Annotated in this window: 28 protein-coding genes; 11 read left to right on the top strand and 17 right to left on the bottom strand. The window is 61.0% G+C overall.

The features are described 5' to 3' along the window. A partial coding sequence (locus tag J4G38_RS22870) for a ferredoxin--NADP reductase (RefSeq protein ID WP_226163713.1) occupies window positions 1-981 on the bottom strand: 981 nt, incomplete at its 3' end. 208 nt (window positions 982-1189) lie between these two features. On the opposite strand from J4G38_RS22870, the gene J4G38_RS22875 reads away from it, so the two are divergent. Continuing rightward, on the top strand, window positions 1190-1879 hold the full coding sequence (locus J4G38_RS22875) for a peptidoglycan DD-metalloendopeptidase family protein (RefSeq protein ID WP_226163715.1): 690 nt from the start codon (window positions 1190-1192) through the stop codon (window positions 1877-1879). A 384-nt stretch (window positions 1880-2263) separates the two neighbouring features. Here J4G38_RS22875 and J4G38_RS22880 read toward each other — a convergent pair whose 3' ends face one another. Beyond that, window positions 2264-3487, bottom strand: coding sequence for an ABC transporter permease (locus J4G38_RS22880; RefSeq protein WP_210521099.1), 1224 nt, complete (start codon window positions 3485-3487; stop codon window positions 2264-2266). Between the two features lie 108 nt (window positions 3488-3595). On the opposite strand from J4G38_RS22880, the gene J4G38_RS22885 reads away from it, so the two are divergent. The 3 genes from J4G38_RS22885 (at window position 3596) to J4G38_RS22895 (ending at window position 6449) form a co-directional block, all read left to right on the top strand. Continuing rightward, on the top strand, window positions 3596-4831 hold the full coding sequence (locus tag J4G38_RS22885) for an exo-beta-N-acetylmuramidase NamZ family protein (RefSeq protein WP_210521100.1): 1236 nt from the start codon (window positions 3596-3598) through the stop codon (window positions 4829-4831). 95 nt (window positions 4832-4926) lie between these two features. After that, a complete protein-coding gene (gene fmt / locus J4G38_RS22890) occupies window positions 4927-5868 on the top strand; it encodes a methionyl-tRNA formyltransferase (protein ID WP_210521101.1) in 942 nt (313 codons plus the stop codon). 92 nt (window positions 5869-5960) lie between these two features. Then, entirely contained in the window at window positions 5961-6449 is a 489-nt protein-coding gene (locus J4G38_RS22895) for a dihydrofolate reductase (RefSeq protein ID WP_210521102.1), read from the top strand. Between the two features lie 146 nt (window positions 6450-6595). Here the strand turns inward: J4G38_RS22895 and porU2 are convergent, their stop codons facing one another. Together porU2 and J4G38_RS22905 are read right to left on the bottom strand one after the other, a co-directional pair. Next, window positions 6596-11818 carry a putative type IX secretion system sortase PorU2 gene (gene porU2, locus J4G38_RS22900; protein ID WP_210521103.1) on the bottom strand — a complete coding sequence of 1741 codons (5223 nt, stop codon included), beginning with the start codon at window positions 11816-11818 and terminating at the stop codon, window positions 6596-6598. Between the two features lie 59 nt (window positions 11819-11877). Continuing rightward, entirely contained in the window at window positions 11878-13017 is a 1140-nt protein-coding gene (locus J4G38_RS22905; RefSeq protein ID WP_210521104.1) for a putative type IX sorting system protein PorV2, read from the bottom strand. Window positions 13018-13427: 410 nt separating this feature from the next. Between J4G38_RS22905 and J4G38_RS22910 the strand changes: the two genes are divergently transcribed. Then, window positions 13428-13775: a PadR family transcriptional regulator gene (locus tag J4G38_RS22910; protein WP_210521105.1), complete on the top strand. Its 348-nt coding sequence runs from the start codon at window positions 13428-13430 to the stop codon at window positions 13773-13775. Between the two features lie 66 nt (window positions 13776-13841). Continuing rightward, a complete protein-coding gene (locus J4G38_RS22915; RefSeq protein ID WP_210521106.1) occupies window positions 13842-16538 on the top strand; it encodes a PspC domain-containing protein in 2697 nt (898 codons plus the stop codon). An 88-nt stretch (window positions 16539-16626) separates the two neighbouring features. Here J4G38_RS22915 and J4G38_RS22920 read toward each other — a convergent pair whose 3' ends face one another. The 3 genes from J4G38_RS22920 to mce all read right to left on the bottom strand — a co-directional run bounded on the left by J4G38_RS22920 (window position 16627) and on the right by mce (window position 19148). Beyond that, entirely contained in the window at window positions 16627-18066 is a 1440-nt protein-coding gene (locus J4G38_RS22920) for a CCA tRNA nucleotidyltransferase (protein WP_210521107.1), read from the bottom strand. Between the two features lie 105 nt (window positions 18067-18171). Continuing rightward, a complete protein-coding gene (locus J4G38_RS22925; protein WP_210521108.1) occupies window positions 18172-18744 on the bottom strand; it encodes an L-threonylcarbamoyladenylate synthase in 573 nt (190 codons plus the stop codon). Continuing rightward, window positions 18741-19148 (bottom strand): methylmalonyl-CoA epimerase, encoded by a 408-nt coding sequence (gene mce / locus J4G38_RS22930; RefSeq protein WP_210521109.1) that lies wholly within the window; start codon window positions 19146-19148, stop codon window positions 18741-18743. Before mce ends, J4G38_RS22925 begins: the two co-directional genes overlap by 4 nt. 214 nt (window positions 19149-19362) lie before the next feature. Here mce and J4G38_RS22935 point away from each other — a divergent pair, with 214 nt between their 5' ends. From J4G38_RS22935 to J4G38_RS22950, 4 genes are all read left to right on the top strand, one after another. Then, a complete protein-coding gene (locus J4G38_RS22935; protein WP_317198225.1) occupies window positions 19363-20577 on the top strand; it encodes an IscS subfamily cysteine desulfurase in 1215 nt (404 codons plus the stop codon). A 101-nt stretch (window positions 20578-20678) separates the two neighbouring features. Beyond that, the gene (iscU, locus tag J4G38_RS22940) at window positions 20679-21089 is read left to right on the top strand and encodes a Fe-S cluster assembly scaffold IscU (protein WP_188562208.1); all 411 of its coding nucleotides are present in this window, start codon (window positions 20679-20681) and stop codon (window positions 21087-21089) included. Between the two features lie 92 nt (window positions 21090-21181). Continuing rightward, the gene (locus J4G38_RS22945) at window positions 21182-21577 is read left to right on the top strand and encodes a hypothetical protein (protein WP_210521110.1); all 396 of its coding nucleotides are present in this window, start codon (window positions 21182-21184) and stop codon (window positions 21575-21577) included. 136 nt (window positions 21578-21713) lie between these two features. Beyond that, window positions 21714-22040 carry a HesB/IscA family protein gene (locus J4G38_RS22950; protein WP_210521111.1) on the top strand — a complete coding sequence of 109 codons (327 nt, stop codon included), beginning with the start codon at window positions 21714-21716 and terminating at the stop codon, window positions 22038-22040. Window positions 22041-22279: 239 nt separating this feature from the next. Here the strand turns inward: J4G38_RS22950 and J4G38_RS22955 are convergent, their stop codons facing one another. The 8 genes from J4G38_RS22955 to J4G38_RS22990 form a co-directional block, all read right to left on the bottom strand. Continuing rightward, window positions 22280-25261, bottom strand: coding sequence for a T9SS type A sorting domain-containing protein (locus tag J4G38_RS22955; RefSeq protein ID WP_210521112.1), 2982 nt, complete (start codon window positions 25259-25261; stop codon window positions 22280-22282). Window positions 25262-25986: 725 nt separating this feature from the next. Next, entirely contained in the window at window positions 25987-30645 is a 4659-nt protein-coding gene (locus J4G38_RS22960) for a choice-of-anchor D domain-containing protein (RefSeq protein ID WP_210521113.1), read from the bottom strand. 1816 nt (window positions 30646-32461) lie between these two features. Then, window positions 32462-32674, bottom strand: coding sequence for a hypothetical protein (locus J4G38_RS22965; protein ID WP_210521115.1), 213 nt, complete (start codon window positions 32672-32674; stop codon window positions 32462-32464). Window positions 32675-33023: 349 nt separating this feature from the next. Continuing rightward, window positions 33024-36605, bottom strand: a complete 3582-nt coding sequence (locus tag J4G38_RS22970) for a lamin tail domain-containing protein (protein WP_317198226.1) — start codon at window positions 36603-36605, stop codon at window positions 33024-33026. A 456-nt stretch (window positions 36606-37061) separates the two neighbouring features. Continuing rightward, a complete protein-coding gene (locus tag J4G38_RS22975; protein WP_210521117.1) occupies window positions 37062-37502 on the bottom strand; it encodes a hypothetical protein in 441 nt (146 codons plus the stop codon). A gap of 482 nt (window positions 37503-37984) precedes the next feature. Further along, the gene (locus J4G38_RS22980) at window positions 37985-39256 is read right to left on the bottom strand and encodes a glycosyltransferase family 4 protein (RefSeq protein WP_210521118.1); all 1272 of its coding nucleotides are present in this window, start codon (window positions 39254-39256) and stop codon (window positions 37985-37987) included. A gap of 151 nt (window positions 39257-39407) precedes the next feature. Continuing rightward, the gene (locus J4G38_RS22985) at window positions 39408-40145 is read right to left on the bottom strand and encodes a LytR/AlgR family response regulator transcription factor (RefSeq protein ID WP_210521119.1); all 738 of its coding nucleotides are present in this window, start codon (window positions 40143-40145) and stop codon (window positions 39408-39410) included. Between the two features lie 33 nt (window positions 40146-40178). Beyond that, window positions 40179-41279 (bottom strand): sensor histidine kinase, encoded by a 1101-nt coding sequence (locus J4G38_RS22990; RefSeq protein ID WP_210521120.1) that lies wholly within the window; start codon window positions 41277-41279, stop codon window positions 40179-40181. Window positions 41280-41458: 179 nt separating this feature from the next. On the opposite strand from J4G38_RS22990, the gene pulA reads away from it, so the two are divergent. Continuing rightward, complete coding sequence (pulA, locus tag J4G38_RS22995; protein WP_210521121.1) at window positions 41459-43447, top strand: type I pullulanase; 1989 nt, start codon at window positions 41459-41461, stop codon at window positions 43445-43447. 5 nt (window positions 43448-43452) lie between these two features. Here pulA and J4G38_RS23000 read toward each other — a convergent pair whose 3' ends face one another. Together J4G38_RS23000 and J4G38_RS23005 are read right to left on the bottom strand one after the other, a co-directional pair. After that, on the bottom strand, window positions 43453-45015 hold the full coding sequence (locus J4G38_RS23000; protein WP_210521122.1) for a GH39 family glycosyl hydrolase: 1563 nt from the start codon (window positions 45013-45015) through the stop codon (window positions 43453-43455). Window positions 45016-45036: 21 nt separating this feature from the next. Continuing rightward, window positions 45037-47631 carry a glycosyl hydrolase 115 family protein gene (locus J4G38_RS23005; protein ID WP_210521123.1) on the bottom strand — a complete coding sequence of 865 codons (2595 nt, stop codon included), beginning with the start codon at window positions 47629-47631 and terminating at the stop codon, window positions 45037-45039. Window positions 47632-47927: the final 296 nt, after the last annotated feature.

Raw genomic sequence — 47927 nt, forward strand, 5'->3', positions numbered from 1 at the left:
GCACTTGCCGCGGCAGGCCGTGCAGAGGCCGGCCTGGCAGGAATACGGCAGGTCGATGTCCTGGTCGAGGGCGGTTTCGAGGATGGTTTTGCCGGCGGGCACCTCAATCAGGTACTCGCTGCCTTCGTACTGAATGGTGACCGTGCGGGTGGTTTTCACGTCATCGCCGGGGCTGGCCGACACGTCGCCGTGGCCGTTGGGCTGGGCGGCGGCAATCTCGGCGTTGTCGGCGCTGGCCACGAAGCTTTCGCGCCGGATGCGGGCCTCCGGCACGTTCAGCAGGTCGAGGGCGGCGCGGGCTTCGGTCATCAGGCCCTCGGGGCCGCACATGAAATACTCGGCCTGCTCGGCCGGAAACTGGTGGCGCTGCTCCAGAATGCGCAGCAGCATGGTGCGGTTCAGGCGGCCGGTGTGGCGGTGCGGGCCGCCGGGCTTCAGGGGCTGGCTGTACACGTGCTCCACCTGCACGCGGCCGCCGGGGCGCGCTTCCAGGTCCGCTAGCTGCTGCTGGAAAATCACGGATTCCTCGTTGCGGTTGCCGTAAATCAGCAGAATGTGGCTGTTGGGCTCCGTGTTCACCACCGCTTTCAGAATGGACATGAGCGGCGTGATGCCCGAGCCGGCCCCGATGAGCACCAGCGAGCGGGCCGCCTTCGGGCTGGGGTTGAGGGTGAAGTTGCCCAGCGGCTCCATCACCTCCAGTTGCTGTCCCACGCGCACCGTATCGAGCAGATAGTTGCTCACCAGGCCGCCCGGCACCCGCTTCACCGTCACGGACAGGCGCGGCGCTTCGGCCGGAGTGCTGCTCAGGGAATAGGCGCGGCGCTCTTTTTTGCCACTGGGCCCGCAGGGCACAATCAGCGTCAGAAACTGGCCGGGACGGCTGGCAATCGGGGCCCGGTCGGGGCGCTCTAAGTGGATGGTAACAGAATCGGCGGTTTCCTGGGTTAGCGCAACAACGGTGAGGGTGTGGTAGCTCATGCGGGGATTTTGGTGGGGATTGGGCAGCCTACGTACGCAACCGGGCAGGCGCCCGAACTTCTACGGATGACAAAAAAATAAACGAAAGCCGGGCCGAAAAAGGCGCTTCCTCCGCCGCAAAGGTAACTTGCCGTCGCGACGCTGCCCCGGTCGGCCGTCAAACGATTGTCCCGCCGCGCTGGTTGGCGGCTCCCTAGCTATTTCCCCCTTGGCCCTCTCCTCCCTCCTGCTGCGCCACCAAGCCGAGTTCGGCCCCGTGCTCCCCGTCGACCTCAACGGCCCGACCGTTACCCGGCTCGATTTCACGGCCCACAACCCCCAAATTGCCACCGCCGACCTGCGCGACACGGCGGCCTTCACGCAAGTGGTCAACGACATGCTGGCCGAAAAAAACGCCACCATCGGCATCGGCGGCTACCTCGAAAACCGCGTCATTTACCGCCGCAGCCCCCATTTTGGCCCCGGCGCGGCCCCGGAGGCGCGCTCGCTGCATTTGGGGGTCGATGTGTGGCTGCTGGCCGGCACGCCCGTGCTGGCACCCCTGCCCGCCGTGGTCCACAGCCTGGCCGACAACGACAATTTTGGCGATTACGGCCCCACCGTCATCCTTCAGCATACGCTGGAAGGCACGGTGTTCTACAGCCTCTACGGCCACCTCAGCCGCCGCGAGTGGCGCGCCCTGAAGCCGGGCCAGGAACTGGCAAAAGGTGAAGCATTTGCCACCGTCGGCCCTTTTCCCGAAAACGGCGACTGGCCCCCCCACCTCCACTTCCAGCTTATTGCCGACCTGCGGGGCCATTCCGGCGATTTCCCCGGCGTGGCCCAACCCTCGGAGCAGGCCATCTGGGCCGCCCGCTGCCCCGACCCCAACCTGATGCTGCAAAGTCGTTGGCTATAGCCGGCCTCCTTCCTGAAAAAATCCAAAAATGGGGCTTTTTCTGAGGCCTGGTTTCGCCTTGTGGCAGCCCTTTCCCCGCTTCGCCCGGCCCAAAACCGCTCCACTACTCATCACGTTGGGTGCCCTGGCCCCACGGCCGGCCGCCACCGCCCCCACGCCCGCATTTGCCGGCCGGAAATCGGTTTATGCCCCTCCCGTATCCGTTTTGGCCCCTCCGGTATCCGTTGCGGCCGCTCCCATTTTCGCTGCCGCCGCCCCTTCATCCGTATTTGCCGCCCGGAAATCGGTTGCCGCCGGCCCCGCAGCCGTTGCCGCCGGTCCCGCATCCGTTGCCGCCGGCCCCATTTTTGTTGCCTTTCGGTCCCGCGAAATCCCTATTTCCCGCTAATCGAATTTGATGGCCACCACTGGCTTAATCCGCGAAATCAGATACGTCGGAATCAGCACCGCCAGCAGCGAGGCGGCGAAAGTGGCCACGTTCAGCAAAATCAGCATTTTGGGGTCCCACGAAATCGGCACCCGGTCCATGTAATAGTTCTCGGGGTCGAGGGGAATCACCTTGAAATAGTATTGGATGGCGCAAAAGCCCACGGCTATCACGTTGCCGATGAGCATGCCGCGCACCGTGAGCGACATGCCCCGAAAGAAAAACATCCGCCGAATCTGGTTGTCCGTCGCCCCCAGCGCCTTCAGGATGCCAATCATGTTGGTGCGCTCCAGAATCATGATGAAAATCGTGGCCACCATGTTGAACGTGGCCACAAAAATAATGAGAATCAGGAAGATGATGACGTTGCGGTTCAGCAATTGCAGCCAGTCGAACAGCTGGGCGTACTGGTCCGTGATTTTGTCGATTTTGAGGTCGTAGGGCAGGCGCTCGTAGAAATTATCGGCCGTCTTATCCAGCGTTTTAAAGTCCTTGAGCACCACTTCCATGCCGCCCACCAGCGAGTCGGGCCAGGCCGGCGAGTTCAGCTCCCGAATCTGCCGGATGTCGCCAATCACGTACACCTCATCAAACTCGTCGAGCCCCGTCGAGTAGATGCCGCTGACCCGAAACTGGCGGATGCGCGGCGGGCTCTGAATGAAATAGAACAGCGCCTTGTCGCCCACGGCCAGCCGCAGCTTGTCGGCCACCTTGCGCGAGAGCAGCACGTCGTCGCTGGCCGCCGAGTCGGGGAAGCTGATGAATTTGCCGGCCTGTAGGTTCTGGCGCATGGGCGAGAGGCCATCGTTTTCGGAAATGCCTTTCAGCACCACGCCCAGCACCTCGTCGGTGGTTTTGATGATGGCCGTTTTCACGGCGTAGGGCTGCGTCGACTTCACCTCCGGAAACTCGTGCAGCGTCTGCACCAAGCGCGGCCCGGCAATGGGCGCCACTTCCAGCGAGTTGTTGGTGTCGTAGCGCGAGATTTGCAGGTGCGAGCCGAACGAGAAAATCTTGTTCTGAATCTCGTTCCGGAACCCCTGCAGGATGGCAAACGACACCACCATCACCGCCAAGCCCATGGCAATGCTGATGATGGCTATTTTTGTGACCGACGAAGTGAAGGAGCCGGAGTCGGCTCCCCCGTCAATCTTCTGGGAAATGTAGCGGGCGACATTCATTGTTCAGCCGTAAAGCTACGTTTTGAACCGGTACCGCGCCCGCTGCCGGCCCATGACCCCGGCGCCAGGCCCGACAGTCTCTCTTTTTTAGCCTTTTTCTCTCCTTTCATGATTGGCATTCTCGCAAAAATCACCTTGTTTCTGGCCTCCGCAATGCCGGCTTGCGGCGCCGTCCGGCCCCCGGCCACCAAAATAACCCCGGCCGTAGCTGCCCATACGCGGAATGTGGCCCCGGCCGTTGCGCCCGTCGTGGTGGGCGCGGCGCGGCTGGAGAAATACCTGCCTCTGCTAGCTGGCAAGCGCGTGGGCTTGGTCATCAATCAGACGTCCCAGGTCGGCACCACTTATTTGGTGGACACCCTGCGGGCGCGGGGCGTGAACGTGACGGCCATCTTCGCCCCCGAGCACGGCTTCCGGGGCGAAGCGGCCGACGGGGCCACCATCAAGGACGGCCGCGACGCCCGCAGCGGCGTGCCCGTGCGCTCCGTCTACGGCAAAACCAAGAAGCCGACCCCCGAAATGCTGGCCGATGTGGACGTGCTGGTCTTCGATATCCAGGACGTGGGCGCCAGGTTCTACACCTTCATCAGCACGCTGCACTACGTGATGGAAGCGGCGGCCGAGCAGGGCAAAGCCGTGCTCGTCCTCGACCGCCCCAACCCCAACGGCAACCTCGTGGACGGCCCCGTTCTGGAGCCCGCCCACCAGTCCTTCGTCGGCCTCGACCCGCTGCCCATTGCCCACGGCCTCACCGTGGGCGAGCTGGCCACCATGATTAACGGCGAGAAATGGCTGGCCGGCGGCCGGCGCTGCCCGCTCACCGTGGTGCCAATGGCGGCCGGCTACACCCACGCCACGGCCTACCACCTGCCCGTGCGCCCCTCGCCCAACCTGCCCACCGACCACGCCGTGGCCCTATACCCCAGCATCTGCCTGTTCGAGGGCACCAACGTGAGCGTGGGCCGGGGCACGGCCACGCCGTTCGAAGTCATTGGCAGCCCGAGCCAGCCGGCCACCCGCCCCTTCGCCTTCACGCCCGCCCCCAACGCCGGCTCGCCCACCCCGCCCCTGAATGGCCAGCACTGCTACGGCCTGAACCTGGCCACCGCCCCCACCCGCGCAGCCTCGGGCCTCGTGCTGAAATACCTGCTCGATTTCTACCAGCAAAGCACCGACAAGGCCCATTTCTTCGGGAAATATTTCGAGGAGTTATCGGGCACCGACGCGCTCCGGCAGCAAATCATCGCCGGCCAAACCGAGGCTGAAATCCGCGCCTCCTGGGAGCCCGGCCTGGGCAAGTTCAAAGCCCTGCGGAAGAAGTACCTGCTGTACCCGGAGCGGTAAAAAATTCCCCCGGCCTGGGAAGCCTGTTTTTGAAGCTGGGAGACTTTTCTCTGGCCTTATGGGCCGGTTGCGCAGCCCGGCGTTTTCTTTGTCCTATGAATACTCCCCTGCGCCTGGTTTTCATGGGCACCCCTGATTTTGCCGTGCCCACCCTGGAAAGTCTGCTGAGCTGGCCCGGCGGACAGGTGGTGGCCGTCGTCACGGCCCCCGACCGGCCGGCGGGGCGGGGCCGCCAGCTCCAGGCTTCGGCCGTGAAGGTGGCCGCCGAAGCCCACGGCCTGCCCGTGCTGCAACCCACCAACCTGAAATCGCCCGACTTCCAGGCCGAGCTGCAGTCCTACGCGGCCGATTTGCAGGTGGTGGTGGCCTTCCGCATGCTGCCCGAGGCCGTGTGGAACATGCCCCGGCTGGGCTCTATCAACATCCACGCCTCGCTGCTGCCGCAGTACCGCGGTGCCGCCCCCATCAACTGGGCCCTGATGCACGGCGACCTCGAAACGGGCGTCACCTCGTTCTTCCTGCGCCACGAAATCGACACCGGCGACCTGATTTTACAGGACCGGGTGCCCATCGCGCCCGAGGATGATTTCGGCAGCCTCTACGACAAGCTGAAACTGACCGGGGCCGCCCTGGCCCGGCGCTCGGTGGAGGCCATTGCGGCCGGCACCGCGCCCAGCACCCCGCAGGAGCAGCGGGCCGATTTGCGCGCCGCCCCCAAGATTCAGAAGGAAACCGGCCGGCTCGATTTCACCCGTCCCGCCACCGAGCTGGTGAACTGGGTGCGCGGCCTCTCCCCCGTCCCCACCGCCTTCGCCCCGCTGCCCGATGGCCGAATCCTTAAAATATTCCGCGCCCAAGCCACCCCGCCCGACGCGGCTGCTGAGCCCCTCGCCGCCCCCGGCACCTGGGTTTCCGACGGCCGCCACTACCTGCGCGTAGCCGCCGCCGATGGCTGGCTCGACCTCCTCGACGTGCAGCTGGAAGGCAAAAAGCGGATGCCCGTGGCCGAGCTGCTGCGTGGCTTCAAGCTAAAGTAGCGTGGACTTTGCAAGTCCGCGCATGAACGATTACCCGCCCGAACCACGCGCGGACTCGCAAAGTCCGCGCTACACCCTTCTCCTAATACAATATGGTTTCATTCGTGGTCGCCGTTGCTGAAAACGGTGTTATCGGCTACAAAGGCGAGATGCCCTGGGGCCGCCTGCCCGCCGACCTTCAGCACTTCAAACGCCTCACCCTGGGCCACCCCGTGGTGATGGGGCGCCGCACTTACGACAGCCTCGGCCGGGCCCTGCCCAAACGCCCCAACATCGTGGTGACGCGCCAGGCCAGCTGGTCCGCGCCCGGCTGCGAAACGGTGGCCTCGGTGCCGGCCGCGCTCGCCCGCGCCCGCGAGCTGGACGAGGAAGTGTGCGTCATCGGCGGGGGCGAAATCTACCGCGAAGCCCTGCCCGCCGCCGACGTCGTGTACCTCACCGAAGTCCATCATTCCTTTGAGGGCGACGCCTTTTTTCCCACGCTCAGCCCCACCGAATGGCGCGAAGAAACCCGCGAGCGCCACGAAGCCGACGAGCAGCATGCCTACGCATTCAGCTTCGTCACGCTCCGGCGGCGGTAGGTGGTGAGTGGGGAAACGGGAAGTAACAGAACGGTCATGCTGAGCTTGCCGAAGCATCTCTACCGCGCAACTAAATAAGTTTAGCATTGAGGTAGAGATGCTTCGGCAAGCTCAGCATGACCGTTCCGGGAGCATTCCTTTAGCTCCTACCGCATCAGTACCAGCTTGCCCCAGTCGTTCTTGAAGGCTTTGTCACCGCCCGTATCGCGGTGGCCGAACTGTCCGTTAGGGTCGTCGAGCGATACGCGGTAGAGGTAGGTGCCATTGGCCAGCCGGTCGCCGTAGCTATCGGTGCCGTCCCAGGCAAAGTCGGTAATGTTGTTGCCAATGTGCAGCGGCCCCAGCTCGTTCATGAAAATCTCGCGCACCACCCGGCCGGTGAGGCTCATAATCTGAATTTTCATGTCGCGCGGCAGCTCCTGCCCCGTCACCGTGAACACGAAGCGCGCCTTATTGATAACCGGGTTTGGATACGGATACACGTTGGTGATTTTGGAAGCATTCACCACTTCAAACTTCACCTGAAACTCCTGCGAGCCCGCGTTGGCGTTGCTGGGGTCGCGGCCCTGCACCCGCAGCGTGTACACACCATCGCGCAGCGGCGCGCCCTGGTCGGGGTGGTATTCCAGCTTGGCCAGGCTGCCGTTGGTGGTGTTCACGCTAAACGTTACTTCCGGTCCGGTCACGTTCACCACGGTTGGTACCGTTTGGCCCGGCCGCAGCAGCGTCACGGTAAAGAACGAGGCATCGGTGATGTGGCGCAGCTTGTCTTCGTCGCTGAGCTGAATATTGATGACTGGAGCCGACGATACCAGTTCGCCGTTGAGGATGTGGCGGCCATCGAAGGCCACGTCCAGGGTGGGCGGCACGTTGTTGTCAATCACCGAGAAGGCCGCCAGATTCAACTCGTTGTTGAACAGGTTCACTTCGGGCAGCGCGTGCGGCGTGGGATTCACGGTAACCTTGGCGGTGAAGGTGCCAAAGTGCCCAACAAACGGCACCACCGCTCGAATGGTAATGGTGGAGTCGCCTTTGAGCTGGCGCGGAGCCGTCACCATCAGGCTGATGGGGGCCGTGCCCGGTAAGCCGCCCGTCACCTCTACTTTGGCCTTCAGCGGCGTGCCAAAATTGAACGGTGTTACGTTTTCGAACACCACCGGAATGGTGAGCGAACCAGAAGTAGCGGCCTGCGCAGCCAGCGTGGCCGGGTCGTAAGCCGTGCTGGGAACTACCTGGTCGCGGCGCACCACGCCCTCGGGCACGCCTTGGTAGGTAATGAACCACTCTTTTAGCTGGGGAGCCGTCCGGTTCAGCGAGTCCTTCATGGCCAGCTCCAGCTGCAGGTACGGGTAGCGCACCGCCGACACCGTGCTCAGCGAAAAGCCGCCGCGCTGGGGCGAAGCCGCCGGCACGTTGGCATAGAGCACCGTGGCGTTGTTCAGCGTGTCGATGCCGATAACCTTGAGCGTGTAGCTGCTGGTAGCGCCCGGCTCGCGCTGAATCCAATCGTAGAGCTTCTCCCAGCTCTGGGCCGGGCCGATGCGCGTGGAGGTAATAGTGCCGCGGATGGCCTGGGTGCGCAGCGTATCGTTCAGGGTGATGGTTTGCGCGTAGCGGGGCACCGGCGGCGTGGCCGTGGGGCCAGCCTCGTGCAGCAGGCGGCCGCCGCTGGCGCGTTTCTGCGCCAGCAGGGCAAATGGGTCGCCATTTTGCAGCTGGTTCACCAGCACCGACCCGAGCAGGGTGCTAAAGGACGTCCGCACCGTGGTCAGGCTGGGCCAGCGCAGCCGGTTCATGCTGATGATGGCCACGTAGCTGCCGTCGGGCACCGCCGCCAGGAAAGTAGTGAGCTGGGTCTGGCGCGTGGCACTGTTATTCAGGGTATTCAGGGTATCGGCCGCGTTGCCAGCGGCAGGGTTAGTCCCAAAGATGTAAAACTGCTGCGGGGCCAATCCGCACACGCTGGGCGCGGGCAGGCCGGTGATGGGCTGCAGGGTGCGCTGGTCGTACACGGCAATCAGCAGGTTGGGGGCGTTGCCGGCGCAGTTGGCCACCGTGGGCGGCACCAACGGATTGGCGATAATACCCAGGCCCACCGCGTTGCTAAACGTGGGGGCCGCGCCGGGTAGCCCGCCGCCGGCTGTGGTCAGAATAAGCGGCTTGTTTTCGGTGCTGAAATCCCAGCGGCCGGAGGGGATGGCTACTTCCACGCCCGTGCGCTGGTCGCGCCGGAACTGGGCGTAGTGGCTTTGCGACCACCCGCCCGCCGTGCGGCCCTGAATTATCCGAAACGAGCTAACCACCCAGTTGGGGTCTTCGGGCGGGACGGAGGTCTGGAAGCGCACCCGCCAGTACCACACCGTGCTGTCGCGGCCGGTGCTGGGCAGCGTGGGCCGCCAGCTGGGCGTGAGCGTGGCCGTAATCGGCCCCGAAGCACGTTTCAGCACGCTGTTGAAGGCCGTGGTGGTGTCCACTTCAAACTCGTACACGCGCTGCGGGCCGTTTGGATCGTTGGTTTGGGCCACCAAGCGGGGCTGGTTGTTGCCGACAATGGCAAACTCCGTGGGGTTGAGTACGGTGAGGCCTCCGCGCAGAAACGTGAAATTGGTTTGGGCCACGTTGTTGGTTTCGTCGCTCTCGTCTACCTGGTTGAGGTAGTCCAGCTCCACCCGAAACGTGTTGTTGCCAAACACATTCGTCCCGGCCGGGTTGGGCAGTACCACTGTGTAGGTGGCGCTCCCCTGCAGGCCCTGCGGAAAGCTGTAGGTGGTAGCGACGTTGGCTGGCGTCGGGGGAAAAGCCGGGTCAAATATCCGGGTGACCCGGATGGTAACGGGCTCCGTGGTCACCTTGCCGGGATTGGTCACCCCAATGTTGAGCAGAAAACTGCTGGCTGCGGCATTCACAGCTGTCTGTCCCGCCGCCAGGTTGGGACTAATGGACAGGGTCGCGCTGCTGACCTGGAAATCGGGCTTGGGTGGCGCGTAGAGTGCAATGGTGGGGTCGCCGTGCCAGATGGTGCTCAGCAGCTGCTCCGTTGCAATAATATCGTTGTTGGCCGGTGAGAATAAGCCGTTGCGCAACTGTAGGCGGCGCACGGTTTCGTTGTATACCGCCGTAATGGGCTTGCCGTACCAGCTGGGGTCGTTGAAGAGCAGCTTGTATATCGTGTCCTGAGCCGGGTCCAGGTAGCCCTCAAATCCAAACCCGTATTGGCCCATGCCGCCAATGGCGCCTTTGCCGGGTGCAAACAGCCAGTTTTCAAAGAAAAGGCCAGATGCAACGGTAAAAAGGTGAGCCGCCGCACAGTTATTGTACATCAGCACCGGGTATTTGCCCGCATTATTGTAGCCCAGCCGGGTATCGTTGACATCGCCAATATCCAGCGAAAAAGCCGTATTGGAACCGTGCCCCAAAAAGCTAATGAGTGACAACCCATTATTTAAGTACTGGCTGATGTTGGCATTTACTATCAGCTGCGAGCCGGTGGTAGTGGTCCGTTCAATGGTTGCCACCACTTTACCACCAAACAAGGGTTGCTCCACCCGCTGCTTGTACTTGTTCATATTATTGCGAAAACTCACGAATTCACTCGCGTCCTCGCCGCCCACCAGGTGCAGCACGTTTTTACGCCACGGCGTATTTTGGTCGTTGCGCAGCAAGTCATGCTGGCGCAGCTTGGCTAAGTAAGCCAGTACCTGGGCCGGGGTAGTTGCTGTGAGACGGCCGGTATTGAGCCGGGCCGTAAAATCGTTGTTGGCAAAATCGGCAGTCAGCATATTATCTGATACCGAGCGGGAACTGGTCGGGACCAAATCCATGAGCGGGTTGCCGGTCCGGTACTGCCCGCCGCCTTCGCTGGGCACGATGCCTTTGCCAAGCAGCAACAGAAAGCGGTTGGTCGCATTGGGCGTAGCCGCGGCCAGCCACCGGGTAAAATGCCGCATGGCCAGCCACGAATGGTCACCATAAAAGAACTGGTCGTATAGCTGCCCCGTCGTAACCATCAGCGTATCATAGCGCCCGCCCGCCGCCGAGGCCCGATAATTACAATACTCCCGCGCCGCGTTGGCGATACCCGTCGCCGGGTCGCGCTGCATCAGCAGCGGGTGCGTGATGATGACGAACGTGGGCACGGCTGGGTTGATGGTGCGGAAGTACACCCGCTTGGCCCGCACCGGCGGCACGGCCGGGAAAGCTTCGTCGGCCAGCAGAAGGCGGTGGGTGGCACTGGCGTTGGCATTTGGGAACACAAACCGGCGCGCCGCGGAGCTGCCCGCGGTGCTCACGATGCGCTGCACATTGTACAGGTCGTGCACATCAAAGCCTACCGCGGTAGCCGGGATAGAATCTGCGGCAAACTCATACGTAGCCGGACCGGCCAGCAGCGAGTCATTTTGAAATTCAACGCTGTGACGGTTGGCGAACCAGCGGTTCAGCTGCGGCACGACGAGGCGGATGTAGCTGGAATAATACGTGTCCCCGGCCGTGGCAGACGCATCCAGCCGGGTGCGGATGGTGGCCCGGCCCGCACTGCTGACGTCGGAACGTAAAAACTGAAAGGTCTGCCGCATCCGGCGGCGCCCCGTCCATCGCATCACGCCCAGGCTGCGCGACACGCCGGCCGGCGTCACGGCCATTACTTCCACCGCGTGGGGGCCGTCGCTAAAGCCGTACATTACCACTTCCACCTGAGGCGCGGGGCCGGTTGTGGCTACGTTTCGAATCAGCGAATCGGAGGGGGCATAGGGCGCCGCAGTGTTTCCCAGACCAAAGTAACCCTCCGCCGGTTCCACCCACGGCAAGTAGCTGAACTGCACAAGCGGATAATCGGCATAGGACCCGACTTTCAGGTTCAGCTGGCTGCTGAGCCGATGCGGGTGCACCGCGCCACCCGCTGCCACGGGCTGGCTCATGGCGCGGCCGGGCCGGGCGGCGCTCCAGGTAATGAAGTAGCTGGCCGTATCGGTATAAAAATTATAATAGGAATTTGGCTGGTCGGCCGCCTGCTTGTACAGCTCCACGTCCAGCCGGGCATCGTTGTGCACGGCGTAAAACTCGATGAACGTCGTGGGGTCCAGCGTGGCGGCGTTGCCGCCCACGTAGCGGGCCATTTCGCGCCCACGCCGCCAGAGTTGCAACTGCGTGGGTGCCACTCCGGTAATTCCGGCCTGGGTCAGGTATTGGTAGTCAAGCTTGTAGAGCCCGTCTTTCAGAATTTTGACCTTGTAATACTGCTGGCCCGGCACAATCCACTCGTTGCCCACGGGGCCCGATTGCGCCTGCGCCACGGCCCCGCTCAACAACATGCCCACCAACACCAACCATACCGCCCAACTCCTTTTTACCGGGGTGTAGTTTTTATGCATAATATTCTAATTTTTCAATTCCTAAATACCCGATACTGTACGCAAAAACATTTGTTGCCTTATTTAAATCCGTAACCCAGCGACACAATCAACGAATTGGTTTGCGAGGTGCTGCCCAGCTTTTCGACGGCCAGCCGCGACAGTGCCAGGTCGATGCGCAGGCCGCTTACGGCCACCCCCGCACCCAGGCTGTACTGGCCTTTCCAGCTGCTGTTATAGGTGCCGTTGGCGTTGGGGGCAAAGTCCTGAATCTTCTGGTAGTTGCCGGCCCCGCCGCGCAGGAACACAAGGTTTTTGTAGCCCAGCTCCACGCCGAGGCGCGGGTCCACACTCACGATTTTAGTGGAAATGGGGGTACCGCGCTGGCCGTCGGTGGTGGCTTCGAGGTCGACGGCCACCAGGGCCGTAAATTCCTTGCGTAGGCCAATGTCGAAGCGGCGGCCGGCGCCCAGCACGAAGCGCGGCAGCGTGATTTCGGCGCTATTGGTTGGGATGGCGTCGCCGTTATTGGCCACGGTGCTGTTGATGCCCTTCAGGTACTCGTCGGAGTTGATGGTCCACTGCGTGAAGGTGGTGGTAATATCGCGGGCCATGAGGGCTAGGTTCCAGCCCTTGTGGTTGTACTGCACCCCGGCGTCAATCCCAAAGCCGTAGCCGTGGGCAAATTTCCCGATGTTACGGTAGATAATTTTGGCGTTGGCGCCCACGCTCAGGCCTTCCACCTTATCAATCTTGCGGGCGTAGGACAGCAATAGGGCGTAGTCGGCCACCGAGAAATATTCAATCTTGCTGTAGTCGACGTAGCCGTATTCGTTGATTAGGTTGCGGGTATCGGCAATGTTGTCGACGCCCAGGCGCATCACGCTCACTCCAATGTCGCTTTTGTCGTCGAGCGGCATCGAGAAAGCGGCATAGTCGTTTTTCACCACGCCCGAGAACAGCTCGGAGTGCATCAGCACGCCATCATACTTGTGGGTTTGGTTGGTGAGGCCAGCCGGGTTCCAATAGCCGGCAGTGGCGTTGTCGGCCAAGCTCACCTGCACTTTGCCCATACCAAGAGCCCGGGCGCCCACGCCAATGTTCAGAAATTCGTTGCTGTACTTGGGGGTTTTGGTAGACTGCGCGGCGGCCGGCAAGGCCGTTGCAGCCGCTGCACCCACGAGAAGCAGCCCACGGGCAGCAGAGGAGAATTGGGACATAGAAAGAGAACGGGTAAAGTTTGCGCGGACGGAACGCAAGTTACTTCATTATAGTGCGTCCGGGCCCACCAATTTCGGGCCAATCGTGCGGTTTGGCCGGAGGACAAGGCCAAATACTCGCTGAATGCTCCGCCGCCATCCCGGCACTTAGTGGCGGCCCGCTCCACCCAATCGCCAGGCAGCGGCCGCAACTATCCGCTTGAGGCGTGGGCAAACGCCCGCAAACCAGCCAGTAGCAACAGCCAAAACATGGGCAAATGATTTTATCGCAAAAAATTTTCTCCTTGATTATCAACGAGAATAATATTATTTTTTTCGATATGAGTGAATTATTTATCCAGTACCTTGCGTTACAAAGTACCTACCATACATTTGTACTGTTCGTCACCCACTAGTCATCCAACTCGCCCATGAAACTCGAGAACACCCAGGTTCAGATGCGCAAGGGAATCCTTGAGTTCTGCATCCTGGAAATAATCGCCCGCGGCGAAGCCTACGCCTCCGACATGCTGGAGGAGCTGACTTCGGCCCGCATGATAGTGGTGGAGGGCACGCTCTACCCGCTGCTCACCCGCCTCAAAAACGCCGCGCTGCTGGACTATGTCTGGAAGGAAAGCAGCAGCGGCCCGCCTCGCAAATACTACACCCTGACCGACGCCGGCCGCCAGTTTCTGGGCGAGCTGCGCGACACTTGGGAGGAAATGGCCACCTCAGTGGGCATCATCCGCCACAGCCGGCCGCCGGGTGACAGTCGCTAGTCGCACCGCCCTTTCTTTTCTGCTTCACTCACCAGCATTCAATCGGCCCGTTCGGCCTTCTTTCACATGAAAAAGAACATCAGTATCAATTTACAAGGCATCATCTTCCATATCGAAGAAGATGGGTTCGACGTCCTCAGTCGCTACCTGGCCGAGGTGAAAGCCCACTTTGCCAACTACCGCGGCCACGAGGACATTGTGGCCGACATTGAGGCCCGCATCGCCGAGCTATTCTCGGCCCGCCTCTCCCCCATGCAGCAAGTCATCACGCTGGAGGACGTGAACGCTATGACCGCCAAAATGGGCCGCGTGAGCGACTTCGCGGCCGATGCCGACGAGGACGACGAAGTGACGGAAGCCACGGCAGATACTAACGCTTCGGCTGGTTCCGGCAGCGCTGCAGGCAGCTTTGGTGGCCCCGCAGCCGCTGCCGCTGCCGCTGCCGCTGCCGCTGCCGCTGCCGCTGCCGCTGCTTCTACTGAGCCCAAGCGCCTGTACCGCGACATGGCCAACCGTAAGGTTGCCGGTGTGGCCGCCGGCATCGCCCAGTACTTTGCTGTGAATCCGCTTTGGATTCGCCTGGCTTTCGTGTTCGGCACTATCTTTTTGCCAGCCAGCAACATCTGGATGCGCCACAACACGCGGGTGGATTTTGGCGGCTGGGTGGTGCTGGCCTACGTCATCCTCTGGATTTTGCTGCCCAAGCGTTACGACGCCCCCGCTCACCCGGAGGCGCTGCTGAACTCGGGGCCGCTGGCCGGCCGCCGCTTGTTTCGCGACACCGGCAACGGCAAAGTAGCCGGCGTGGGCGCGGGCCTGGCCGCGTACTTCAACGTCGACGTGACGCTGGTGCGGGTGATTTTGCTGGCCGGCTTGTTTGCCGGTGGCTTCACCTTTCTGCTCTACATCATTCTCTGGATAGTCTTGCCCGAGGCCAAAACGGTCTCGGACAAGCTGCGGATGCGCGGCAACGCCGTGACCCTGGAAAGCTTTGACAGCAGCATGCGCAACAGCGCTTTTGACGAAGGCCCAACCACCACCAACCGGCCCGTGGGGGCTTTTGTGGAAGAAGCCGCCCGCAACCTGCGGCCCGCCGTGAACTTCGTGGGCTCGACCATCCGGATAATTGCCGGGGTGCTGCTCACCATGACGGGCTTCGGGCTGCTGCTGGCCCTGGCCATCACTGTAGGGGCGGGCATCGGCCTCATTCCCAACTCTGAAAACATCGTGGCCGGCGACGTGCCCGCCCACGTCCTGATGAACGGCATCCCCGCCTGGGGCTTGCTGGCTGGTTTCTTCGCCTTGGGCATTCCGGCCCTCTCGCTCCTGCTCGGCGGCCTTAACCTGCTGTTCCACCGCTCCCTGATGCCGCGCACCGTAAGCCTTTCGCTCCTGGGCCTGTGGCTGCTGAGCATCGTGGGGCTGACGGTGGCCATTGTGCGCCAAAGCCGCGAGTATCAGTACGATGCCGAGGTAGAGCAGCTGGAGCGCTACCCCAACCTGACCACGCCGGTGGTGATGCTGGACGCCCGCAACATCGACCGGCAATGGGAACAGCACGTCGACGTGCGCCTCGCCGCGACCGATAGCGGCCACGTGGTGGAAGTGCTGCGCACCCTGGGCTCGAAGGGTTCGAGCGAGGAATCGGCCCGCCACAACGCCCTGACTTCCATTGACTACACCATCCGGCCCAGCGGCGATTCTTCGCTGGTGTTCGACGACCATTTCTCCTTCCTGCCCGGTGCTTCCTTCCGCAAGCAGGAGCTGGCCCTCACCATCCGCCTGCCCCGCGACCGCACTTTCCGCTTCAGCTCGCGCTTTGCCAACAACCTGCTTCGCGACGATGACTTTGTGAACAACCACAAGCCCGACAACCCCGAGCAGCACCGCTACCGCCTGCGCGGCAACAAGCTGGAGTGCATCGGCTGCACCAACGAGGAGTTGGGCAAAGACGACAACGACGACAACGGTGCCCAGCTCAATAGCGACGAAAACCGCAACGACGACGGCAACAGCAATGATGACGGCGATGACAGCGACGATGGCGACAACAACAACGGCGTCACCCTCAACTACGGCGGGGCCCCGTCGTTCGATACCAACCTGAACAGCTACGGCAGCGACCGCCGCACGTTTGAGGAAACCGGCTTCACCCGGGTGAGCGTGGCGGGGGGCTACCATGTAGTGATGCGCCGCGGCGATGCCTTCAAAATTGAAGCCGGCGGCGACGACAAAGTGCTGAACGACCTGCGGGTGGAGCGCGACGGCGACGAGCTGCAAATTAAGTCCCGCCGCAACAACTCGTTTTTTGGCCGCGACTGGAATCGCAATGAGAACAAAGTCCTCATCGTAATCGATATGCCCGCCGTGGAAAGCGTCGAGCTGGCCGGCTCCGTGCAAGGCGACCTCGGCGGCTTCGAGCGGCAGGACCGCCTGAAAGTGGAGCAGTCCGGCGCCAGCCACCTGCGCCTCAACGGCAACTACGGCACCCTGAAGCTGGAACAGGCCGGGGCCTGCCGCACCACCGCCACCGGCCACGCCGATGCCCTGGAGCTGGAAGCAGCCGGCGCCTGCGAGCTGGCCGGGGCCAACCTGCAAACCCGCACGGCCACCGTTTCACTTGCCGGGGTGTGCAAGGCCCGCATCAACGTGACGGAGAGCATCAAGGGCGATGCCGTGGGCGCCAGCGAAATTGCCTACAGCGGCCAGCCCAAGAATGTAAAAGTGGACGCAACGGGCCCGTCGAGCATCAAACGATTGTGATGCAAAAAAAATCTTTGTTACCAATTTAATTATAGGCAACTTCCACCCCGCATTCGGCATCTATGCCACGAGAAAAAAGAAGCCAGGCTTAGTTTGGTGAGTGAACGACGCCTCCTTCTGGACGAAGTCCTTTGGCCGCCCCCTGCTGCAACAGGAACGCCAGGGCTTCGTCCATTTCGTTTTTAATGGTGCCTTCGAGGATGGCTTCCATCACGGCCTCTTTCAGCTCGCCCACTTCCCGCGAGGGTTTCAGGCCGAAGGCAGCCATAATGATTTCGCCGGTAATAACCGGACGGAAGCTGCGCAGGTGGTCCTTTTCCTCTACTTCCTTCAGCTTTTCCTCCACCTGCCCGAAGTTGCGCAGGTAACGCTCCTTACGGGTGTGGTCCTTGCTGGTAATATCGGCCCGGCACAAGAGCATCAGCCGGTCAATATCCTCACCAGCTTCGAATAGCAGGCGGCGCACGGCCGAGTCGGTCACGGTTTCCTTCACCAGCGCGATGGGGCGCAGGTGCAGCTTCACCAGCTTTTGCACCATGCGCATTTCCTCGCCCAGGGGCAATTTCAGCTCGGTGAAGATGCCGGGCACCCAGCGGGCGCCCTTATCCTCGTGGCCATGGAAGGTCCAGCCCACGCGCTGGTCGTAGCGTTTGGTGGCGGGCTTGGCAATGTCGTGCAACACGGCGGCCCAGCGCAGCCACAGGTCGCCGCCGGCGTTGGCCACGTTGTCCAGCACCTGCAGGGTGTGGTAGAAATTGTCCTTGTGGGCGTGGGTGCCCACTTTTTCCACGCCGTGCAGCAGCGCCATTTTGGGAAAGATGAGCTGCAAAAGCCCCGTCTGAAACAGCAGCTTGAACCCGTAGCTCGGCGTGGGCGACTCAATAATCTTGTTCAACTCGACCGTAATCCGCTCCTGCGACACGATTTTTATCCGGTCCTTATTCCGAATAATGGCGTCGAACGTATCCGGCTCAATGTCAAAGTTGAGCTGCGAGGCGAACCGAATGGCGCGCATCATGCGCAGCGGGTCGTCGGAGAACGTGATGTCCGGCCCCAGCGGCGTGCGAATGGTTTTGCTCGCCAGGTCCTTCATGCCGTCGTAGCGGTCCACCAGCGCCCCAAAATCTTCCGGGTTCAGGCTCAGGCCGAGAGCGTTGATGGTGAAGTCGCGGCGGGCCAGGTCCTCTTCCAGCGTCCCGGCTTCCACTTCGGGTTTGCGGCTTTCGGCGCGGTAGCTTTCCTTGCGGGCGCCCACAAATTCGATGTCGCCGGCCTCTTTGGTGGGCAGCATGGCCGTGCCAAAGTTTTTGAACACCTGCACCCGGCCCCGGCCGGCCAGCCTGGAGCCCACGGCCTGCGCCAGGGCAATGCCGTCACCCACCGTCACCACGTCAATGTCCTTGCTCTCGCGGCCCAGGGCCAAATCCCGCACGTAGCCACCAATCACGTAAGCAGGCTGTTTCAGTTCCGCCGCCGCTTCGGCGATGGTGCGAAAGATAGGCAATTCGGGCAGTTGGGGGGTCTTCATGCCCGCAAAGGTAAAACCGTAGGAGCGGGGCTTGCCCCCGCCCGCCGTTGAACGACTACACCAGCACACTTTTCTCCAACGATTCGGGCGGGGCAGCCCCCGCCCCTACTCCCGCACCACGTCCAGCTTCCCGCCCGCTCCCAGCCGCACCACCCGCGAGGGGGCTACGCGCGCAGCATCGTCCTGCCGCCAGTTCACTACGTGGTCGGCTCCGCGAATAATAGCGCTATCAACCTCCGAATACACTGCCGGAGTCGACTCCCCAGCCTTATTAGCCGAAGTCGATACCAACCCGTGCCCCAGGCGGCGCACCACTTTAAAGCAAAATTCATCTTTTACTACGCGCAGGCCCACCGTGCCATCCGGCGCCACCAGGTTGGCTGCCACGGCCCGGCTAGCCGGCAAAATATAGGTCGTGGGGCGGGTGTCGGCGGCAATCAAGGCCTCCAGCTCCGCCGGCACTTCGGCGGCGTAGCGCTTCAGCATGGCCACATCGGCAACGAGCACGATACTGGGCTGGCCTTCGGGCCGCCCCTTTAGCTTATACAGTTCCTTCACGGCGGGCGGCGCTTCGGCATCGCAACCCAGGCCCCACACGGTATCGGTGGGGTACAGAATGATTTGCTGGAGCAGCAGGGCATCCACGGCGGCATCTACTTCTTGTTGAAAACGGTTCATGCGGGAATGGATTGGCAGAGTTCAACCAATACGCCAACGGCGCTTTTGGGATGCACGAAGCAGACGAGCTTATTATCGGCCCCGCGCTTGGGCTCTTCATTTAATAATACGAAGCCCGCTTCTTTCAGCCGCGCCATCTCTGCCCAAATATCGTCGACTTCGAACGCAACGTGGTGAATGCCCTCCGGCTTCTTGGCCAGGAACTTCGTGATGGCACTGTCGGGCGAAGTACCGGCCAGCAGCTCAATTTTAGAGCCGCCAACCTGAAAGAAAACCGTGTCCACAGCCTCGCTGGCCACATGCTCTTTCTTATAGGGCTCTGCGCCAAGCAGCGTGGTGTAGAGGGCCGTGGCGTCCTCCAGGTTGTGCACGGCCAGGCCGAGGTGTTCGAGGTTGGTAATCATAAAAGGAGTGGGAAAGGTAAGGCAATGAGCCGCTGGCCGACGAAAAGCCCGGGATTTGTCGAGCATTTTACCCCGTCGCTGGAAGTCCGGGCATTTCCTTATTTAGATTGTATCTACTTTTGTAGCATCAAAGAAAACTGATTGCCCCGGAACCGTGTTCTACGCGGGTATCAGCCATTCGCTGGTTCACCACCTGTCCTTATCGCTGCGCGCAATGCTGAAGCTCCCTATTTACCTCGATAACAACGCCACTACGCCCCTCGACCCGCGGGTGTTGGAGGCCATGATGCCCTATCTGACCGAAGTATTCGGCAACGCGGCTTCGCGCAACCACCCTTTCGGCTGGGCTGCCGAGGAAGCCGTGGACTATGCCCGCGAGCAAATTGCCAAGCTCATCAACTGCGATTCCAAGGAAATTATCTTCACCTCGGGCGCTACCGAGTCGGACAACCTGGGCATCAAGGGCGTATTTGAGATGTACAGCCAGAAAGGCAATCACGTCATCACCGCCACCACCGAGCACAAAGCCGTGCTCGATACCTGCAAGCACATCGAGAAGTTGGGCGGCCGCGTCACCTACCTGCCGGTAGATGAGAAAGGCCTCGTAAGCCTCGCCGACCTCGAAGCCGCCATGACGCCGGAAACCATCCTGGTCACCATCATGTACGGCAATAACGAGACGGGCACCATCCAGCCCATCCGCGAGATTGCCAAAATTGCGCACAGCCACGGTGCGCTGTTCATGACCGACGGCACCCAGGCCGTCGGCAAAATTCCGGTTGACGTCATCGCCGATGGCATCGACATCATGGCCTTCACGGCTCACAAAATGTACGGCCCGAAAGGCGTGGGTGCGCTGTATGTGCGCCGCAAGAACCCCCGGGTGAAAGTGACCGCCCAGATGGACGGCGGCGGCCACGAGCGCGGCATGCGTTCCGGCACCCTCAACGTGCCCGGTATCGTGGGACTGGGCAAGGCCTGCGAGCTGGCCCGCCTCGAAATGGACGCCGATACCCTGCGCCTGAGCGCCCTGCGCGACCGCCTCGAAAAGGAGCTCACCACCCTGGAGGAAAGCTACATCAACGGCTCGGTGGAGCACCGCCTGCCCCACGTCACCAACATCAGCTTCAAGTACGTGGAAGGCGAAGGCCTGATGATGGGCGTGAAAGACCTGGCCGTATCATCGGGCTCGGCCTGCACCTCGGCCTCGCTGGAACCCAGCTACGTGCTCAAGGCCCTGGGCCTGAGCGACGACCTGGCCCACAGCAGCCTGCGCTTCGGCCTCAGCCGCTTTACTACCGACGAGCAAATCGATTACGCCATCGGCCACGTAAAAGAAGCCGTGACCAAGCTCCGCGAAATGTCTCCCCTGTGGGAGATGTTCAAAGAAGGCATCGATTTGAGCAAAATCGAGTGGGCTGAACATTAATTCAGTTAACAGTTATCAATGAGCCGTGAACAGTGTCGTTCTTGCAGGCTCATCCGGTAACTGCGCACTGTTCACTGATAACTACTAACTTAAACAAAGCCATGGCTTACTCCGATAAAGTAATTGACCACTACAGCAACCCCCGCAACGTGGGCACGCTGGACAAAAGCAAGAAGAACGTAGGCACCGGCCTCGTGGGCGCACCTGAGTGCGGCGACGTGATGCGCCTGCAAATCGAGGTGGACGAAGCCACGAATACCATCATCGACGCCAAGTTCAAAACCTTCGGTTGCGGCTCGGCTATTGCGTCGTCGTCGCTGGCCACGGAGTGGCTGAAAGGCAAATCCATCGACGAGGCTTTGGCCATCGACAACATGGAGATTGTGGAAGAATTGGCCCTGCCGCCGGTGAAAATCCACTGCTCGGTGCTGGCTGAGGACGCCATCAAGTCGGCCATTTCCGACTACCGCGTGAAGAACGGTTTGCCCGCTCTGGAGCTGGCTCACCACTAATATTTTAACAAAAAATAAAGAATGAGGAATGAAAAGCCGGCTTTGCAGCCGGTTTTTCATTCCTCATTCTTGTATGCTCTGCTTTTCCTTCCATGATAGACGAATTTGAAGCGGCCCGGCTGCAACGCGAGATTCAACAGTACCTGGGTTTGGAGCCCGCTCAGCTGAAATTTGAGTTTCGGGAGTTGGAAGGGCAAACCCGACTGGACCTGGTCACGGTGAACCCGCGGCACCAGCAGTGCTTTCTGTTCCGCTTCGAAACCGGCCGCGATGAAGTAGCATGCCTGCAAAAGATGCTGGACTATGTGAAGCGTTTGCGCGACACCGAAAGTTCTTACACCTTGCAGTGGCGCGCCCACGGCGATAAGGAATTGCAGACCTCTTATTTCCGGGCTCACAACGTATATGAAGCGTTGGATAAGCTCTACTTCGGGCGCGATTTGAATACGATTACCGTTTTCAGCGTAGTGCTGAATCCAAGCTCGTAGTGGGTGTGGTTGAATTTTTGGAGGTTGGGTGAACAAAGAATTTCACCCCCCTGTTTATAATTTGTCTAAATTGCACCCGCATTCCATTATTAGCTGAGCGGGCCAGCCTCCGGGTACAAGCCCCACTCCTATTGCCATGATTACTGTATCTGACAAAGCCAAAGAAAAAGTATCGCGCCTGATTCAGGATGCGCATCTTGATGATACCTACCGTTTGCGGGCCTCGGTGGCCGGTGGCGGTTGCTCGGGCCTGAGCTACAAGCTGGACTTCGACAACGAGGTGCGGCCCATGGACCAGGAATTTGAAGACAAAGGCGTGCGGGTCGTGGTCGACATGAAAAGCTTCCTCTACCTGGCCGGCACCGAACTGGACTTCTCCGACGGCCTCAACGGGAAGGGCTTTCAGTTCAACAACCCCAATGCCTCGCGCGAGTGCGGCTGCGGCGAAAGTTTCTCGGTTTAATCACGGATTTAGTCGGATTCGCCGAATTCCGCGGATTAGCGGTTGAGCTGCTTACTGGCTAATGAGCGGAGCGTTTCGGCTTCGTTTGAGTATTTTTTTTGATGTGGGTTTAATAAGAAAGGCCACCCAAATGGGTGGCCTTTCTTATTTTGATTCACCGTGGCGGGAAGTTAGCGGAAGTGGGTGTTGTATTTCAACCACTAAGCCGCGAAATCCAACGAATCTGGCTAAATCCGCGCTTATTCCTTCTCAAATTTCTGCACCATGCGGCCGGTGGCCGTTTGCAGTTCGAGGAGGTAGAGGCCAGTGGGTAGTTGATCGAGCGCGACGGTGGTGGTGCCGGCTTCGGTGGTGCCGCGCAGCAGGGACTGGCCCAACTGATTGAGCACGCGGTAGGGCGTAGCGGCTTCAGCGGCGAAGCTGACGCTGCCGTGGGCCGGATTGGGGTAGAGCAGCACTTTGGCGGAAAGGCCGGTGCCAGCTACCGTGACCACGGGCGAATAAACGGACGTGCCATCCAAGTCGACCTGGCGCAGGCGATAGTAGAGCATGCCGGCCGGAGCAGCGGAGTCGAGCGCCGAATAGGCCGTGGGCTGGGTGCTGGTGCCACGCGCCGGGGTGTGCGCCACCGTAGCGAAAGTTTCGCCGTTGAGGCTGCGCTGTACTTCGAAGTAGGCGCTGTTTTTCTCAGTGGCCGTGGCCCAGTTTACGGCCACCGCGTTGTCGCGGCGCTTGGCGGTGAACGAAGTCAGCTCGACGGGCAGCGGGTTCAATGGCTGATTGTTCGGCACGAGGTAGTTTTCAGCGTTCAGCACGCCGTCGTTATTGAACTCAAATCCGAAGAAGTTATAGTACAGGGTCGGGTTCAGGTTCGTAACGGTAAAGGAATTGTTCGCCCCGCTGAACACTACGTAGGTATTCGACGAAGCTTCGATGGCCGTGCCGGTACCGAAGTTATAAGCCCCGCCGGAACTGGTAGTTCCTGGATTGAAATTTTGCTTATCAACAGGAAACAGGCTAACCGGCAATGTAGTGTTGTAGGTGCTGCTGGCAATTACCAGCCGGTTATCTCCATACTGCTTGTTGGCCGGTGGGTTTTGCAGGTTGAAGGTGATGGTTGCGGAGGTACGGTCGGCGGACCGAATTATCGAGGCCGTGGACTGGGCGGTGGGCTCAATCGCAATGGAGAAGCCCGTGGTGCGACCGAAGCCGCTGGTGAGGGCAAAGAAGGTGTTGCTGAAGAAGCTGGCATTGCGGAACTGCAATTCCTGCGCGGCATTGCCCACGCGCACCGGAGCGTAGCGCACGAGCAGCTTGGTGGAGAAGTTGCCATTGGCATCCGGCGTGATGAGCGTCTGCGCCGACGTCTGGGCCATGTACGTGACCCCATTGTCCAGTGAGAACTCAAACAGCGGAGTGTGCAGCGGATTACGGGTAGGGTCCGTCGTATCATCGGGGAAGCGCAGTTCCACGCTGCCATTCAGCAGAAAGCCTTCCAGCTGAACCGCAACCGGTGCGGTAACCGTGTTTTTCACTACGTTTTCGGCAAACGAGCCAATGGCACGGTCCAAGCGAATGGTAGGTTCGCTGATGCCCGTCACCGATACGTCGAAATCGGGGGCCGGAGTGCTGGAATTGCGGATGGTGCTGGTGACCGTGATGGCGTTGGTGCTAGGCATAAAGCGCACGAAGACCGCCCGTTGCGTTACGTTACCTTGCGCATTGGGGGTGAAGGAGACGCTGTTAAAGAAGTTGACGTTATCGGTTGAAATCTGAAAGTAGCTGGCGTTCGGGCCCACTGCTTGCACTACTAATGGCTGAACCAGGTTGGTGCCAGCCACCAAGAAGCGCTGCGACGCCGATACCGTGTTGGGGCGGGTTACGAACGTGAAGTTGTTGGCGTCGGGGTTCGATACCGAGATATCGGAAGTGGCACCGCTGGGGTTGTTGGCGGTTACCGCGACATCCGCCGGGGTCGCGCCATTGCTAGTTACGCTAATTTGCTGGCTGAAAGCCCCCTGAGCCACCAGTGACACCAGCCGTACTTCTATCACCTGCGCCGCAACGGCCCCATTGGCTTGCGTGATGGTGAGCGGGCTCGAAGAGAAGCTGCCGCCGGCCGAGGCGTTGCGAATCTGCACGTTGGAGTTGCTCGGCGTCAGTACAATATCGGCGGTCAAGTCAGAGCCGCTCACCTCGAAGTTGCGCGTGGTAGAACTGCCGCTGCTCGTGATGCTACCGAAATCTACCGCAGTTGGCGTTGCCGTGAGCGAAGGAGTGCCCGAGCTTGGATTGGCGGTGCCCGTAACGGTAACGGTGCGGGTGAGGGTGGCGCTGCTGTTGGGAGTCGAAACCGTGACGGCCACGGTATACGACCCGGCCTGCGTAGGCGCAAACCGCACGTCGATATTGGTGTTGGCCAAAGCACCGTTGTTGGGAGCCAGGGTAATAGGGTTGCTCGAAAAGAAGCTCGACCCGGTGCGAATCTGGAAGCCCGCAGGAGCCGCGATGGTGACGTTGCCCTGCAAATTGGAGCCGCTCACCGTAAAGACCTGGCTGGCGGTGGCCGCCCCTACCGTGGTGGCACCAAATGCCAGCGACGTGGGCGAAGCAATTAGTGTGGGCGTTACGGGCACGCCGGTGCCACTCACCGACTCACTGGCCGATGCGGTGGAGCTAACCAAGGCAATGGTGCTGACGTAGTTCTGGGTGGCCGTTGGCGTGAAGACCACGCTCACCGAGGCGTTGGAAACAGCGCCTCCCGCGGGAGTAATACTGGCCGTGGCAGCATACGTGCTGCCGCTGTAGCTCACCAGAAACCCGCTCGGGGCCGTCACGGTGATGGGCGTGGTACCCAAAGACGTGGCGTTCACCACAAAGCTCATGGCGCTGGAACTCGTGCCAACCAGCTGGCTGCCGAACGAAAGCGACGACGGGCTAACTGTGATGATGGGCGAGCCAGCCAGGGCATCGCCGCGCAGCTTAACGCTAGGCGTTGACAATGATGGGTCGCCGCCGGCCGTGCCTTGGGCAAATACCGATTTGTTGATGGTTGTGCCGGCACCACCGGTCGGCGCAAAACGCAGGTAGACGGTGGTAGCGGGCACGTTTCCGGCGGCGTCGGTCGTAAACACAAGGGTAGCCGTGCTGAAAGTCGTGTTATCCGTGCTGCCCTGGAAATACGCGGGAATGACGATGCTTACGTCCGTAAAGGGGTCCAAATCGGCAGCACTCAGGCTGTATGACTTGGAGGGTGAGATGCTCCCCACTTGGGTTTGGCCAAAGTACTGAGGATTGCTAGTGGTGTTGGTGCCCGGGTTTAGGTTGGGCCCAAGGGCAGTGAAAGTGAGGCTTTGTGCGTGCCCGGCAAAAGGAAGAGCAAACAGCAACATCGCCCACAGCATTGGCTTTATTAATGCCTGTACGGCATTGATGTAAAGATTTTTCATGGTAGAGAAACTACGAATGTAAAAAATGACTGGACTACTAAAAAGCGAAATGGGAATGGCAAAAAGCCAGACAACTGAAATTATATTAAACCTTAACCAGAGCCTAAGGATATCTACTAACGGCAACGCAACATTATTGACATCATACTAACTACTAAAGAACTAACATCAATGCAGCCCCCTTGGTACAAAGGTAGTATATGGAAGATTTAAGCTCCTAAAAATAGTGCCAAAAACCAGATACTGAACAAGCGATTTATAAAAAAATATCAACCAATCTCCAGTAATACAAATGTTTATCTTTAAAAAACTACCTGTCAGGTATATTTTTAGCTGCTTACCTCGATTCTACTTTGCGATGGTTTACCGATGCACAACGGCCAACATAGGATTATATTACGGTAACATTTTTAATAATTACGACACCGGATAATGCAAGAAGACCTCCGCAAACACTTGCGGAGGTCTTCTTGCATTATCCGGTGTTTTTTAATAAACTATTCTTTCTCAAACTTCTGTACGACTCGGCCTGCAGCCGTTTGAAGTTCGAGGAAATACAAGCCCGAGACAAGCTTATCGAGCGCAATGGTGGTGGTGCCGGTTTCGGTGGTACCGTGCAGGAGCGGCTGGCCCAGCTGATTGAGCACACGGTAAGGCATGGCTGCCGCAACCAGGAAGCTGATGCTGCCCTGGGCCGGGTTGGGGTAGAGCAGCACTTTGGCCACGCTACCGGAGCCGGCCACGGTGACTACCGGCGAGAATGCCGCCGTACCGTTGCGGTCAACCTGCCGCAGGCGGTAGTAGAGCTGAGCGGCCGGGGCGGTCTTGTCGAGCGCAGTATAGGCATTTATTTGGCTGCTGGTGCCTTGGCCGGCAGCGGTGGCTACGGTAGCAAACTCACGGCCGTCGAGGCTGCGCTGTACTTCAAAGTAGGCGCTGTTTTTCTCGCTGGCGGTGGTCCAGGCCACACTCACGGCGTTGCCGGACTGGCGTTGGGCACTGAAAACGGTCAACTCTACGGGCAGTGGGTTGATGGCCTGGCCGAAGGTGACGTTGTCGTTGGTGGCACCGGGGACGAAAGTAGCAGAGGCCGCTCCGGTGCTTATGAGCGCCGAGGTGAGGGTACCGATAACCTCAGCACCGCCGGCGCCGGTGCCGGTGCCCGTATAGGCCGAGCGGTCGAGGTTGCCAAAGGGCGAGCCGCCGGTACTGGCGGCTACTACCAAGCCGGTATTGGCGGGGTCATTAACGCCATCGCCGGTGCCGAAGCTCAGCGTCACGGTACCTAAAGCGTTGTTTGCAGTGGTGGTTGAAGAGGCAAGCGTGAACGCCCGGAATTTAGAAACCCGCTTGAGTGAGGCACTGCCCAAGCCATTGCCGGGCAGGATATTCGCCGCACCAGTGGGGTTGGGGTCGCCTTCGATTTGCTCGGCGGTGTAGGTGCTGGCGGCCGCTTGGGCCGTCAGGGTGAGGATGAATGGGCGATAGAAATTGACTTTGCCAACTGGAAACAGGTAAGCGGTGGCCGTGGACAGGCCAGCCGGCGTATTGCGGGCCAACGGGCCATTCACGAAGCTGGTGCCTGAGCCACCGGAGGCCACCGCGGTGGCTTCCAAAGCGAGCAGATTGGTGGCGGTGGTGGTGAGCAGGCCACTGGTCAGGCGCAGTTCTTTGCTCAGGCCGATGGGGCGCAGCAGGCTGACGCCGGCAGCGTTGTTGATTTGCAGAATGGCATTGGGGCCGAAGGTGAGGGTGCCTGCCGGCGAGGTACCCTCGATGGTCTGGGCAGTGGTGCCATTGAGTTGGATGGGTAGGGCGGTGGTGCTGGCAGGCGCAAAACTCAGCGCTCCAGCAGAAGTATTAACCGAGATATTACCGCCGATGTTGATGCCGCCATTCAACAGGAAGATGACGTTGCCTTGGGTAACGGTCAGGTCGCTCAGCACGGTGAGCAGGCCGCTACCGCTGCTGCTGCCAACCCCCGAACTAGGTGTATTATACTCCAGGCTGCCATACGTACGGCCGCTAACAGAAGGCTGCCCCGAGGCGGCGTCGAAGATGTAGTGGCTCGTGGGCTCAAAAGTCACGAACGAGTTGGGGGCGGTCAGGCCGAAGGGGTTGCTGCCACCGGTTTGTTCGTAGGTAGCCCCTTTGCGGAAAACTACCGAGAAGACTGAACCGGAAGTGCCGGTGGTGGTACCGAAAGCCGAGTTATTGTTCGACCCATCGAACTGCGCCGTGGCCTGCAGGCGCGAGCCCGATAGAAACTCGATGGCGTTGCTGTTGGCGGCGGCGCTCAAGAGGCTGTGCCGGCCGCTGAAGCTGGCGTTGCCATCGTAGACGAGGGTGCCGCTGACGGCCGCCGTTTCGGTGGCCGTCAGGCTGATGGCAATGCCACGGGCGGCTGTGGTATTGGTATTCGTGAGGGTGAGCGCGGAAGTGGCGTCCACCACGAAGTCCGTGCCGGTGGCGTTGCCGTCCAGCAGCAGGGTCCGGTTGGCATCGGTACCGAAGGTGGCCGTAACGCCGTTGCGGATGAGCAACTGGCCGATGGTTTCCGAAGCGCCAGGGAAGTCAAGGGCAACAGTTGTAGTGGCAGGCGTGCCGAACGTTGCGTCAAACACTAACACATCACTAGGGGCGGTAACGAGGCGGTCCGGCGTCCAGCTGGTGGCCGCGCTATAGCTGGTGCCGGTCCCGTTCCAGATGTAAGTGACGGACGCGGGGGCCAGCGTGGTGAAGCTGGTGGTGCCAGGAGTTGCGGTGAGGTAATTTTCGAGACCAGCCGTGCCGTTGTCGTTGTAGGTGTAGGCTTCTACGGTGTAGGCGGTGTTCACGGCAAGGCCGGTGATGGTCACGCTGGTCGTGCTGCCGTCGGCCACTACCACGAAGTTATTGGTACCGGTGGTGGGGTTGCTGCCGGTGGTGGTGCCGTAGGCCGGGTTGGCGGTGTAGGTGGTGCCATCGGTGGGGGCTACGGCGGTGGCGGCGGGCCGCACTACTACGAGGCGCTTGCTGCCGTCGCCGCCGCTCAGGGTGAGCAGGGCGGTGGTGATGGTCACGGCCGAGGCGGCCACGGTGGGCTGCACAGTGGGCTCGGCCGGGAGGGCATCGCCGGTGAGGGTGATGACGTAGCTGCCCTCGTTGGTGTCGTCGTTGGTGATGGTGAGGGTAGCGGTTTTGGCACCGGCTGAAGTCGGGGCAAACTGCACCTGCAAAGGCGTGTTGGCACCGGCTGTCACGGTGGTGGGCAGCGGCGAGGTCACGATGCTGAATTCGCCGCTGGCATTGTTGCTGAGTGCGATGCCGGAAATGTTCAGGTCGGTGTTGCCGGTGTTGGCAATGGTGAACGTGGCTGTGGTGGTAGCGCCAGTGGTGGTGGCAGCATAGGCATAGCTCCCGCCCGAGGCAATGGGCGTAGCGCCCTGGGTCACGTCGATTTCGGGGCCAGGAGCCACGTAGTTGGGAATGGCCACATCGTCGATATCAACGCGGGCACCGGCCGTAGTGCCCCGGAAGCGCAGCCGCACCGGGCCGCCCACGTTCACAGTAAAGGCATATTGCACCAGCGAGTTGGTCAGGCCCGAGCGCGATGCCGTGTAAGCCGTCCAGGTAGCGCCACCGTCACTGGACACATCGAGGGCAAAGCCACCGTTGCTGTCGGGGCCAAAGTTACCCGCGTACACCGTGACGATACCCGCGCCGTTGGGCTTGTCAAAATTCATGTAGATGGACGTGGCCGCCGCGTTGCGCAGACGCCCCGACTGCGTGCCACGCACCAGGTCACTGGCGGCAGCAGTACCAATCAGGGAATTATCGAAAACCCAGGGCCCGGTGGTAACCGTGGCAGTAGCCACAGCATATGCTACCTTCGAACCCGTTTCGAAATCCTCGATAATGCCCGCAAATGGTGCCGTGACATAGAACGTTGAAGCAGCGGTGGCCGCCGTGGTGCCGCCGCCGGGGGCCGCGGTGGTTACGGCCACGTTGTAGCTGCCGATGGTGGCGATGTCGGCGGCCAGCACGGCCACCGTCAGCCGCGTGACCGAGACGAAGGTGGTAACCCGGCTCACGCCGTTGAAGGTGACCGTGGAGCCGGTCACGAAGTTGGTGCCGTTCACGGTCAGCGTGATATCAGCACCACCCACCACCGCTGTGGGAGGCGCGAGGCTGGTGATGGTGGGCACGGGGTTGTTCACATTCACCTGCACTTCGTTGCTGGTTACGGCGGCGCAGGCGGCGAAGGTGGCCGTGGCTACGACATAGTAGGTACCCGCCGTGGCAAAAGTGGGCGTGTAGCTGGTGCCGCTTTGGCCCACGACGGTGGTGTAGGGGCCGCCGGTGGTGATGGCGTACTGCCATACCCGCGTGGTGCCGCTGGCGGGGGTTTCGGTCACGGTGAGGGCGGTGCCGTTGGCGCCGGCCAGGATGTTTTGGGTAGCGGTGGGTGCGATGCTCACCGTGGGGTTGCTCACGATGGTGAAAGCCGCTGAATTGCTGCCGGTAGTAGCGGGGGCACTGTTGACCACTCGCACGAGGTAGCCCGTTCCGCTGGCCGTGCCGGCCGGAATAGTAGCCGTAAGCGGGCTGGCGGTGCCAGTCGTTACCAACGTGGTGGGGGTAGTGAAGCTACCCGCAGCATCCGACAACTGGACGGTGTAAGTACCCGTGATAGTGCCCGTGGTGGTGAAAGCCACCTGGATGTTGGCGGCAGCAGTGGCGCATATCGGGGCACCGGTTACAGCCCCCGTGGTAATGGTGGTGGCCGCCGCCGGAGCATCGGTGGTAAATGACTGCACGACACCATAGCCCGTGCCTGTGGCATTAGTAACGTAAGCCCGATAATAATAAGTGGTGCTGGGCGTCAGGCCGGTCAATGCCGTGCTGAAATTACCAACGGCCGCGCCGGTTGTGCCTGCTTGCGCAGCCGTAACACCTGGCTGAGTCAGTTGCAGTGTGGTGGTGGTGCTGGCAGTGCTGCTGTACACAAAGCCATACGACGTGCTAGCCGTGGGCGAACCCAAATCGGAAATATTACCGGCAATGGTAGCATCGGTAGAGGTGAGGCCCGTGGCTGGCGTAGCAGTCGTTACCGTGGGCGAAGCGGGGGGAACAGTAGCCGTTACGTAGGAAACAGTTACATCGTCAATGGCCATTAAATGGTCATTGCCTGTATCATTTAAGTCATTCCAACGCAACATGATTTCACTGCCATTTGGCAGTGGGGTCGCCAGGGTGATAGTAGCGGTAATGCCAACTGTGCGATTAGCCGCAAGGTTACCATCAAGAGCTGCCCCCGTAGTAGCCCCTGTTATAGGGCTAGTAAAGGTCAAAGCCGGAACAGCGGTGTAAGTGCCAGTTGCCAGGGCGGTAACGGTAGCTCCGGTTTGGTAGTCGAACGTAAGTGTATGGGCAGCGGCGTTATTTTCACGACGCCATTGCTCGCCTGTGTAGGTGACGGTAAAGGACGTAATGTTGATTCCCGTATTGTTTTTCAAACGCCAGCCCAAGTAGCCCTTTCCGACACCAGTAGCACCGGTATACGCATTAGAAGGGGCATAACCCAGGGCACGGTCTGCCGCAGCACTTGAACCGAAAGAGTACAGCCCCGCGGTTGTGGAGCTACCGGTGTTGGTTCCCAGAGCCGTTATAGAAGCTGTTAAATCAGTCTGAGCATACCAGCCAGTTATTGGTGTAGTATTATCAGTCCAAATTGTTCCGGTGAGCGCAGTAAAATTTTGAGTAACTGCTGGACCAGTTAAATTCACCTGTCCCCGGCCCAGCGAGGGTAACAGTAGCATCATCAGCAACGCCACACTACGATTGAGAGAGGCTGGAAAATGAGGTAATCGGTTTCGCATAAGAAACGGGTGTTAAGGGGTTTACTTATATGCTGAGGGGCGGACACAAGCTGAGTAAAAGTATTCCCCACGGACAAGACTATAGCTCCCCTGGCATTACGAAATCGTTATATCACCTTCAGAATATTAGTCTATTACTCATAAAGGGTCATTCTCTTCTTTTAGAATCCGTTGGGGGCGTTACGGTCGGCATGCATGACGTCCCGTACGCCAGCAGAGAAGCCCGGCCTGCCCGTCGGGAAGTCCCGAATGCCGGGGGTGATGTCACGGGTAACTTACGGGGCTTCACGGATGGCGCGCGGGACGCCTCAGACGGCTCGTGGGACGTCACAGATGGGAGTAGCCGGCGTTAATTTCCCTTCCAAAGTGGCCCGGCGTGGCCGGCAAAATCCCTCCGGCCGCACAGTCCGCCAACTGGTGGGCCTGAACTCCGCATTTATACTTTATTATCTACTAATTTCCAATGCGTTGCCCATGCGAAACGACTGCGTTTACTCATTTCCTTTTTACCTGCTCCATGAACAGCGCTTAGCTTCCCCAAGATGTCGATGTAGATGACCAAGCCATCTTGCTCCAGAATTTTCTGGACAACAGCCCGGTTACCAGGCAAGCGCGGCAGCGAAGCCGTTTTCTCGGAAGTGCGCACCTGCTCCACCTCTCCTGCCTTCGACCGCCGGCCCAGCCTGCTGCCCGCCCAGGCCGAGCAACGCGAATACTACGCCTTGGTACGTGGACCACGATGAGCCCGTGGGCGCGCAGGGCGACACGGCATGCCCGGCTGTTACCCACCTCCCAATAAAAAGGAGCAGCCCTGGCGAGCCGCTCCTCTTTGTTTGTGCCTGCAGGCAGGAGAATCCCCTCGCCGCAGGACTTGCCAGGTGCATAAGGGCCAAGCTAATGGATTTGCCTACCCCCGGCCAGCCAACCGGAGGACATATCGACGCTACCTAACATAGTTGGGAGGAATTGCTCCCCGGCCCACCCAGACCGGGCATGCATTTCTTCGCTTCGGGACAAAAGTACCGCCTCCCCCCGCCCGTTAAAAGTGTTTTCACCAACTGTAATGCAAGCGTAACAGCCCCGAAACACGCCCGAGCACCGGCCAGCTGCCCTAATCCATGGGGGCCGGCCGGGAGCTTTTGGCAATGCGGCGCAACAGGGCCACGGCGAATACCAACGCCAGCACGCCGCTGCCCAGGATGAGCCAATTGGCTCCCTCCCACCCCACCCGGCCCTTGAGCCACCACCCCGTTCCAAACAGGGCCAAGCTCAGGAGCAGGCTGACCAAGGCAGTCGTAATTCGCTTATTCATCGGCTTAGACATGAGTTGGGAGCAGGTATTAATGGGCAAAAACTCCGTGCCGCCACAGGGCCCATAGCAGGCCAGCCGTCGCAAAAAGCCCCATCAGGATGTAGACAATCAGAGTTTGGCGGGTTTCAACCTTGTCTTCTTCCATGGCAACGGCATGATTTCATTTGCTCTAAACCGAAGCAAACTGGCTAAGGTTTGGGCAAGTAGGTTATCTTAAGTTGACGTTTTTTGGCCAATGGGAGCCGTCGCTTTGGCCTTTTCAACGGTGGAAGGGCCAATGAAAAAAGGTCGAACTCCGTTCGACCTTTTTTCTGGTTTGGCTTTGCGTGCCCAGGGGTTCTATTCTCTGGCGTAAGCTGGGCTAGTCGTTCTTCACAAAGCGGCGTACCTGCCGGCTGGTGGCGCCTTGCAGTTCCAGGAGGTAGGTGCCGGCAGGCAGGCGGCGTACGTCCACGGAAGGGTTTGCCGCATCGGCGGGGCCGTGGTCGAGCACCTGGCCCAACGCATTGAGCACGCGGTAGCTGCGGCCTTCGGCAGCGGGCAGCGTGGCAATGATGCGGTCGGTAGCCGGGTTGGGATACAGCGTCAGCTCGACCTTATCGTTGGTGCCGGCCACGGTAACCACGGGCGAGAAAGCCTCGGTACCGTCCAGGTCTACTTGGCGCAGGCGGTAATAGAGCCGGGCCGCCGGGGCCGTTTTGTCGAGGGCGGCGTAGGCCGTGGGCTGGCTGCTGGTGCCCTGGCCAGTGGCAGTAGCCACGGTGGTAAACTCACGGCCGTTGAGGCTGCGCTGCACCTCAAAGTAGGCGCTGTTCTTCTCAGTGGCGGTGGCCCAGTTCACGGCCACGCCGCTGGCCTGGCGGGTAGCATCAAAGCGCACCAGTTCCACGGGCAGCGGGTTGGAATTGATGGGCGTGTTGATGTCGGTAGCCAGCGTGAAATCGCCCAACGGGCCGGGAGCAAATGGGTCCGAAAGGATATCGGCACCAGAGCCCGCGCCACCAATGTTCTTCCATTTGGTGTTATCGGCCGGGTCGGTCATGGCAATGCGGAGCAGGCTCTGGTTGGCAGGTGTCACGCGGTCGTTGGCGGCATCGTAGCTCAGGCGGATGGTGGCACTGCCCAGCGTGCTGGTTCCCCCGGCTTCGGGCACCACATTGTAGTAGCGAATTTGCGACACCCGGGCCAGGGTGGCGGGCAGAGTCCGCACCGGCGAAGGAGCCTCAAACTGGTGGGCCGTGTAGCTGGTCGTGCCAATTACCTGGTCGGTGACGGTGAGGGTGAGGGACCGGAACTGGCCATCGACACCCAACGGGAAGGTTAGGGCCACCGAAGGTGTGGTGCTATTGGTGACTGCCGCCTGAGTCAGGGTGTTGACATAGCCGTTGACACCGCCGGACGACAAGCCTCCGCCAGGAAGGATAGTGAGTTTGGCCGCGCCTTGCACGAATATCCGCCCGCGGGTCAGCGCCAGGTTATTCACCGTGAGGTTGGTTAGCAGCTGGGCCGTGGGCACGGTCCCGGTCAGGCGGTTCAGCGTCAGGCCCTGCAACTGGTTCTGGCCAGCCACGAAAGCCAGCGGACCAATTGCGCCCGTTCCCGTGAAGTTCAGGCTGGACGTGGGGGTAACCGCAAACTGGGCCACCGTAGGGTCATTTACCACCAGCACCCCCGATATGGTGAGTCCTACGTCGGTTCCCAGGCTAAGAATGCCGCTGGTCAGGGTCGGGCGCACCACTGTTAGGGGAGAGCCGACAATGGCCAGGGTACCACCGGGGCGGTTCAGGCTGAGAATATCGAGCACACCGCCCGTGGGCGTGAAGCCGATTGCGCCCAGCGGCCCAGTGCCCGCTACAGTCAGGTCCGAAGTACTGGAGCCATTGAGCAAGCCGGCGGAAGTGGCCACCGTGCCGTTCAGCGTCAGGCCAAAGCCGGCCAGGTCCAGAATGCCGTCGGTAAGGGTCAGGACCGTATTCACAACCACGCCACTGCCCAGCGCCAAGGTTTGGCCAGCGCGGTTGAGCGTAAGATTGCGCAGCTGTCCGCTGGTGCCAGTGGGCATCCGGAGGGTGCTCAACGCGCCCGTCCCACCGATGAGCAGGTCAGCATCGATAGCCCCACGCAGGAAGCCCGATGGTGCGCTCATGGGCCCGTTCAGGGTCAGCACATTTCCCGCGCCAATGGCCAGGGTGCCCACTGTAATCGTTAGCATGCCGTTCACGGTCAAGCTGCTGGCCAGCGTAAGGGTGTTGTTGGCAGTCGAACCCCCGTTTGCGTTCACCGTCAGGTTGTTCAGCTGGGTGCTGGCGGGTGTCACCAGCAAGGTGCCCAGGTTGGCATTGTTGGTTTGGCCAAACGACAAGCTGGAACCGGGGCTCAGCTCCAGGGCGCCCAGGTTGGCGCTGCCCGCAACGATGGAGGCTTTGCTGCCCGCCGCGAAGCTCAGGGTGTTGTTGTTCACGGTTAGGACCGTGCCCGTAGCCAGTTGGTAGCCGCCCGTGCTGCTGCCCAGTTCCAGGTTGCTGGTGCCCGTGGCCAGGCTCAGGCCGGCCTGGCCGCTGGGCAAAGTCACTTGCAGCAATTTAATGGGATTGCCGCCGCCGTTCAGCACCTGCGCCGTGCTCGTATTGGTAGCGGTGAGGGCAATCCGGTCGTCCGCCAGCGTGCTGAAGCCCACCGTACCCGTCAGGGTGAGGTTGCCGCCCAAGCTGAGCAGCGACGCCGAAGCTGAGGCTCCGCCGAATACGTCCGAGCCCGCCGCGCCCACGTTATTTACCAGCAGGTTGCCGCGCACAATGGTCGTACCCGCGCTCAGCAGCTTGGTGCCATTGCGCAAAGTGAGGTTGCCGAAACCAGGGCTGCCCATGACGGGCACGGTGTATGAGCCGGCCTGAGCGTACTCCACGGTGCTGGTCGCGTCCACGTTGCCCAGGGTTACGCTCGGAGTAGCATTTTGCTCTACCAGCGACGCCCCACTTCCCAAGTCGAGCAAGCCCGTGAAATTGGCCGTGGCGGGCACCGTGAAGGTGGCATTGGCAAGCAACATCACTTTCGTGTTCGTGCCGCTGACCTTCCAGTTACCAGCAATGGTGTGGTTACCTGCGCCGCTAATGGTAAAACGCTGAAAATTGTCGCCAAAGCTACTGGGCGATGGGCCCGTTCCATCGGCAGTGGAGCTGTAAGTAGCCAGGTCGTCGAGCGCACCAGCGGGGTTCTTGGTGTTATAAAAAACGGCAACAGCGGTCAGTTCCTCGGGCATCGATGCCGAGCTTTGGGGCTCAGGCGTGGTGCGCGTCACAAAATCAAGGTTGTTGTTGTTACTGTCGTAACCGTTGCCCCGGGTCACATCGGGGCCGGCGCCGCTCATGGAAGCGACGGTAGAAGTGACCTGGGCCTTGCGCTCAATGCTGCTGGAGGAAGCTACGGCGGGGGCCGTGCCACCGCCCTCGAAAGTAACGGCAGTGCCGTACCCCACAAAATCCACCACTCCGGCAGCGTTAGCAGGACTTGCATCAGCTAACGCAGTAGTGTTGCTCACGAGTGCCAGACGGCCGCCGGCATTAGCTAAAGTAGAACCGGTACTGATATCGGGGCTGGGCAGGCTTGTGCCACCTGACGCCGAGCCAAATTGAATCAGCAGAAATCCATTAGCTGGAATAGTTTTCCCCGCCAGAGAAATCACGGTATAAGTACCGCCGCCCGAAGCGGGATTGTATTGAACTGAATATCCAGTTAAATCAATGTTCGTAATTGTCTTATTATACAACTCTACAAAGTCGTTTCTATACGCGCCGCCAGTTGCACCAGCCATGTATACTTCGCTGATAACCACGCTTGTACTTTGCGCATGACCCAAAACCGGCATTAATAGGCCGACCAGCAGAATTAATTGAACCCAAACCGAGCACTTTGCATAGTGCAACTTCGTAAATAGTTTTTCCATGAATTTAAGAAGTTAAATGTGGTATAAAAAAATTCGTTACTTAATTCAAACATGCGAAACTACCATTTATTACATCATGAATTCGAACTTCATCTACGGCAAAGGTAATAACCTAATATTTTATATATGCTTTATAAACTCATTATTAGCTATTTATGCAATATTATCATTAAAAAATAATTGGTTGTTTCCAGAATAATTATAGACCACCTATCAGCAAAATGCACAACAATGGTGCCACAGCACCATTGTGGATATTTTCCGGCGTTAACACGAAGAGTCAAATTGCGGCCTCCGCAAATGCAGAAATTTACAGCCGTTCTCTGGTCGATGTACTGCCCGCAATCAGTAGCGCGAACTGTGTAGTTCGGGTGCCAGAACAAGCTGGCGGCGCGGATACGCGAACTGCAGAGTTCGCGCTACTGTCCACGACTCTGAGAAAGGCGCTCATTGATTTCAGTAGCCGGGCGGGCACTGCGCAAGCCAGTGGGTCAGGCGGCCCTCATCTTCGAAATAACGCACCGTAAGCGGCTCGTAGGAAGCAGACTGAATGGCTACCGCGGCCAGCGCGAACTGTTCGCCAAAATGAGGCGATACCAGAAACCCCAGGCACACCAAGCCCCCCAGGCGGCCGGGCAGTTGGGGCAGGAATTCCGTATTGAGCCAGTGGGCTTCGGCGGTAGCGGGGGCATTGCGGCCCCGCAAATCGACGAGCCAGACGGGGCAAGCGGTAGCTTCGGCGGCTTGCAGGATGGCGGCATAGCCCTGGCGCAACTCGGCCGGGAGCACGGGGCGCTGCCAGCGGGCCACAAGGGTGTGCAAATCGGGCCGGTAGCGCAGCCGCAGAAAGTCCAGCTCGGCGGGCAACGGCAGCGGAGTAGTAAACGCCGAATTCATGACCATAAAGCTGAAACTGCTGGGCGCACCGGGCGCACCAAAAAATAATTGTGCCTGCCATTCCGCGCCGGCGGCTGGCTTGTTCACTGCTGCCAGCTGCTGCAAACTGCTGGGTGGGTGGCCACGAACAAATTCGCCTTTCCGGCTAAGAATGACAGGACTTAAGAGGAGCAGTTACGCAAGGAATAACGCGAGAATGAACCGTGGAATGAAACCGGACAGCCGGCGCGCAAGGGTATGTGAGCGGGCAGTTGAGCCGGCCCAATGTGGCGGCTGGCGCGGCCAGTTTCAGCAGCAGGCCACTCAGCAGACGAAACTTAACGACGGCATTCATTTTCGTAACGCATGAGAAAACAACCGATAAGGGGCATGCTCTGACAGAGTATACTGTAAATCTACCGGCGCAGCTTGGCTGGGCCCAGGCGTATCGGCCAACCCCCGGAGTGTATCGACTGACGACGGATTTTCATCCCTCGTCAGCGCTACTCAGGCCGGTTTGGAGAGAATATAGTGTTGATGGCCGGGGGCCGCGCCGGGCGGGACCGGTGCGGACGGGGCACCGTTCCCTCGGTGCTCAGAGCCCGAATCACGTCCTCGGTGAGGGCGCACTGGCGGTGGTGCGAGTAGCGCCAGCGCTCCAGCCGGGCCCGCTCCACGCGCTCGTGGGTGGCTTCGGGGTCTTCGAAGGTGCGGCGCACGGCGCGGGCGCAGGCCGCTACGTCGTGCCAGACGTGCAGCAGCCCGGTCTGGCCGTGCTGCACCAGCTCGACGGTGCCGCCGGTGGCGGCGGCCACTACCGGCACCCCGGCGGCCAGGGCTTCGAGGGTGACCATGCCGTAGGTTTCGTTCTCGGAAGCCATCATGAACACGTCGATGGCGTGGTAGAACACGGCCGGGTTGGCCCGAAAGCCCCGGAAATGCACCTGCCGCTGCAGGCCCAGCCGGGCCACCTGCCGTTCCAACTGATGCAGGTAGGCATCGCCCTCGTTGCGGGTGGGCTCGCCCATGATGACCAGGTGGGCATCGTAGCCAAATTTCTGGCGCAGGTGGTGGAGCACGTCAATCACAAAATCCTGTCCTTTGCCGTCATCAAACCGGCCCAGAATGCCCAGCAGACGAACATTCTGAGGGAGGTCCAACTCGTGGCGGGCCTCGGCGGCGGTGTGGGTGGGGGGCGCAAACTGCTCGAGGGGCAGGCCCAGGGGCACCACGTGCAGCTTGGCCATGTCGAAGCGGGTGCGGTAGGCTACTTCGCGGGCCAGGCCGGGCAGCGGCGTCAACCAGGCATCAACGAGGCGAAAACGCAGGGTGTGCACGAGGCTGCGCTTGGGCCGCCCCAGCTGCATGTGCTGCTGGTAGATAATGCGCAGGTGGCCACCCATAAGGGTTTTTACCAGCGTGGCCACGGCCAAGTCCTTGTTTTGAGTGACCACCAGCACGCCAATGTTGAGGCGTTCCAGCTGCTCTTTCAGGGCCCAGGCCATGAGGGGCATGGCGAGGCCGCGCCGCACGGCCAGGGTTTCGAGGGGAATGAACCATTCTTCGGCCCATTTGGCCAGGGGCGTGGCGGGCGGCGCGAAAAACGTGACGCGCCACCCGCGCTCCTGCATCCAGCCCGCGAATTTCAGGCTGTTGAGTTCGAGTCCGCCCAGGCAGCCCGAGAGGCAGAGGACGGCGAGCTGCGGGGCTGCCTCCGGGGCATGAGCCGCCCCGACGAGCCGCGGAAGCGACCCGAAAGTTCTGGTTTGATTCATAGTTCAGAAAGACAGAGAGGGTGGCGGAAATCAGGCAATAGACCAGGCCCAAGGCGGCGGGCTTAATTGCCAGCCCATTTTAGGCAAAGTCTTTCCCGCTAGCGGCCGGAGGAAGCCGCAGGGGGGCAAGCGTATGCGTAGCAGCAACAAATCAGCTCCAGCGACTCAGGAACTGCAGGAAAGTGTCTTTGTACTGGTCGCCCACCGGGATGGTGACGGCCCCAATCTGGACGGTGAGGCGGCGCACGGCCTCAATCTTATCGAGCGCCACGATGAACGAGCGGTGGATGCGCATGAAGCGCCGGGTGGGCAGTTTTTCCTCCATTGCCTTGAGGCTCATGAGGGAAAGCAAGGCACGGGGCGTGCTTTTGAGGTGCACTTTCACGTAGTCCTTCAGGCCTTCGATGTAGAGGACGTCGCTCAGGGCCACGCGCACCAGCTGGTATTCGGCCTTGAGAAACAGGTATTCTTCCTCTTCGGGGCCGGTGGCGGCGGGCGCCACGGCGTGCTGCGAAACCAGCTCGGCATAGGCGCGGGCCTTGCCGGCGGCGCGCAGAAACTCTTCGTAGTTGAAAGGCTTGACGAGGTAATCGAGGGCATCGACGCGGTAGCCGTCGAGGGCGTACTGGCTGTAGGCGGTGGTGAAGATGACGCGCGGCCCGGTGGGGCCCAGCACGCGGGCCAGCTCCAGGCCGTTAAGCTCCTGCATCTGAATGTCGAGGAAGGCCAAATCGACGGTGCCGGGGTGCTCGTGCAGGTACTTGAGGGCCTCCACGGCGCTGCCAAACTTGCCCACCAGCTCCAAAAACGGCGTTTGCTGCACGAAGGAAACGACCAGGCCCAGGGCCAGCGGCTCGTCATCAACGGCAATGCATTTCAGAGGAGACATTTTTTAGGGAATAAAGGTGGGAAGAGGTGAGGTTTACGCCAGAACAGCAGCCCTACTCTCTCCGACGTGCAAGGTCAGGTGAACCCGGAATTCGTTGGCGGGCGTGTGGTCATCGACCAGCAGATTGAACCGGCCGGGGTAGAGCAAATCGAGGCGGCGGCGGGTGTTGGCCAGGCCAATGCCGTTGCTGCCCGACAGGTCGGTGGAGGGCAGCAGCAGCAGGGTGTTGCGCACTTCCAGCTCCAGCACATCGGGGGTGGGCTGGCGCAGGCCGATGTAGATAGTGCTGGCCTGAGTAGCCGCCACGCCGTGCTTAAAGGCATTTTCGAGGAAAGGCAGCAGCAGCATGGGCGCCACCGGCACGTCGCGCACGGGCTCGGGGCGCTCGAAGGTGACGGTCACCCGCTCGTCAAGCCGCAGCTGCATCAGGGTGATGTAGTCCTGCACGAAGGCAATTTCCTGGCTGAGCAGCGTGGGGCCGCTGGCGGTGTCGTACAGCACGTAGCGCATCATGCGCGAGAGGCGGTGAATCGCCGTGCGCGCCTGCTCGCCGTCGAGCAGCGTGAGGGCGTAGATGTTGTTGAGGGTATTGAAAAAGAAGTGCGGGTTAATCTGGGCCTTGAGCACCGACAGCTCCGACGAAACGCGCTGCTGTTCCAGCGATTGGCGAATCTGCGCGTCGTGCTGCCACTTCTGCACCACCGTGATACTGGTGCTGATGCCCAGCACGAACATGGTGGTGAGCAGGCCCATGGTGTCGATGCGGAAGCCGGTGCGGGGCAGCCGGGGCCGGCCGGCCGCCGCCATAAAGGCTTTGTCCATCAGTTCGGGCAGGTTCAGGGCCGATTCCAGGAACTTGCTGAACAGCAGCACGGCCACGGTGGTCCCGAACAGCGCCAGCACAAACCACCCGGTGCGCCCCTGGAACAGCAGCTGCGGCACCGTGACGCGGGCCGTGAGGTAGAACAGGCTTATCCAGACGCAAAACATCAGCCCCTGTTTCAGCCAGAATTGCGGCGGCATGGTGAGCCGGCCCGTGAGCGGCTGAAACAGCAAAAACGTGAGCCCGAACAGCCCCCACACCAGCACATGAATCAGCGGCGAGAGGTAGCGACGAGGAGTGAGGACGGCCATAAACAAGCAATAGAGCGAAACAAACTTACCCAGCCGCCAGCGCCCAACCCTTTCCAAACCGACCGTAAGGGGTATTGTATCGACGGCGGGCGAGGTTTTATCGTTGGGGTGAGGGCCGCGCATTGCGAACGGAACGCAATACGCCATTCGCAACCACAATTCCCCCGAACTTTGTGCCCATGATTCGTCCGCTACTGCTGCTGCTTGTGCTATTCTCGCCCGCTCCTACCCTTTCGGCCCAGGCCCTTACCGACTTCAGCACCTACCCCACCTACCTCGGCCCCGACCTTGGGCTGACCTGGCGCGGCCCCCAGGCCACCCTGCGCGTGTGGGCCCCCACCGCCGAGGCCCTGCGCCTGCGCCTGTACGCGGCCGGCACCGGTGGCCCGGCCCGCGCCGACTACGCCATGACCAAGGCCGAAGGCGGCACCTGGACCTACGCCCTGCCCGCCGGCACCACCGGTTTCTACACCGTGCAGGCCACCATTGCCGGCGTTCAACTGGCCGAAGTGGCCGACCCTTACGCGCATGCCGTGGGCATCAACGGGCAGCGCGGGGCCGTGCTCAACCCCGCCCTGGCCCAGCCGCCCGGCTGGAAAGACGACCTGCGCCCGGTCCTGAAACAGACCACCGACATCGTCATCGGCGAAGTGCACCTGCGCGATTTGAGCATGCACCCGCAGTCCGGCATCCGGCAGAAGGGCAAGTTTTTGGGGGCGGCCCAGCTGGGCACCCGCGGCCCAAACAATGTAACCACCGGCCTCGACCACCTGCAGGAGCTGGGCCTGACGCACGTGCACCTGCTGCCCACCAACGACTTTGCGTCCATCGACGAAGCCGCGCCCGCCAGCGCCAACCGCTACAACTGGGGCTACGACCCGCTGAACTACTCCGTGCCCGAAGGCACCTACGCCACCAACGCCGCCGACCCCGCCGCCCGCATCAGCGAGCTCAAGCAGCTGGTGGAAAACCTGCACAGCAGCGGCCTGCGCGTGGTGCTCGACGTGGTGTACAACCACACCGCCAATGCCGGACGCAGCAATTTTGAGCAGCTGGTGCCCGGCTACTACTACCGCCACAACCCCGACGGTACCCTGAGCAACGCCACCGCCTGCGGCAACGAAGTGGCTTCCGAGCGGCCCATGGTGCGCAAGCTCATCGTGGAATCGGTGGCGTACTGGGCCTCCGAATACCACGCCGACGGCTTCCGCTTCGACCTCATGGGCGTGCTTGATATTGAAACCATGCGCGCCGTCCGCATTGCCCTCGACCAGCAGGACCACAGCATTTTCGTGTACGGCGAAGGCTGGACCGCCGGCCCCTCGCCCCTGCCCGAAGCCCGCCGCGCCGTGAAAGCCAACCTGGGCAAGCTCGACCGCGTGGCCGCGTTCGGCGATGAGCTGCGCGACGGCGTGAAGGGCCATTACGCCCGCCAGACCGAGCCCGGCTTCACCAGCGGCCACCCCGGCCTGGAGGAAAGCGTGAAGTTCGGCATCGTGGCCGCCACCCAGCACCCGCAGCTCGACTACGCCAAGGTCAACTACTCGAAAGCGCCGTGGGCTTCTTCCCCGGCCCAGGCCATCAACTACGTGGCCTGCCACGACGACATGGTGCTCTGGGACAAGCTCAGCGTATCGAACCCCGGCGCAACCGAGGCCCAATTAATTAAGATGGATTTGCTCAGCAACACCATCGTATTCACGTCGCAGGGCGTGCCGTTTTTGCCGGTCGGCGATGAGTTTTTGCGCACCAAGGGCGGCTCGCACAACTCCTACAACCAGCCCGACAGCGTGAACCAGCTTGACTGGGGCCGCAAGGCCACATACGCCCCGGTGTACGAGTTCTACCGCCACCTCATTGCCCTGCGCCGCGCCCATCCCGCCTTCCGCCTACCCACCGCCGAGCTGATTCAGCAGCACCTCGAATTCCTGCCCACCGCGCCCGGCCTCATCGCCTACCAGCTGAAAGACCACGCCGGCGGCGACACCTGGGCCAACATTACCGTGATTTTCAACGGCAACCGCGCCGCCGCCAGTGTCAGCCTGCCCCGCGATACCTACAAAGTGGTGCTGCGCGGCAACCAAATCCAGGAAGAAGGCCTGGACGTGCTCGAAGTGACCAGCGGGGTGCAGGTGCCGGGCAGCTCGGCGCTGATTCTGGTGCGCTGAAGCCGCTACAGTTTCTTCAGCTTCACGAGCACCACGTCGTTTTCGCTCAGCTTAAAGTTCAGAGTCAGGCCGCGGGCATCGGCTTTCAGGGGCTTGCCCAATTGCGGGGCATCTTCGGTTAAGCGCTGCAATTCGGCCACCTGGCGGGCCGTAAGCTCGGCCGGACGGCCGAGGTGGAGATAGGCAGAATAGGCGTCATTTTGCTGGTAGCCCACGCGGTAGATTTCGGCAGAATACTGGCCGGCGGGCAGGTTTTTCAAGGCCAGGGTAACGGCCCCGGCGGCCGGCGCGGGATGCTCCTGCACAAAATACACCTGGTTGTCCTGCGGGCCCTGGGGCGGCCGGGTGAAGTTCCAGAACAGCACCTGGATGTTGCCTTCGGCATCGGTGGTGGCCCAGGAGGCGGGGTCGGCGTCCTGCAATTCGAGCGGCCCGAGCTGCTGCAAATATTTGTAGGCGAAATAGGCCGGCTTGCGAATGCCCTGCAAATTCAGCAACCCGAAGCCGCCGTGGAAGGGCGTGAGCGGCGGCCCGGCTTCCTCGAAAATGTCCGAAAACGTCCAGTAGGACATGGAAGTGGCCGTGTGCTCGGTTTGTTTGAGGGTGTTGAGGACGTAGGCGGCGCTTTCGTAGGCGTCGTGCACGGGGTCGTGCGGCGAATAGGAGCTACTCCACTCGGTCAGGTGCAGCTCGATTTTAGGGAAGGCCGAGGCCTGGATTTTGGCGCGCACGGCCTGGGTGTTGCGGGCAATGGAGTTGGGGTCGCCGAGGTGCTGCATGTTCTGGCCAAACTCGTCGAGGCCGCCGCCGGTCACGCCGTAGTCGTGGGTGCTGATGAAGTCGAGCGGCACCTTGTTCTGGGCGCAGAAGGCCAGGGTTTCATCAATCCAGCCGGTGCCGGAGCTGGCCGGCCCACCCACCCGGTACGTGTTCGAAACGCTTTTCACGGCCCGCGCCGTGGTGGCGTAGAGCTTGAAATAGTCATCCATCGTGCCCGAAAAGAACGCCGGATAGTTCGGCTCGTTCCATACCTCGAAGTACCAGGTTTCAACTTCCTTGCGCCCGTAGCGCGCCTCAAAATGCCGGGTGAGCGCCGTAATCAGGGCTTCCCACTTCTCGTAGGATTTGGGCGGCGAGACGTTGGCCTTCCACCAGAACACCGTTTTGTCGTTGCTTTTCAGCGCCGAGGGCATGAACGACAGCTCCACAAACGGCTTCACGTTGATGCTGAGCAGGAAATCGTAGAGCTTGTCGATATACTGCCAGTTGTACACGGCCTGGCCCATGCGGTCTTCGGTGTACACGCCCATATCGTCGTGCAGCAGCCCGTGGAAGCGCAGGTAGCGGAAGCCGCACTCCTTCCGGGCCAGGGCCATTTGCTGCTGCCAGTCGGCGCGCAGGCCTTCGTTGGCCCGCCCGGCGCCCACGCACAGGTTGAACGACTTGCTGAGCGGGCCCTGCATCTTGTGCGCATCCAGGCTGATGACGCGGGGCGAGCCTGCTGGCCGCTGTGCCCACGCACTAGCGCAGCCAAGCAGTGCCAACAGCAAGAGACTGGCTTTTCTCATACGAATTCAAAAAACATTGCCTCAACGGCTCCCCACACTGCCGCCTACCGCCGGGCTTTTGCTTTGCGCGGTAGGCGTTTCGGGCGGCCCGAGGTAGCCGGCGGGCACCGCACCCTGGCTCACCACCAGCTTTTCGAGCACCACCCCGGGGTCGACGCGCCAGAACTTGAGGACGTGCGGGCCGGCCGCCGCCACCTGGTGCTGCGAGGTTTTGAGGATGATGTTTTCGGCCACAGCCTGCTCCCAGGGCTTATTCCCATTGTCAGGGTTGAGGCCGGTGTGCAGGTTAATAATCTGCGGCGCTTCATCATCAAGCGACACGGCGTAGCGCAGGCCGGTGGTGTTGGTGAAGTCCAGCGTCGGGGCCAGATAGGCCTGCACCGTCACGGAGCCGGGCTGGGTTAGCGTGAGGCGGTACTCCACGTGCGGGCTGCTGCCGCCCGGCGTAGCCGTGGGCGCGGCCGTGACCGGGAAGGTGGTGACGGCCCCGAGCGTGCGGCCCAAATCGGGCAGGCGCTGCCAGCTGACGGGGCCGGCATTCGCGGCTGTGGTGTAATGTTCGGCTTCTATCGACACGTAGTTTCCGGGCGCGGCGGGGCGCGGCGTGGGGGGCGCAGCAGTGACCGCCGCGTCGGCGGGCAGCGTCACTACGGCGGGCATTTTGTCGGCTGGCTCGTCGTGCCAGGCGGTGTAGCCAATGTGCATCTGGTCCATCATGTGGTTCCATTTGCCGCCGGCCAGGGTGTTGTAGCGGTGGGAAATCTCGGCGTCTTTGGCAAAAATGGCCTTCGCTTTTTCGGCCAGAGAATTGGTATTGGGCTGGTTGGTTTTGGCGGCTTCGCGGTTCAGCGCCACGGTGTAATACAGCTCGTTGAGGTTGGCGCAGGCCAGCACGGGGTGCAGCACCAGCTCAAAAAAAGCGTCGCGGTCGGCGGCGGGCAGCTTTTGGTTGATGGCCCCGGCACGAGTCAGCAGCTGGTTGTAGTCGGCTACCACGGTGGCCCATTCGCCGGTGGCCAGGCTGTAGGTATTGGCATCGAGCAGCTCGGGCTTGCGGCGGCTGTTGTACTTGGCGTACCTGGCCAGAATGTCGGCAATTTCAGCCGCGTATTTCGGCCCGAACTGCTGGCTGGCCCAGCGCTGGGTGTAGGCCGCCACGCCATTGGCCGGGATGGCGTCGGGGTTCCAGGCATAATCGAGGAAGAACGAAATCGGCAGTTCCATGGGCTTGAGGTCGCCCACATTCACTACCCAAATCTGGTTGGCGCCGTACTCGTGGGCCAGGTGCATCTGCTCCCAGATGCGCGGCAGCGGATTCGTGTTCAGCCACTTGTAGTTGCGCGGCCCGCCCACGTAGTCGAAGTGATAATAGATGCCGTAGCCACCCTTGCGTGGCTTCTCGCCCAGCTTGGGCAGCTTGCGGATATTGCCCCAGTTGTCGTCGCAGAGCAGCAGGGTCACGTCGTCGGGCACGCGCATGCCTTGGTCGTAGTAGTCCTGCACCTCCTTGTAGAGCGCCCACATCTGGGGCGTCTGGTCGGCGGGCTTGTGGGTTTCTTCGGCAATAATCCGGCGCTGGTCGGCCACTATTCGTTCGAGCAGCGCGGTGTTGCTTTCGCGGCTCATGGGCTCGTCGCCGTCGCCGCGCATGCCCACGGTCACGATGTTTTCGCGGGTGCCCATGCGGCGCATGCCGCCGCGCCAGAAGCGCCGCAGCGTGGTGTCGTTGGTCTGGTAGTTCCAGGGCGTGCCGTGGCCGAATTTCTTCCATTCCTCGTGGGCGCGGGTCAGCGGCTCGTGGTGCGAGGTACCCATCACAATGCCGTACATATCGGCCATTTCGGGGCTTTGGGGGTCGTCCACGTTGAACATGTTGCCCCACATGGCCGGCCACAGGTAGTTGCCTTTCAGGCGCAGTATCAGCTCAAACAGGTGCTCGTACACCTTTGAGTTGACGCCGCCGAACTGCTCCCGGCTCCAGCCCGAAAAGGCCGGCGCTTCGTCGTTGATGAAGATGCCCCGGTACTTCACCGCCGGCTCGCCCAGCGTGTGCCGGCCCGCCGGAATCAGCAGGGTTGTTTGCGGCTTCACCGGCACATCGGCCCACCAGTACCAGGGCGACACCCCAATCTGCTGCGACAGGTCGTAAATCCCGTAAATCGTCCCGCGCTTATCGCTCCCGGCAATCACCAGGGCGCGGGCCACGCCCGGCATCGGCTGCTCCACCACCTGCCGCACAAAAACCTCCCACTTGCCCGCAACGGCCGAAACATCCAGCTTCTTTTGCTTCACCAGCGCATCAATCAGCGGGCTTTTTCCAATGGTGCCAATGAGGACGATTTCCCGGCCGGCCGGTGCATCGATGCTCAAGCGCGGCTCTACTTTAGTCACCCGCTGCACGTCGGCCTGCAGGTCTTTGGCAGCGCGGAGCACGCCCGGCCAGTCGGTGGCGCTGGTGTAGATGGCAGCGGTTTTACCAGCGGTGGCCAGGATGAAGTCGGATTGGCTTTTCGGGGCTATTTGGGGGGGTGGTTGCTTGGTTTGGGCCTGCACCACCAGGCTATTTAGCAGCAGTAAAAGTGCAAGCCACTGCGGGCGCAACAGGATGGTTTTCATTGGATTCGTCTTGAATAGCTGGTGGTGTCGTTCGCCTGCGTCACCTCCCCCCTGGCCCCCTCTCCCGTGAAGAGGGAGAGACAGACGTGAGAATCGTTGAACGCACCCCTCTCCGCGGGAGAGGGGCCGGGGGGTGAGGTAACGCTAGGACGTGTGAACAATTAAGGTAGCTTTGAAGATGCAAAAAGACCGCACATTCCTGACCGACCCGCACTGGCAACGCCTTTCGCCACTCTTGCCGGGCCAAGCGAATGCCTGCGGCGTGACGGCCAAGGACACGCGCTTGTTCGTGGAGG

Origin of the sequence: Hymenobacter terricola (assembly GCF_017921975.2) — a bacterium.
In the GTDB taxonomy this organism is placed as follows: domain Bacteria; phylum Bacteroidota; class Bacteroidia; order Cytophagales; family Hymenobacteraceae; genus Hymenobacter; species Hymenobacter terricola.

Coding starts and splice junctions, on each gene's coding strand:
- J4G38_RS22880 (WP_210521099.1), bottom strand. CDS start 3,487: ATGAATGTCGCCCGCTACATTTCCCAGAAGATTGACGGGGGAGCCGAC.
- J4G38_RS22885 (WP_210521100.1), top strand. CDS start 3,596: ATGATTGGCATTCTCGCAAAAATCACCTTGTTTCTGGCCTCCGCAATG.
- fmt (WP_210521101.1), top strand. CDS start 4,927: ATGAATACTCCCCTGCGCCTGGTTTTCATGGGCACCCCTGATTTTGCC.
- J4G38_RS22895 (WP_210521102.1), top strand. CDS start 5,961: ATGGTTTCATTCGTGGTCGCCGTTGCTGAAAACGGTGTTATCGGCTAC.
- porU2 (WP_210521103.1), bottom strand. CDS start 11,818: ATGCATAAAAACTACACCCCGGTAAAAAGGAGTTGGGCGGTATGGTTG.
- J4G38_RS22905 (WP_210521104.1), bottom strand. CDS start 13,017: ATGTCCCAATTCTCCTCTGCTGCCCGTGGGCTGCTTCTCGTGGGTGCA.
- J4G38_RS22910 (WP_210521105.1), top strand. CDS start 13,428: ATGAAACTCGAGAACACCCAGGTTCAGATGCGCAAGGGAATCCTTGAG.
- J4G38_RS22915 (WP_210521106.1), top strand. CDS start 13,842: ATGAAAAAGAACATCAGTATCAATTTACAAGGCATCATCTTCCATATC.
- J4G38_RS22920 (WP_210521107.1), bottom strand. CDS start 18,066: ATGAAGACCCCCCAACTGCCCGAATTGCCTATCTTTCGCACCATCGCC.
- J4G38_RS22925 (WP_210521108.1), bottom strand. CDS start 18,744: ATGAACCGTTTTCAACAAGAAGTAGATGCCGCCGTGGATGCCCTGCTG.
- mce (WP_210521109.1), bottom strand. CDS start 19,148: ATGATTACCAACCTCGAACACCTCGGCCTGGCCGTGCACAACCTGGAG.
- J4G38_RS22935 (WP_317198225.1), top strand. CDS start 19,363: ATGCTGAAGCTCCCTATTTACCTCGATAACAACGCCACTACGCCCCTC.
- iscU (WP_188562208.1), top strand. CDS start 20,679: ATGGCTTACTCCGATAAAGTAATTGACCACTACAGCAACCCCCGCAAC.
- J4G38_RS22945 (WP_210521110.1), top strand. CDS start 21,182: ATGATAGACGAATTTGAAGCGGCCCGGCTGCAACGCGAGATTCAACAG.
- J4G38_RS22950 (WP_210521111.1), top strand. CDS start 21,714: ATGATTACTGTATCTGACAAAGCCAAAGAAAAAGTATCGCGCCTGATT.
- J4G38_RS22960 (WP_210521113.1), bottom strand. CDS start 30,645: ATGGCCATTGACGATGTAACTGTTTCCTACGTAACGGCTACTGTTCCC.
- J4G38_RS22965 (WP_210521115.1), bottom strand. CDS start 32,674: ATGTCTAAGCCGATGAATAAGCGAATTACGACTGCCTTGGTCAGCCTG.
- J4G38_RS22970 (WP_317198226.1), bottom strand. CDS start 36,605: ATGGAAAAACTATTTACGAAGTTGCACTATGCAAAGTGCTCGGTTTGG.
- J4G38_RS22975 (WP_210521117.1), bottom strand. CDS start 37,502: ATGAATTCGGCGTTTACTACTCCGCTGCCGTTGCCCGCCGAGCTGGAC.
- J4G38_RS22980 (WP_210521118.1), bottom strand. CDS start 39,256: ATGAATCAAACCAGAACTTTCGGGTCGCTTCCGCGGCTCGTCGGGGCG.
- J4G38_RS22985 (WP_210521119.1), bottom strand. CDS start 40,145: ATGTCTCCTCTGAAATGCATTGCCGTTGATGACGAGCCGCTGGCCCTG.
- J4G38_RS22990 (WP_210521120.1), bottom strand. CDS start 41,279: ATGGCCGTCCTCACTCCTCGTCGCTACCTCTCGCCGCTGATTCATGTG.
- pulA (WP_210521121.1), top strand. CDS start 41,459: ATGATTCGTCCGCTACTGCTGCTGCTTGTGCTATTCTCGCCCGCTCCT.
- J4G38_RS23000 (WP_210521122.1), bottom strand. CDS start 45,015: ATGAGAAAAGCCAGTCTCTTGCTGTTGGCACTGCTTGGCTGCGCTAGT.
- J4G38_RS23005 (WP_210521123.1), bottom strand. CDS start 47,631: ATGAAAACCATCCTGTTGCGCCCGCAGTGGCTTGCACTTTTACTGCTG.